This window comes from uncultured Kordia sp. (assembly GCF_947496985.1).
In the GTDB taxonomy this organism is placed as follows: Bacteria; Bacteroidota; Bacteroidia; order Flavobacteriales; family Flavobacteriaceae; genus Kordia.
This window is the reverse complement of sequence record NZ_CANMEZ010000005.1, coordinates 173,015-230,685: the sequence shown is the minus strand read 5'-3', so window position 1 is coordinate 230,685 and position 57,671 is coordinate 173,015. Positions and strand designations below refer to the sequence as shown.

At 32.6% G+C, this 57,671-nt stretch carries 43 protein-coding genes and 1 pseudogene (2 of these 44 running past the window's edge); 22 read left to right on the top strand and 22 right to left on the bottom strand.

From position 1 onward, the window contains the following. On the bottom strand, window positions 1-251 hold the start of the coding sequence (locus Q0828_RS14890) for an FtsX-like permease family protein (RefSeq protein ID WP_298422625.1). It extends 991 nt beyond the left edge of the window; 251 of the gene's 1,242 nt are visible here — the first part of the coding sequence; it begins with the start codon at window positions 249-251; its stop codon lies beyond the left edge, outside the window. A gap of 8 nt (window positions 252-259) precedes the next feature. Between Q0828_RS14890 and Q0828_RS14885 the strand changes: the two genes are divergently transcribed. Beyond that, entirely contained in the window at window positions 260-1,516 is a 1,257-nt protein-coding gene (locus tag Q0828_RS14885) for a DUF1343 domain-containing protein (protein ID WP_298422622.1), read from the top strand. Window positions 1,517-1,563: 47 nt separating this feature from the next. On the opposite strand, the gene Q0828_RS14880 is transcribed toward Q0828_RS14885, so the two are convergent. The 3 genes from Q0828_RS14880 to Q0828_RS14870 form a co-directional block, all read right to left on the bottom strand. Continuing rightward, window positions 1,564-2,802 carry a glycosyltransferase family 4 protein gene (locus Q0828_RS14880; protein WP_298422619.1) on the bottom strand — a complete coding sequence of 413 codons (1,239 nt, stop codon included), beginning with the start codon at window positions 2,800-2,802 and terminating at the stop codon, window positions 1,564-1,566. Window positions 2,803-2,811: 9 nt separating this feature from the next. After that, the gene (locus tag Q0828_RS14875) at window positions 2,812-3,663 is read right to left on the bottom strand and encodes a sterol desaturase family protein (RefSeq protein ID WP_298422616.1); all 852 of its coding nucleotides are present in this window, start codon (window positions 3,661-3,663) and stop codon (window positions 2,812-2,814) included. Window positions 3,664-3,729: 66 nt separating this feature from the next. After that, window positions 3,730-4,236 (bottom strand): YkgJ family cysteine cluster protein, encoded by a 507-nt coding sequence (locus Q0828_RS14870; protein ID WP_298422613.1) that lies wholly within the window; start codon window positions 4,234-4,236, stop codon window positions 3,730-3,732. Between the two features lie 292 nt (window positions 4,237-4,528). Here Q0828_RS14870 and Q0828_RS14865 point away from each other — a divergent pair, with 292 nt between their 5' ends. After that, the gene (locus Q0828_RS14865) at window positions 4,529-5,233 is read left to right on the top strand and encodes a class I SAM-dependent methyltransferase (RefSeq protein WP_298422610.1); all 705 of its coding nucleotides are present in this window, start codon (window positions 4,529-4,531) and stop codon (window positions 5,231-5,233) included. Between the two features lie 61 nt (window positions 5,234-5,294). On the opposite strand, the gene Q0828_RS14860 is transcribed toward Q0828_RS14865, so the two are convergent. Further along, window positions 5,295-5,828, bottom strand: coding sequence for a DUF2059 domain-containing protein (locus Q0828_RS14860; protein WP_298422607.1), 534 nt, complete (start codon window positions 5,826-5,828; stop codon window positions 5,295-5,297). Window positions 5,829-6,059: 231 nt separating this feature from the next. Between Q0828_RS14860 and Q0828_RS14855 the strand changes: the two genes are divergently transcribed. The 12 genes from Q0828_RS14855 (at window position 6,060) to Q0828_RS14800 (ending at window position 22,434) form a co-directional block, all read left to right on the top strand. Further along, window positions 6,060-8,399, top strand: a complete 2,340-nt coding sequence (locus Q0828_RS14855) for a trypsin-like peptidase domain-containing protein (protein WP_298422604.1) — start codon at window positions 6,060-6,062, stop codon at window positions 8,397-8,399. Window positions 8,400-8,566: 167 nt separating this feature from the next. Then, a complete protein-coding gene (locus Q0828_RS14850; RefSeq protein WP_298422601.1) occupies window positions 8,567-10,087 on the top strand; it encodes a helicase HerA-like domain-containing protein in 1,521 nt (506 codons plus the stop codon). A 20-nt stretch (window positions 10,088-10,107) separates the two neighbouring features. Further along, on the top strand, window positions 10,108-10,698 hold the full coding sequence (locus tag Q0828_RS14845) for a hypothetical protein (RefSeq protein ID WP_298422598.1): 591 nt from the start codon (window positions 10,108-10,110) through the stop codon (window positions 10,696-10,698). Then, the gene (locus Q0828_RS14840; protein ID WP_298422595.1) at window positions 10,688-11,059 is read left to right on the top strand and encodes a cupin domain-containing protein; all 372 of its coding nucleotides are present in this window, start codon (window positions 10,688-10,690) and stop codon (window positions 11,057-11,059) included. The genes Q0828_RS14845 and Q0828_RS14840 overlap by 11 nt, the downstream gene beginning before the upstream one ends. Window positions 11,060-11,273: 214 nt before the next feature. Next, entirely contained in the window at window positions 11,274-11,489 is a 216-nt protein-coding gene (locus Q0828_RS14835) for a hypothetical protein (RefSeq protein WP_298422592.1), read from the top strand. A gap of 227 nt (window positions 11,490-11,716) precedes the next feature. Next, window positions 11,717-12,766 carry a hypothetical protein gene (locus Q0828_RS14830; protein ID WP_298422589.1) on the top strand — a complete coding sequence of 350 codons (1,050 nt, stop codon included), beginning with the start codon at window positions 11,717-11,719 and terminating at the stop codon, window positions 12,764-12,766. Window positions 12,767-12,938: 172 nt separating this feature from the next. Continuing rightward, window positions 12,939-13,781, top strand: coding sequence for an SH3 domain-containing protein (locus Q0828_RS14825; RefSeq protein WP_298422586.1), 843 nt, complete (start codon window positions 12,939-12,941; stop codon window positions 13,779-13,781). A gap of 1 nt (window position 13,782) precedes the next feature. Next, a complete protein-coding gene (locus Q0828_RS14820; RefSeq protein WP_298422583.1) occupies window positions 13,783-16,818 on the top strand; it encodes a sensor histidine kinase in 3,036 nt (1,011 codons plus the stop codon). A 97-nt stretch (window positions 16,819-16,915) separates the two neighbouring features. Then, entirely contained in the window at window positions 16,916-17,668 is a 753-nt protein-coding gene (locus tag Q0828_RS14815) for a LytTR family DNA-binding domain-containing protein (RefSeq protein WP_298422580.1), read from the top strand. Window positions 17,669-17,747: 79 nt separating this feature from the next. Then, window positions 17,748-18,314 (top strand): hypothetical protein, encoded by a 567-nt coding sequence (locus Q0828_RS14810; RefSeq protein ID WP_298422577.1) that lies wholly within the window; start codon window positions 17,748-17,750, stop codon window positions 18,312-18,314. Window positions 18,315-18,830: 516 nt separating this feature from the next. Continuing rightward, window positions 18,831-19,661 (top strand): GLPGLI family protein, encoded by an 831-nt coding sequence (locus Q0828_RS14805; protein WP_298422574.1) that lies wholly within the window; start codon window positions 18,831-18,833, stop codon window positions 19,659-19,661. A gap of 64 nt (window positions 19,662-19,725) precedes the next feature. Beyond that, the gene (locus tag Q0828_RS14800) at window positions 19,726-22,434 is read left to right on the top strand and encodes a carboxypeptidase-like regulatory domain-containing protein (protein ID WP_298422570.1); all 2,709 of its coding nucleotides are present in this window, start codon (window positions 19,726-19,728) and stop codon (window positions 22,432-22,434) included. Window positions 22,435-22,548: 114 nt separating this feature from the next. Here the strand turns inward: Q0828_RS14800 and Q0828_RS14795 are convergent, their stop codons facing one another. Together Q0828_RS14795 and Q0828_RS14790 are read right to left on the bottom strand one after the other, a co-directional pair. Then, entirely contained in the window at window positions 22,549-22,776 is a 228-nt protein-coding gene (locus Q0828_RS14795; protein WP_298422567.1) for a hypothetical protein, read from the bottom strand. A gap of 103 nt (window positions 22,777-22,879) precedes the next feature. Next, window positions 22,880-23,959, bottom strand: coding sequence for a hypothetical protein (locus tag Q0828_RS14790; RefSeq protein ID WP_298422564.1), 1,080 nt, complete (start codon window positions 23,957-23,959; stop codon window positions 22,880-22,882). A gap of 454 nt (window positions 23,960-24,413) precedes the next feature. Here Q0828_RS14790 and Q0828_RS14785 point away from each other — a divergent pair, with 454 nt between their 5' ends. After that, complete coding sequence (locus Q0828_RS14785) at window positions 24,414-24,803, top strand: HU family DNA-binding protein (RefSeq protein ID WP_298422561.1); 390 nt, start codon at window positions 24,414-24,416, stop codon at window positions 24,801-24,803. Between the two features lie 665 nt (window positions 24,804-25,468). On the opposite strand, the gene Q0828_RS14780 is transcribed toward Q0828_RS14785, so the two are convergent. The 4 genes and pseudogenes from Q0828_RS14780 to ffh all read right to left on the bottom strand — a co-directional run bounded on the left by Q0828_RS14780 (window position 25,469) and on the right by ffh (window position 28,869). Next, complete coding sequence (locus Q0828_RS14780) at window positions 25,469-25,900, bottom strand: SRPBCC domain-containing protein (protein ID WP_298422558.1); 432 nt, start codon at window positions 25,898-25,900, stop codon at window positions 25,469-25,471. A gap of 275 nt (window positions 25,901-26,175) precedes the next feature. Continuing rightward, complete coding sequence (locus Q0828_RS14775) at window positions 26,176-27,066, bottom strand: tetrahydrofolate dehydrogenase/cyclohydrolase catalytic domain-containing protein (RefSeq protein ID WP_298422556.1); 891 nt, start codon at window positions 27,064-27,066, stop codon at window positions 26,176-26,178. A 56-nt stretch (window positions 27,067-27,122) separates the two neighbouring features. After that, a pseudogene (locus tag Q0828_RS14770) lies at window positions 27,123-27,467 on the bottom strand (four helix bundle protein); the annotation flags it as partial. Window positions 27,468-27,537: 70 nt separating this feature from the next. Beyond that, complete coding sequence (ffh, locus tag Q0828_RS14765; RefSeq protein WP_298422553.1) at window positions 27,538-28,869, bottom strand: signal recognition particle protein; 1,332 nt, start codon at window positions 28,867-28,869, stop codon at window positions 27,538-27,540. A 354-nt stretch (window positions 28,870-29,223) separates the two neighbouring features. On the opposite strand from ffh, the gene Q0828_RS14760 reads away from it, so the two are divergent. The 3 genes from Q0828_RS14760 to Q0828_RS14750 all read left to right on the top strand — a co-directional run bounded on the left by Q0828_RS14760 (window position 29,224) and on the right by Q0828_RS14750 (window position 30,548). Then, window positions 29,224-29,388: a hypothetical protein gene (locus tag Q0828_RS14760; RefSeq protein ID WP_298422550.1), complete on the top strand. Its 165-nt coding sequence runs from the start codon at window positions 29,224-29,226 to the stop codon at window positions 29,386-29,388. A 151-nt stretch (window positions 29,389-29,539) separates the two neighbouring features. After that, the gene (locus Q0828_RS14755; protein ID WP_298422547.1) at window positions 29,540-30,193 is read left to right on the top strand and encodes a hypothetical protein; all 654 of its coding nucleotides are present in this window, start codon (window positions 29,540-29,542) and stop codon (window positions 30,191-30,193) included. Between the two features lie 103 nt (window positions 30,194-30,296). Beyond that, window positions 30,297-30,548 carry a hypothetical protein gene (locus tag Q0828_RS14750; protein WP_298422544.1) on the top strand — a complete coding sequence of 84 codons (252 nt, stop codon included), beginning with the start codon at window positions 30,297-30,299 and terminating at the stop codon, window positions 30,546-30,548. Between the two features lie 176 nt (window positions 30,549-30,724). Here the strand turns inward: Q0828_RS14750 and Q0828_RS14745 are convergent, their stop codons facing one another. After that, window positions 30,725-32,740, bottom strand: a complete 2,016-nt coding sequence (locus Q0828_RS14745) for a LamG domain-containing protein (RefSeq protein WP_298422541.1) — start codon at window positions 32,738-32,740, stop codon at window positions 30,725-30,727. Between the two features lie 139 nt (window positions 32,741-32,879). On the opposite strand from Q0828_RS14745, the gene Q0828_RS14740 reads away from it, so the two are divergent. From Q0828_RS14740 to Q0828_RS14730, 3 genes are all read left to right on the top strand, one after another. Then, window positions 32,880-33,395, top strand: a complete 516-nt coding sequence (locus tag Q0828_RS14740) for an RNA polymerase sigma factor (protein WP_298422538.1) — start codon at window positions 32,880-32,882, stop codon at window positions 33,393-33,395. 202 nt (window positions 33,396-33,597) lie between these two features. Then, the gene (locus Q0828_RS14735) at window positions 33,598-34,497 is read left to right on the top strand and encodes a FecR domain-containing protein (protein ID WP_298422536.1); all 900 of its coding nucleotides are present in this window, start codon (window positions 33,598-33,600) and stop codon (window positions 34,495-34,497) included. Beyond that, complete coding sequence (locus Q0828_RS14730; protein ID WP_298422532.1) at window positions 34,490-36,796, top strand: TonB-dependent receptor; 2,307 nt, start codon at window positions 34,490-34,492, stop codon at window positions 36,794-36,796. The genes Q0828_RS14735 and Q0828_RS14730 overlap by 8 nt, the downstream gene beginning before the upstream one ends. Before the next feature lie 44 nt (window positions 36,797-36,840). Here Q0828_RS14730 and Q0828_RS14725 read toward each other — a convergent pair whose 3' ends face one another. The 3 genes from Q0828_RS14725 to Q0828_RS14715 form a co-directional block, all read right to left on the bottom strand. Next, window positions 36,841-39,984 carry a S41 family peptidase gene (locus Q0828_RS14725; RefSeq protein WP_298422529.1) on the bottom strand — a complete coding sequence of 1,048 codons (3,144 nt, stop codon included), beginning with the start codon at window positions 39,982-39,984 and terminating at the stop codon, window positions 36,841-36,843. Between the two features lie 284 nt (window positions 39,985-40,268). Further along, window positions 40,269-42,047: an arginine--tRNA ligase gene (gene argS, locus Q0828_RS14720; protein WP_298422526.1), complete on the bottom strand. Its 1,779-nt coding sequence runs from the start codon at window positions 42,045-42,047 to the stop codon at window positions 40,269-40,271. A gap of 74 nt (window positions 42,048-42,121) precedes the next feature. Next, a complete protein-coding gene (locus Q0828_RS14715; protein ID WP_298422523.1) occupies window positions 42,122-42,535 on the bottom strand; it encodes an Rrf2 family transcriptional regulator in 414 nt (137 codons plus the stop codon). A gap of 292 nt (window positions 42,536-42,827) precedes the next feature. On the opposite strand from Q0828_RS14715, the gene Q0828_RS14710 reads away from it, so the two are divergent. Next, entirely contained in the window at window positions 42,828-44,276 is a 1,449-nt protein-coding gene (locus Q0828_RS14710) for a hypothetical protein (RefSeq protein WP_298422520.1), read from the top strand. Window positions 44,277-44,522: 246 nt separating this feature from the next. On the opposite strand, the gene Q0828_RS14705 is transcribed toward Q0828_RS14710, so the two are convergent. From Q0828_RS14705 to Q0828_RS14675, 7 genes are all read right to left on the bottom strand, one after another. Beyond that, a complete protein-coding gene (locus Q0828_RS14705) occupies window positions 44,523-45,725 on the bottom strand; it encodes a DUF418 domain-containing protein (protein WP_298422518.1) in 1,203 nt (400 codons plus the stop codon). Between the two features lie 102 nt (window positions 45,726-45,827). Then, window positions 45,828-46,763, bottom strand: a complete 936-nt coding sequence (ctlX, locus tag Q0828_RS14700) for a citrulline utilization hydrolase CtlX (protein ID WP_298422516.1) — start codon at window positions 46,761-46,763, stop codon at window positions 45,828-45,830. A gap of 103 nt (window positions 46,764-46,866) precedes the next feature. Beyond that, a complete protein-coding gene (locus Q0828_RS14695) occupies window positions 46,867-47,679 on the bottom strand; it encodes a transporter (RefSeq protein ID WP_298422514.1) in 813 nt (270 codons plus the stop codon). A gap of 43 nt (window positions 47,680-47,722) precedes the next feature. Further along, window positions 47,723-48,637, bottom strand: coding sequence for an arginine deiminase-related protein (locus tag Q0828_RS14690; protein ID WP_298422512.1), 915 nt, complete (start codon window positions 48,635-48,637; stop codon window positions 47,723-47,725). Window positions 48,638-48,709: 72 nt separating this feature from the next. Further along, the gene (locus Q0828_RS14685) at window positions 48,710-49,999 is read right to left on the bottom strand and encodes a citrate synthase (RefSeq protein ID WP_298422510.1); all 1,290 of its coding nucleotides are present in this window, start codon (window positions 49,997-49,999) and stop codon (window positions 48,710-48,712) included. Window positions 50,000-50,179: 180 nt separating this feature from the next. Further along, the gene (locus Q0828_RS14680; protein WP_298422508.1) at window positions 50,180-57,175 is read right to left on the bottom strand and encodes a hypothetical protein; all 6,996 of its coding nucleotides are present in this window, start codon (window positions 57,173-57,175) and stop codon (window positions 50,180-50,182) included. A 490-nt stretch (window positions 57,176-57,665) separates the two neighbouring features. Beyond that, a protein-coding gene (locus Q0828_RS14675; RefSeq protein WP_298422506.1) for a hypothetical protein crosses the window boundary here: on the bottom strand, window positions 57,666-57,671 show its 3' end. 522 nt of this gene lie beyond the right edge of the window; 6 of the gene's 528 nt are visible here — the last part of the coding sequence; the start codon falls outside the window, past its right edge; the stop codon is at window positions 57,666-57,668.

Below are 57,671 nucleotides of genomic sequence, written 5' to 3'. Positions count from 1 at the left end.
GAATCTACTGGAAATAGTGAAACTTCCGAGTCATTATTATCAAAAGTAGAGATTTGAATGTGTCCATTAAATGCTGCAACTTTTTCTTGGATCGTTTTTTGCAGTCCCATTCCTGTAGCTATCGCAACCATCATCATGACAATACCAATCGCAATTGCAGCAATAGCGATTTTTATTATTGTTGCTGATACACTACTTTTATACTGTTTTGCCTTAATAATACGTTTGGCAATAAAAAACTCGTAATTCAAATTCAAGAATGGTTTATAGATTTTTCAAAAATACATTTTTATTGTTGTTATTAATCGGATTTTTCACAAGATGTGATGCCAAAACACAACAAAACGCTCACAAAGCTGCTGAGAATGGAAATCCAGTAATTTCAGAAACGAAAAAAGAAGTTATTGTTGGTGCTAACAGAACAGGTATGTTTTTACCAAAACTTCAAAATAAACGTGTTGGAATTGTTGCCAATCAAACCAGTGTTATTTTTAAATCAGAGAATGAATATACGCATCTAGTAGATTCGTTAGTTGCGCTTAACGTGAATGTACAAACAGTATTTTCTCCTGAACACGGTTTTCGTGGAAAAGCTGATGCAGGCGAACTTGTAAAACATGGAAAAGATATTAAAACAGGTTTACCAATTATTTCTTTGTATGGAAAGAATAAAAAACCATATCCTGAACAGTTAGAAAATTTAGATGTTGTTATATTTGATGTACAAGATGTTGGCGCACGTTTTTACACTTATATTTCTACACTACATTATGTGATGGAAGCTTGCGCTGAAGCGAATATTCCTGTGTTAATTTTAGACAGACCAAACCCGAATGGACATTATGTAGATGGTCCCATTTTAGAAAAGGAATTTAAAAGTTTCGTAGGAATGCATCCAATTCCAATTGTTCACGGAATGACCATTGGTGAATATGCTCAAATGATTAATGGTGAGAATTGGTTAAAGAATAGCGTGAAATGTGATTTAACTATTATTGAAGTTGAAAACTACACACATGACACTTTTTACAGTTTACCCATAAAACCATCACCAAATTTACCAAACGATCAGTCAATAAATTTATATCCAAGTTTATGTTTACTAGAAGCTACGCCAGTAAGTATTGGACGTGGAACAGAGAAACAGTTTCAAATTGCAGGAACTCCAGATTACTTCTTGAAACGCCATTCGTATAGCTTTACACCAAAACCAAATTTTGGAGCAAAAAATCCAAAAAACAATGGAAAAGAATGCCACGGTTATGATTTATCACAAGAAAAACGTTTGTCTGAAATTAATTTGAAATGGTTGCTAGAATTTTATAATACACATCAACAACACGCGGCAGATAAACCTTTTTTCAATAAGAATAATTTCTTTTACAAACTTGCAGGAACTGACAAATTACAACAACAAATTGAAGCAGGATTAACCGAAACTGAAATTAAAGCAACTTGGCAAGAAGGATTGAATGCTTTTAAAAAAGTTCGTGAAAAATATTTGATTTATAAATAAAGAGTTTATTGTTTGAAACAATCTTTTTGCATTTAACATTTATCATTTTAGATCTTATTCTTCTCCTCAATCCAAAGTGACATGTATTTGGTGCTTTTTGTAGTATGCAATTGCAACATACTTCCAAAGAAATTGTTTGCCCTATGTGCTTCTAGATTGTGAAATGTAGTTTCTATTTTTTCTAAAAGTTGTTGCTGAAATCTCTCTTTTTGATAACGTGTTGAAAGAATTTCAAAACCATTTTGCTGCGCTGTTAACCAACGATTTTTATCTGTATACAATTCTACCGTTTCATTGACTAGAGTTCCAACAATATCTGAAACAATTCCGTTCCAAGGTACATTCCCATGCATTCCTTCTGCTCCAATTGTAGTGGTTACGCATGGCGTTCCATGTTGCATTCCATCAATGAATTTACCTTTTAAACCCGCTCCAAAACGCAATGGTGCTAATAAAATTCTAGCTTTTGAAATGACTTCTGAAGCACTTTCGGCTCTACCGTGAACGAAGAACTTTTCTTTTGGTTGATTCAGTTGTAAGCTATCTTGTTTCGCATATGAACCATACACATGCATTTCTGTTTTTGGAAGTTTACTACGTAAAACTGGCCATACTTCTTTCTTCAAATACAACACCATATCACGATTAGGCGCATGTAAAAAGTTTCCAATTGTTACAAAATGTTGTCGCTCTTCAAAAATTGGTAAACTTTCTATGTGTTCTCTTGATAATGATTCCAACATAAACGGAATATATAACAACAAGGAAGCGTCTATTTTAAAATGATTGATCAAAATATCGCGTTCCACTTCAGAAATTAGCAATGAAATATCGCAACGTAAAATACTGGCAATTTCACGCTGTGCCAATTGATACCTTTTTAGCATATCAACATGAAATTCTTTTTGGTCTTTCAATGCTTGATGACGTGCTTTTCGTAAACTGTGTAGATCTTCTGTGTCTAATATTCGTAATGCATTAGGACAATGTTCCGCAACGCGCCAACCAAATTGTTCTTCCATCATAAAACGATCAAACAATACTATTGACGGATTTAATTTTTGTATAAAATCATCAAAGCCAGTATCATTAATTTGAATTGTTTTTGAAGCAATCCCAATCTGACGTAAGTCATACCCAAATTCACTTTGAGCTGCTGGACATGCAAAAGTAACTTCCCAATTTTGTTCTCGAAACAATTGCAATAATTGCAACATTCGAATTCCTGCGGCGGAAGAATTTGGCTCTGGCCAAACGTATCCAATAACTAAAACCTGATGATTCATGTAATACGATTATTCATCAGCATTCAACGTTGTTGGCGGACGATATTTGTTAAAAGGAATTTTTAGTAAGCTTTTTAAGTTTGCATTTTCGGAAGCATTCGGATACGTATCAACACCATAAACCAATGTTTCAGGATCTTTGGTTGCGAATGTTTGAAAAATTCGATCCCAAATTGAAAATATGTTTCCATAATTTGTATCTGTATACGGTAATACATTGTGATGATGCACTTTATGCATATTAGGAGAAACAATTACATAACTAATAATTGTATCTAACTTTTTAGGAATGCTAATATTTGCATGATTAAATTGTGATAATACCACAGACATTGATTGATATAACATTATAATTGCTATTGGCGCACCTACAAGAATAACGCCTAGTAAAGTAAACATAAAACGAATGACACTTTCGCCTGGATGATGACGATTTGCGGTTGTAGTATCTACATGCGTATCTGTATGATGGACTAAGTGAAAACGCCACAATACAGGAATTCTATGTTCTACATAATGTGCCAACCAAGCACCAAAAAAATCTAACGCTGCAACTCCAATTAGAACATACCACCAAGCGGATAAACTTGGAAATTGAATATCAATCCATTGCAATATTCCAAATTTATTAGCAATCGCCCATTCTGAAGCTTCAAATAATAAGAATGCTAGAAAGAAGTTGATCACAATTGTAGTGAGTGTAAAAAATATATTAATTCCAGCATGATTGAACTTTTTGTAATCAAATCGAATTAACGGAATTATATATTCAATTAACCAGAAAAAAGCGATTCCTCCAATTAAAATTGCACTTCTGTGCGAAGATGGAATAGCATCAAAATAAGTTAAAATAGTATCCAAAATGATAAGATTTTGTGGGTGTAACGATCTGTATAAAGATACAGTTTTTCTAGATTTCTTTAAGGATTATTTTTTTCCTTTGCTTGCCAAAACAGTCTTTAGCTTCTCTACAATATTATAAGTTGCTGGGCAAATGGCAATATTATTCATGGTAATTTCAGAGATTTTATGAAACTTTTTACGATCTGTATGTGGATATTCTCTGCATGCTTTTGGTCGTACATCATAAATCATACAATCATTATCAGCTCCTAAAAAATGACATGGTGCGCTTTTCAATACATGATGATTATCTTCATCAAAGTATAAAAACTGGCTTATAAATTGATGTTCTTTCATTTTAAAATGCTTAGAAATTCGCGCAATATCGGCATTCGTAAAAATAGGGCTTGTTGTTTTACAACAATTTGCACAGGTAAGACAATCTGTTTTCTCAAACTCTTCTTCATGCAAATCTTGCATGATATAATCTAAATTCTTTGGTGTTCTCTTTTTGAGTTTAGTAAAGAATTTTCGGTTCTCTGATTCTACCTCTTTTGCGAGTTTGGGAAGTTCATTAATAAAATCTTGCATGGGCTTTTCCTGTTTGCGACAAAGGTAAATTATATTTTTTGTTTTTGTTGGGTAACAAATCTTTTACAAGAGAACTTATAGATGAATATAAAAAGTTATAAATCATTCAAAGGTTTGATTTACGATGATTTTTAAGTTCAAGAACCTATAAAATTGAGGGTTATAGGTTAATTATTTAGGTTATAGTTAACACAAAGCGACGAGGAATACTTTGTATAAATCGTTGCTTTTTTTATGTCTTTTCATCAAATATCAATTACTTGATGTACTTTTGTCAGCTAGCATTATTTATATGAAAGATTTATTCGGAAAAGCGATTTTGGATTATCAACAAGGAAACTACACAGAGGATTTAGTAACCGCTACGTCTATTTCTGAAGAAGATTCATTACCACTTCCCTATTTATTTCGTTCTTATAAAGAAATGCCAAAACTGGAACAAACTGCACTTCAATTATCAAAAGGAAATGTATTAGATGTCGGTTGTGGCGCAGGAAGTCATAGTTTGTATTTACAAAACGATCGCAACTTAGATGTTACGGCTATTGATGTTTCAGAAGCTGCGGTTGAAGCTTGTAAATTAAGAGGAGTTGAAAAAGCAATTCAAACAGATGTATTAGGTTTTTCTGGAAACTTTGATACCATTTTATTATTAATGAATGGTGCCGGAATGTGTGGAAAACTCAAAAACATTGCTTCCTTTTTAAATCATTTAAAAACCTTATTGAATGAAGGTGGACAAGTTTTAGTTGATTCTTCAGATATCATTTATATGTTTGACGAAGATGAAGATGGCGGCAAATGGATTCCTTCCAAAAATGATTATTATGGTGAATTGCTCTATTACGTAAGCTACAAAGGTGAGCACGAAGCACCTTTTCATTGGTTATATGTAGATTATAACACGCTTCAAAATGCGGCACATGCTTGTGGTTTTCAATGTGAACTTTTACTCGAAGGAGAACATTACGACTATTTAGCAAAGTTATTTATATAAAACACAAAAGTTCACTTCGAAAACCTAAGTGAACTTTTATAATAATTTATATAATTAATTTCTAGTTGAGGCTATATCCTTTTTCTGCTAATTTATTGAGTACATTTTTATACAGCTCACCACTCCATTGCATAGAAATTTCACCTTCTATTTTTGCTAATCCATCTTTACTTGCAATCATTTTTTGTCCTGTTGCTGAATCGTAAAAGTTTCCTATTTGTTGTCGTTGTATATCTGTTAACTTTGTAGCATCAGCTAACATTTGCTTTGCGGCTGCAGATTCATAAAATGCAGTCATTGTTTTAATATCATTCAATGTAAAGTAAGCTTTATAAGCTGATACTAAAATTGCTTTAACATCTTCAACTTGTTTTCCTTTTAGACCTTCTAATTCTTTCCAAACTGCCTCAGGAATCTTATATGTTTCAAATTGTTTTCGTAACATCGTAAACATTCCATCAATAGCTCCTTCGTATTGTTGCTGTGTTCCGTTAATGGATAAATAATGCTTTACATTTTCTACATACGGATCAGTTTGTGCAAAAGATTGTTGTAAACTGCATAAAAATAAAACGGCAATAAATAGTTTTTTCATATTAAAAAAAATAAAACGGGTAGGTGTTTTAAACAAAATACTTTTCAAATAGTGTTCCAAAAGCGATACAAATATATTTTATTATTAATCAATCTATTATAATTGGACAAATTATAAGAAAAAACCAACAAATTTTGTCGCAAAATGAATGATTCTCATTGTAAATGTTATTTTTTTGTTAATTTCGCAACAAAAAAACCTAACTAAACCAATCAACACCACCCATTTACTATGAAAAGAATTACACTTTTCGTTCTGTTGTCCTTTATATTACAGGCAACAGCACAAAATTCTCAACGACCGCAGCCTGAAAGTTGGAATCTTTCAACTATTGCAAAAGTAACCCCGATTGAATTACCCAGACCTAATTTAACTGCCTTACAAGCAGAAGACGTTGTAAATGATGCAGATAAATCAATTCCATGGCGATTTGGATACGATCATTTTGTCGATTATGGTATCACAAATGCTGGAAAATGGCATACTCTACCAAATGGAGATCGTATTTGGAGAATTAACTTTGTTTCTCCAGATGCTTTAACAATGAATTTAATTTTTGATCAATATAATATTCCAAAAGGTGCAAAAGTGTATATCTATAATGATGATCATTCTGAAATATTGAATGAATTTACACACCTACACAATAACCCTGAAGAAATTTTAGGAACTTGGATGTTACATGGAGAAAGTCTTTGGATTGAATATTTTGAACCAAAAAAAGTAAGTGGTCAAGGACGCTTAAACATCGGAAATGTTGTCCACGGATATAGAACTGTAGAAATGTATGATGATGCAAACCCTGAAGCATTAAATGATTCTGGAGCTTGTAATGTAGATGTTAACTGTGATATTTCTTCATTCAATTCAGATGCACATAATATCAAAGAAGGTGTGAAAAAATCTGTAGCAATGCTTGTTACAGGAGGAAGCGGATTTTGTACAGGAGCCTTGGTTAACAATACTGATAACGATGGAACACCATATTTTTTAACTGCTAATCACTGTTTAGGTGGTTCTGTTTCAGGTTGGGCATTTCGCTTTAACTGGGCAAGTGATGAATCTGTTGCAGATTGTGCTACGAATGCTCCTAGTGTAGATAATTCTTTTATCCAAACAGCAAGTGGTGCTATTCTAAGAGCTTCAAACTCTAAATCAGATATGGCATTATTGGAAATTACTGATGTTGCTTTTTTCTCAACAAATAGTGCTGATTTAGTTTGGGCAGGTTGGAATCGTTCTACCACAGATGTACCATCGCTAGTTGTAGGAGTTCATCATCCTAGTGGCGATATTCAAAAAGTATGTGTAGATACGGACGGTGCGTACCGTAACACAATACTTTTCAATGGAAATCCAGCTACAGAAATTTGGCATATTGACGCTTGGGATTTAGGTGTGACTGAACCAGGTTCATCAGGTTCTCCATTATTTGATCAGGATGGATTGATTATTGGAAAACTCTCTGGAGGTTATGCAGCATGCTCAGGAACAAACGATAACAATCTCGAAGATTGGTACGGACGTTTTGGTATTTCTTGGGATTTTAGCGCTATAAATTCACAACAATTAAAATTCTGGTTAGATCCAGCAGGAACAAACCCAATAACACTTCAACAATTTCCTCCATCTGAAGGATTTGATTTTGATGCAGCACTTACTGTTTTAAATATTCCAACAGATTTATGCAATGAAACAATTACACCTACATTACGTATTAGAAATGCAGGAAGTACAGCATTAACGAGTGCTACAATCTCACATCAATTAGATACAAATACTGCGATTACTATTAACTGGACAGGAAATTTAGCGAATGATGAATTTGAAGATATTCCTCTTACGGCAATTCCCGTAAGTGGTATTGGATCACATTCATTTACCGCTACTGTTTCAAATCCTAACGGAAATGCAGATCAATTACCCATAAATAATACTAATCAAATACTTTTTAGTATTCCTGATTCTTATGAAGCAACTACAATTAGAGTAATTATTACTCCTGATGGTTATGGAGCTGAAACAACTTGGGAACTAACAGACTCTAATGGAGCTGTTGTGAGTAGTGGCGGACCATATACTTCTGTGAACATGAATGTAACACAACCAGATGAAATTACAGATATAGTCATCACTACATTTGACGAATGTTATACGTTTACATTAAATGACTCTTTTGGCGATGGACTTTGCTGCCAATATGGGCAAGGAACTTATAGACTGGAAGATGAAGATAATAATGTATTAATAGATGGTAATGGAAATTTTGGAGGAAGTATTTCTCATGTATTAAAAATGATTTCACCACTAAGTGTTAGCGAAAACACATTGGCAAACAACTTACGTATTTATCCAAACCCATCAGCTACTGATTTTACGGTTTCAATAAATAATTTTTCAAATTTATTATATGAAATCACTAGTATTACTGGGCAGAGAATACAAGCAGGAATCTTTACAAAAGGCACAAATACTCTTTCAATGCAACGTGAAGCTGCTGGTTTATACTTTATCAAAATCTTAGATACAGAAACAAATATTAGCATCACTAAAAAGATTATTAAGTATTAAAAACAAATAACAAAATTACTATTTTAAACATCCGTTTTTTGAAAGAAAGACGGATGTTATTTTTTATAATAATTTTCAATTCAGTAAGAATCTTGTAAATCTGGTAACAATCTTTTTAGACTTCATTAAAATCGCTTATTTTTAACGAAATTTTGGAAGTAATGAGTATGGAAAATTTTAAAGATCATATTGATAAAGGATATGCAACCAAAGGTGATTATATTACAATGGGCGCTGCAATGCATGAAGGTGAAACCGTTACAGAAGCCTATGTGAAAATTCCGTTGAAAACATTAAATCGTCATGGATTAATTGCTGGAGCAACTGGAACTGGAAAAACAAAAACATTACAAATTCTTGCCGAAAACTTATCCGACAAAGGAATTCCTGTACTATTAATGGATTTAAAAGGTGATTTAAGTGGAATAGCACAACCAAGTCCTGGACATCCAAAAATTGATGAACGTCATACAAAAATTGGATTTCCGTTTGAAGCTAGCAATTTCCCTGTAGAAATACTTTCATTATCAGATCAAGATGGAGTGCGTTTGCGTGCTACAGTTTCTGAATTTGGACCTGTATTACTCTCTCGAATTTTAGACTTAACAGAAACACAATCAGGAATTGTCGCAGTAGTATTCAAATATTGTGATGATAACAAAATGCCACTACTCGATTTAAAAGACTTCAAGAAAGTATTACAATACGCTACAGATGAAGGAAAAGAAGAGTTTAAGGAAATGTACGGACGTATTTCTAGCGCTTCAACAGGTGCTATTTTACGTAAAATTGTAGAATTAGAACAACAAGGTGCTGACTTATTTTTTGGTGAAACTTCATTTGATGTTGAAGATTTAACTAGAGTTGATAAAGACGGAAGAGGTTACATTAACATTATTCGCTTAACAGATATTCAAGATAAGCCTAAGTTATTCTCAACGTTTATGTTGAGCTTACTTGCTGAAATTTATGAAACATTTCCAGAACAAGGTGACAGCGGACGCCCAGAATTGGTATTATTCATTGACGAAGCACATTTAATCTTTAAAGAAGCTTCCAAAGCCTTATTAAACCAAATAGAAAGTATTGTAAAACTGATTCGCTCCAAAGGAATTGGATTATATTTCGTAACTCAAAACCCAACTGATGTTCCTGACGCCGTTTTAGGACAATTAGGATTAAAAATACAACACGCTTTACGTGCGTTTACAGCAAAAGATAGAAAAGCAATCAAGTTAACCGCAGAAAACTATCCTGACTCTGAATATTATGATACAGCTGAAGTATTAACTTCCTTAGGAATTGGAGAAGCATTAGTTTCTGCATTGGATGAAAAAGGTAGACCAACACCATTAGCCGCAACGATGTTACGTGCACCGATGAGTCGTATGGATGTGTTAACTCCTGCCGAATTGAAAGAAGTGATCGACAATTCTAAATTGGTAAAAAAATACAATGATGAAATTGATCGTGAAAGTGCTTACGAAATGCTAAATGAAAAGATTAAAAAAGCAGAAGCAATTCATGAAAAGGAAAAAGAAGCAAAGGAAAAAGAAGCAAAGGAAAAAGCGAAATCATCAAGAAGTTCAAGTAGAAAAAGTACGCGGCAAAATCCAATTGTAAAATTATTAACCAGTGTTACATTTCTTAGAAGTGTTTTAGGAGTTCTTAAAAAAGTTATCAAATAATAAAAAACTAAATATAGTAGATGAAAAAATTAGTATTCCTCGGAATTATTGTTGCCTGTTTGGCAAGTTGTGCAAAAAAGGAAGATCCATTTTTAATTCAAAAAGATCAAATTGGAAAATTACACAAAGAAATTATTGTACAACAATTAGATTCAATCTACGCGAATGATTCGTTGGTAAAGCGTATTGGCGAAGGTGATTATGTACAAGCTGGTGATGATAAATATTTGATTTATGAAAAAGGCGGAAAACAATTATTAACATTAACACCTAGACAACAACACGATAAAAGCGAAAAAATTAAAACGATTCAAGTACATGATGAACGTTTTAAAACTGCAAAAGGAGTTTCTACAAAAAGTACATTTAAAGACATTCGTGAAAACTATAGTATCAAAAACATTTACAATACTATGAATACAATTGTCGTGATTGTTGATAGTAACGAATATTTTACGATTGATAAAAAAGAACTTCCAGAAGATTTGCGTTATGATGCTAGTTTAACAATTGAAGCCGTTCAAATTCCAGATGCTGCCAAAATAAAATATTTCATGATCAACTGGGAACATGTTGACAAAACTGAAAACGAGAAGAAAGATGAGCAATAAAAAGTATCACATTCAAAAAGCACCTTTTGTCGTTCCTACAACAGATGGAAAGTTGATTGAAGAACACTTCGGAAATGCTACAGATGGAAACTCAAAGGTAAGTATTGCACATATGGTTGCTCCACCAAAATGGAAAGAACCGTTTCAAACGCCTGCATTTGATGAATTCACATATATCATTAGAGGAAAAAAGCAATTTATCATTGAAGATGAAACAATTGTTTTAGAAGCCGGACAATCTATTAAAATTGAAAAAAATACACGCGTTCAATATTCCAATCCGTTTGATGAAGATTGCGAATATTTAGCTATTTGCTTACCTGCCTTCTCCATGGATTTGGTAAACCGAGAGGACGAATAGAAAACTTACAATTATATAATACTACAAAAGCAGTAATGAAACTTAAAATCATTACTGCTTTTTTTATGTTTTAAAACGAATTCTAGTTTAACGTCAACGAATTCTAAAACCACTCCGAAAAACCGTGAAGTTGCCACTACATTTGAAATGTAATTAAGAAACAAAGTCATCTTAATCACACATAAAAATTACAAATTTTAAAAAGAAAGATCAAATGTGGTACGATGTAACAACAACAAAAATGATTCAAAAATATTTGAATATCTATTCGCAAATCAAAATGCAATTTGATAATGAAGGAAAAGTAAACACGGTTGCTTTATTTCAAGAAGGTAAATGGATTTCGAGTCCAACATTAGCAAAACGAATGCGATTACAACACATTGCATTGCCGCTAAAACAAGAAGCATCTATCACATTAAAAAGATAAGTTAGGTTGGTTAGTTGGGTAAAATCAGCTTGAATAGCTTTTGATGGCTGTCAAAAGTTACTATCAAAATGTATTGAAGAGTGGGTTTTCAAAATGCAATACTGATAGTAGTTTCAATCCGAAAGCAGATTGCTATTATTCAAGCTGATTTTCACACTAAATCAACAAAAAATATAATCATAACAACAACACAAAAAACAACGTATAATTTAATAAATCACAACACTATGAAAACAAAAGCAATAAAAATGGCAACATTCATGGGACTTGTATTAGCGCTCGTATTTGCATGCTCCCCAAAAGAAGACTCTAACGATATGGCTTCAATAGAAGCAAGCGAAACTGTAGCAAAACAACAAGCAGTTGTGTTTATTGCTGGATACGATAAAGGATCGCAAACCTATTATAAAGATGCTAAAAAGCATTTTGAAGCACAAAATTACACCATTGTTGACGATGCATTTTCACTTCAAGAAATCATTGCTTGGTTAAATAAAAATCACAACAATCAAGATTACAATGAAATTCATATTGTAAACAAAGGAAACTCTAAAAAAGGACTTTCATTAGAAACTACTATTCATGGCGCGCCTTTATCGCAAGAATCATTAGTAAACTGTTTAAAAGAAAGTACACTTCCTAAACTTGAAAATGTATTAGCAGAAAATAGCAAACTTGTATTTCACACGTCTGAATTAGGAAAAAACAAAGCATTATTACAAATACTAAAACAAACATTTACGGCTAACTATCAGCCAAAAGTATTTGCTACGCCGCATGCAACAGTATTCAACGGACAATTTCAAAAACATTTCTTAGCAAAAGCGTTTTATGGATACTATCCAACAGCACAATCACCTGGAAATGTAGATTTATCAAAACAATTCATGCGTACATATCCTTATGAAGATATTCACTGGTTAGACGCAATTAGAACAAAAGAAGAAAAAGAGCCTGGAAAGCCATTTGCTTACAAATTCAATATTCCAATTCGTTGGGAAGTACAATTCTCAGATGATGAAGATGTACCTTCATTGGCAGACGCTAACGAAATTATGGATTGGATTGACGACAACGAAGTGTACAGTCAAAAAATAAAAGACACAGGAATACCATTAGAAAAATTCAGATGGAAAGCTGTAAAAGTTGGTCAAAAAGTAATTTTTAAAGGAAAAACAACAGCAGTTTGTGTAATGAAACCAATGATGCAACATAACAATCCATTATCATACGTTCGTACAGAATTTGACAATCAACGTTACTACACGCAATTATAATAATATAGTAATGTATCAATTTTAAGATTTAATAAATAGGATCTTCTTTCAATCCTTTAACCATTATTATCTTTTAATCTCTCCAAATGCAGTCGAGATACTTAGTTACGGAATAAGTATTCTCGACTGTTCTCTCTTTAGAAACCTATCAATTTTACCCTATATTTGTGTTATGCATACATTAAAACCCAAAACATTTATTTTACTTCTTTTCTTCATGTGTTTCACAAACAGCTATGCACAAAAAGAAAATGTTTCCTTATATATCTATCATAATTTCACTATTCAAAAAACCTATGCATTGTATGGAAATAATGTAAAACTAAGATCCGAACCAAATACCACATCTGAAGTTGTAACGATACTACATATTGGAGATTTTGTAAAAGTTTTAAAAAAAACAGATCAAATTCTAGAAACTTCAACTGCTAAAACGGCTTGGTATGAAGTTGTTCATAATGGTAAAAAAGGATTTATTGCAGGACAATTTATCGCGAATGCTCACAAAAAAAATGGAAACCAACATTTCTATTTTCGAAAATTTCTAAATGAAGAACAAGGTGTATTACATATCAGAACTGTATTCAACACAAAAAAATATACAGAAACCATAATAAAACTAATGGACGAAAATATCGGCATTAGCTTTTCTCCTTCGCACGACTTGCAAAATGTAATTCAAATTTTAGAAATAAACTATTTTGGTGATTCTTGTGGAGCCGAAAGTGGATATACGGTATTATTTTTGAAAGATAATTATAAATTGATCAAAGTGGCTGATTTATCTAAAATTGGCGATGGTGGTGTGTATGCGCTATCTGAAAAATTTACATATACGACAGATGAAGATAACGGACAGCCAATTGTATTATTTACCAAAGAAGAAGGCGAACTTATTGATGACGAAAAAGGTTGGTTCGAGTCTAAAACAATGAAACGCATATTCGAATGGAATGGTCAAAAGCTAGTCCCAGAATTTTCAAAAGAATTCAAAAAACGAGCGACTCCAAATTAACATGAAAATAGTTTACCAAACATATCTTTTATTAACGTTTTTGTTTATTGGAACATGGTTTTCAATGGCGCAAGAAAATCAATTACGCGCATATACATTAAAAGATGGATTGCCACAATCACAAGTAAACGCCATTGTTCAAGATGATTTAGGCTATTTATGGGTTGGAACGCAAGGTGGTGGAATTGCACGTTTTGACGGACTTTCATTTACAATTTGGAATGAAAAAAAAGGACTTGGTTCTAATTACATTCATGCATTGCGTTTTTCAAACGACACTTTATTGATTGGAACACAACAAGGACTTTCGGTTCGTATAAAAAATGAATTTAAAAAATATAAAACGCCAAAGGTATTAGATATTGAAATCACAAACAGCAACACCTATTTAGCAACTGAAAAAGGTATTCATTATTATAAATCTGATGAAGGCACAAAACCGTTGAATTGTAATGCTATTATAAATGCATCACAAATAAATGATATTCTTTTTGATGGAACTTCATTCTGGATTGCTTCACAAAGAGGTTTGTGGAAAACCGATCGTTTGGAAAACTCGGCAACGTTTACAAAAATTTTAGATGGTGATTTTAAATCTTTAGCACAATTCAAACAGAAAATAATTGCGGCAAGTTTTACAGATGGAATTTTTGCTTTTACACCAAATCAAAAAGGGTTTCAAATTGTTGCAGAAACAAGAAAAATTAATAGTATTAATATCATTAATGATGCTGAATTGTGGATCAATACTACAAACACAGGAATCAAGCGAATCAATTTACTTGATAATTTACCCGAAAAATCAATTACCAAACGAAATGGATTAACAGTCTACAACATTCGTAAAGTATTCAAAGACAGACAAAATAACATTTGGATTGGTTCATCAGGTGGCGGATTATTTAAATTTGAAAAAAATAACTTTAAACATTACACAAAAGATAATGGCTTAACGGCCAATAGAATTTACGCCGTTCATAACCACAATAAAACATTGTGGTTTTCTACATCTGAATCTGGTTTAATGACAATTGATTCTACAGGAATTCATCGTGAAACTGTGACTAGCGAATATTTAGATGAAAAAGTAAAAACTTTAACCAACGATAAAGAAGGACGCATTTGGGCAGGAAGTGAAGGAAAAGGAATTTATATCTATCAAAAGAAGATCCGTGATTCTATTGTATATGATAGCACGTTCGTAGATGAAATCACCTATGAAACTCAAAAAATTGAAGACATTTACACAGCAAGTATTACCACGGAAGATGGTTTGCCTTCTAATTGGGTTAGTAACATAAAAATATTTGGCTCGCAAGTTTGGATTGCTACCTATGCAGACGGAATTGCACGTTTTCAGTACGATTACGACACAAAAAAACTATACAATCTAAAAACATTTGGCGTACAAGAAGGTATCAAAGACTTATCAATTCGTGATTTAGCACGCGATGAAACTGGTCGAATTTGGTATGCTACAAGTAAAGGGCATTTAGGTTACATCAAAAAAGATAAAGTCACACATATTGAACCTAAAAAAATTACTGGAAACCAAGTAGCCATTGGAACAATTCGTTTTCATAATTATGATATGTACATTGGTACATTTGGAAAAGGAATTTGGTATTCTGAGTTGTCTTCTGATTTAAAATTCAAGCAATTACAAGGGGAGAAAAAATTATACTCAAGTAATATTTATCAATTAATTTTTGATGATAATGGAACACTTTGGGCAGGAAGTGAAGGTGGTGTAGATCAAATTACATTAAATAAGAAAAACGAAATCACCAATGTAATTCACTATGGAAAAAATGATGGTTTTTTAGGTATAGAAACCTGTCATAACGCTACCACAAAAGATACTGAAGGGAATATTTGGTTTGGAACGATTGACGGACTTACAAGATATCAACCTTCTACTTCTGAACAACAACTCTCAAAACCGCAAATACACTTTGAAAGTATTGAAGTAGCTGGTAAAAATTTAGATTCAATTGATTTACACAATTGGACAAATGCAGATAAAACATTACAGCTTTCTGAAGATCAAAATAATATGAAATTCCAGTTTCGTTCAATTGATTTAGACAATCCTGAATCTATTGTATATCGTTACAAATTTGATGATGAAGACTGGAGTTCATGGACAAAAGAAAGTAAAATTACTTTTGGCGGTTTAGATTACGGAGATCATAATTTTATGGCACAATCACGTAATAAAGACTGGTTGGAAAGTGACTCCATTAAGTTCAAGTTTTATGTCATTCAACCACTATACAAAAAAACATGGTTTAAAAACACGGTTTGGACAATTCTCGGACTCATCATTATATATATTGTATATAGTTATATCAGACGTGTAAAAGCAAAAAACCGTGCGATTCGCGAACGTTTACAACTAGAAAATCATATGCTTTCGTTAGAACAAAAAGCATTGCGTTTACAAATGAATCCGCATTTTATTTTCAATGTATTGAATGGAATCAAAGGAATGAGTCGAAATGATATTACGAAGATGGACAAAACTATCAATACGTTTGCTGTTTTATTACGTGAAACCTTAACAAATTCGAGAAAAGATTCCATTTCGCTTGCGCAAGAAATCAAAACCTTAAAAAACTATGTAGAAGTAGAACGCTTAATGGCGAGCAAAGATTTTTCATATGAAATTGATTTAACTTCAGATTTAGATCCTGAAGAAGTATTAATTCCCCCAATGTTGATTCAACCTTTTGTAGAAAATGCAATCCGACATGGAATTATGCCATTGCAACGATCTGGAGAATTGAAAATTCATTTCAAGACGGACAATGATTTCCTTTATGCTACAATTACAGATAATGGAATTGGCATTTATCAATCTCAACAAAACAAAACAAACACAGATCATCAATCAATGGCATTACAAGTAACCAAAGAACGTATAGAATCCTTAGCAGGACGTAACACACTAAAAATTGAAGATGTTTCTGAAAAAGATGCTACCTTAGCTGGAACAAAAATTTCATTTAAAATTCCACTGGAAACAGATTATTAATTAGATGAAAGATCGCTGTCGCTATTAGAAGTTAGACCGCTTCGCTTTTAGACTCTTAATAATTAATTTCAACATAAATAACTCAATACTAAAACACATGCTTACTACTGTAATTGTTGACGATATTCCTGCAGCTTTAAATATGCTAAAAAGCGACATTGAACGCTTACATCCTGAATTAAATATTATTGGAACAGCTTCAAGTGTTGTAGAAACTGCAAAATTATTGCGCAAACAACAACCCGATATTTTATTCTTAGACATTATGTTAGGTGACGGTTCTGGTTTTGATGTATTGGAAATTTTTCCAAACTTAACTTCTAAAATCATCTTTGTTACTGCAAGTGATGAATTTGCTATTAGAGCATTCAAGTTTGCAGCTATTGATTATGTATTAAAACCATATGCAGAAGAGGAACTTTCATTAGCCATCAACAAAGCCAAAAGTCAAATTCATCCGAATAAAGAACGTTTAGACATTTTAAAAGACACCTTAGCTGCTCCGAATGAAAAGCCAAATAAAATATCTCTTCATACCTTAGACAAAATTATTATTGTGAGTTTGGATGAAATCATTCGATGTGAGTCGGATAGTAACAATACAATCTTCTATTTACAAGACGGACAAAAGATTTTTGTAACCAAAACACTTAAATACTTTTCAGACATGTTGAAAAGTTATCAGTTCCTACGTGTACATCAAAGTCACTTAGTGAATCTTCAATTTATCAAAGCTTTCATAAAAACAGATGGTGGTTATTTATTGTTGAAAGACAAAAGTACTGTTCCTGTTTCTGTGCGTAAAAAAGTAGAAGTGATGGAGATTTTGAGTAGTATTCATCGGAAGTAGCTTCAACTTCGCGCAGCTACCTTTATTTTTTCATTTATTCAGAATTTCTTATCTTCAAGAACATCAAAAAACGAATATTATGAAAAAACTTACGACATTCCTATTCTTAGGAATGGTGATGCTGGCTACAGCTCAAAACGAGTACGAACCTTCTGAAACAAACCCGTATGGAAGTAAAAATCCAGAAGCTCCCGAACAATTAGATGATTTCAAACCTTTCATTGGTGAATGTAACTGCGAATCGGAAAGTAGAAATCAAGATGGCACCTGGGCTAAAGCTGTGAAAATGACTTGGAAATTCAAGTACATTATGAATGGAATGGCCATACAAGATGAAACTTTAAAAGCAGATAGAAAACATTCTGGAAGCATTCGACAGTTTCAAAAAGACAGCCTTAAATGGTATGTACATTACTATACTTCTGCAACACCGACTCCAAAATTATCTTCTTGGGAAGGAAAGAAAACAGATGATGGTAAAATCATTCTATACAAACCACAAAAAGCACCTAACGGAATGGATGGTTTTTCACGCCTAACATTTTATAATATTTCTGAAAAAGGGTACAAATGGATTGGTGAATGGGTTGACACATCTGAAAAAGTAGCATTCCCTTTTTGGAGAATTACATGTATAAAACCATAGAAACTATATAAAAACAAAAAGCTCTTCGAAAAGAGCCTTATCCCTGTTATGAAAAAAACAATAGATATTTTTATTGTTTATTTACTATATTAAAACAGGCTAACAGCTATCTACCCTACCGGGAGATTGTTTTTTGTTACTATAAAACTATAGATCACACACTTAAAAAACATTTTTAACAAAGTGTTATTCTTTACAATTACATCTAATCATAAATATTGTTTATGGTCACCATATAAAACATAAATAAAAATACATAAATAATATTTCTAATCTTTGCTGTGCAAAAAAGAAAAAGCAACAAGTGTTTTTTGTATAGCTAGTTTTAAAAAAACCGAATGGAAAGTGATGAGTCCATTCGGTTTTTTGCTTCTATTCATATTTTCTTTGTAACAGCGAACACTATTTAGATTGATTGAAAATAAGACAATTACATGTTAATATTTTTATAAAACAAAGAAAACTGTTTAATCTTTACTTAAATTTGTTAAACATTATTAACTATAACCAATCATCATGAAATCACTTCTACTAAAACTCTCTTGTCTTTCTTTTATCCTATTATTATCGTTTAAACCTAGTATGCAAGAATTTCAAGGACAAGCTTTTTACTATTCAAAATCTAAAATGGAATTAGGAAGTTGGGGAGCTCGGTTGAGTGAAGCACAAAAAAAAGATGTTGCTGCACGTTTAAAGAATCGTTTAGAAAAAACATACGTATTAAGTTTCAACAAAGAAGCATCCGTATTTAAAGAAGAAGACAAGTTAGATGCCGTTTCTGGTGCAACAGATTCTTGGGGAGCAAATTTTTCAAGAGGATATCAATATAAAAATGTAAAAGAAAACTCATTAGTACAAAGTCAAGAGTTTTATGGTAAGAAGTTTTTAGTGAAAGATAAATTACAAGCTATTGAATGGAAAATGGGGAAAGAAACAAAGCAAATAGGACAATATACTTGCTTTAAAGCTACAGCTTCAATTCCTAGTAGTGAGTTAACTTGGTACAACTTTTCATGGGCCGATCTTAGAAATGCAGCACCAAAGAAGAATGCAGATGGTACTACTACAACGCCAGAAGTAAAGATGACAACTATTGAAGCATGGTATTCTCCGCAAATTCCTGTAAGTCATGGACCAGCGGAATATTGGGGACTACCAGGTTTAATTTTAGAAGTAAGTGCAGGAAACACAACAATGCTATGTTCTAAAATTGTAATTAACTCGGGCGAGCAAATCAAAATTGAAGCACCCGATAAAGGAAAGGAAATAAACAAAACAGATTATCAAACAACGATTCGTGAAAAGATGCTAGAAATGAGAAATAACAGAGGACGAAGAAGAGGTTAAACCTTTGGTAAAAAATTTAGTCTAACTTAAAAATCATTTTTAAACTAACTAGCAACGAACACCAATGAAAAAAATATTTTGTATCCTCTTATTCCTTGTAGCACAAAGCACTTTTGCACAAATTAAAATGGAAGGAATAGTTAGAGATAGCTTAAAAAACCCTTTAGAATTAGCAAATGTAATTGCTATTAATAAAGCTACAAGTACTTTAGAATCGTATAGTATTACGGACCAGCAAGGAAAATACAAACTGGCCTTAAAAAAGAATAGTAAGTATAAAATTCAAGTAAGTTATATTGGTTTAAAAACGCTTGAAGATTCATTAACTACAAAAGAAACTTCTGTTACAAAAGACTTTGTACTAAAAGAAGATACTACATTAGATGAAGTTGAACTTACTTATGAAATGCCTGTTACTATTAAAGGAGATACACTAATATATAATGCAGATTCTTTTAAAAATGGTACAGAGCGAAAACTAGAAGATGTACTTGAAAAACTTCCCGGTGTAGAAATTAATGAAGATGGTCAAATTGAAGTAGAAGGAAAAGTTGTGAATAAACTTATGGTAAACGGAAAAGATTTCTTTGACGGAGATACCAAACTTGCTACAAAGAACATTCCATCAAAAGCTGTAGACAAAATACAAGTTTTACGAAACTACTCGGAAGTTGGTCAACTAAGAAGTGTAACAAACAATCAAGATAATGTTGCCATCAATATTAAACTAAAAGAAGGAAAAGAAAACTTCTGGTTTGGTAATGTAACCGTAGGTGGAGGAAGCTCGCCAGACGATGAACTTTATCTGGTACAACCGAAACTCTTTTATTACAGTCCAAAATATAGTATAAACTTCATTGGAGATCTTAATAATATTGGTGAAGTTGCCTTAAGTCGTAGAGACATTCGTGGTTTTGGCGGTGGTTTTAGAGCGCCAAGTAGAAGTAGCGGAACTAATATTAACTTAGGTGATAACGGATTAAATTTCTTAACGAATCAAGGAAATGCCTTAGAAATTGAAAATAAACTTGCTACAGGAAACTTTAGCTACTCACCAACGAAAGCATTAGACTTAAGCGGATTCGTTATTTACAATAGCAGTCGTATTCTTTCCAAAGAAACAAGTTTTGTACAATATACAGATCCAGATTTAGGTATTCCTGATGAAGCTACAGAACAACGAAGCAGAGAACGTTCAGACCAAGCATTGGTAAAACTAAGTGCTACTTTTCAGCCAAACCTCAACAATCAATTAGACTATGATGTACTAGCACGTACTTCAAACGATTCACAGGTACAAGGTGTATTTTCTTCGGTAATTGGAAATACGGATCAGGTAGATACCGTAAAACCATTTAGCATCAATCAAAATATAAACTACTATTATACCATAAATGAAAACAATATTTTAGCATTTGAAGCACAGCATTTATTTAAAAATGAAGATCCTTTTTACAATGCTCGTTTAGATAATGGTTTAAATAGTGCTTTTGATACTACAGCTGCTGGTTTAGGTTTAGATACGGCACAAGACATTTATGACTTAGCACAAAATAGACGTATTCAATCCAATCAATTAGATGCGAAGTTAGATTACTATAATATCTTAAACACAAAGAGTAATATCAACTTTACATTGGGAACAATACTAAGTCGTCAAGATTTCAATTCGAATCTCTTTCAATTTAGAGGAACAGGAATCCAATTCAACCCAATCCCTAGCTTTAATAATGGACAGATTACCAATGATGTAACCTATAACTTTAGCGATGTATATCTTGGTGTACATTACCGTTTAAAAAGTGGAAAGTTTACATTTACACCAGGATTTTCAGTACATGCATACGGAAACAACAATTCACAAGGTGGAGAAACGTTTAAAGATAACTTCTTTAGAGTATTGCCCGATTTTGAAACCCGTATTCAGTTTAAAAAGAGTGAAGCCTTAACATTGCGATACGACATGCGTAATCAGTTTACAGATGTTACACGCTTGGCAGAAGGTTTGGTGATGAATAACTTTAATAGCTTCCAATTTGGTGCGCCTGATTTACAAAATGCGTTGTCGCACAATGTAAGTTTAGTATATACAAGTTTCAACTTATTTAACTATACCAATGTATTTGCGAGAGCATCGTATTCTAGTAATATAGATCAGATACGAAGCTTAACAGATTTTGAAAGCGTTATTCGTACAAGTACTTTCTTTAACTCTAACTTTGCGGATGAAAACGTAAATGTATTTGGACGTGTACAACGTACATTTGGAAAAGTGCGCGCGAGTTTAAATGCGAGTTTCAACTACAGTAAAATCAATCAATTTATACAAGGACAGCAATCGTTGAATGAAGGATTTACACAAACCTACCGACCTGGTATCCGTACCAACTTTAGAGTAGCACCAAATGTAAGCCTCAATTACCAATACAGTGTTACAAACAACACACAAGGTGGTCGTAAAACGAAGTTTGTTACCAATGCACCTTCTATAGATTTTGATGCGTATATCTGGAAACGAATAACGTTTCGTTCGGACTATACCTATAACAATCAAGATTTAGGAAACGGACAATCGCAATCGTTCCAAACATGGAATGCTTCACTTTCATACCGAAAAGACAGAGATGCGAAGTGGGAATATGAATTAAAAGCTACTAATATATTAGACATTAGTTCGCAAGTACGAAACAGCGCGAATAACTTATCAGTGTTTACTTCTGAAACGTTTATTCAGCCACGTTTTGTAACCTTCCGATTTATCTATACTTTATAAAAAAATAAGTTAGTTAGTAATAGTAAGTTAAAAACCGAACAATAGCATTGAGAAGCTGTTGTTCGGTTTTTTTGATTTGTTTATTTTACAAAGTAAGTTTTTATTCCTTGAAGTTTACTTTTCTCCTTTATCAACAATGCTTTCTAGATATCCTGATAAGTCTTTGATAGAATTTAAAATCTCTTCTTTACCCATTTCTTCTGAAATAGCAAGAATAGTCATCATTGCTTCTCGTTTTTTATTTCGTAGAATAGCATTACTTAACTCTTTTATATTTTCAAGTTGGTCTATGCTTTTTACTCCTTTAATTTCTTTGATTAAATGTAATAAGTCTTTATCCATAGTTATTTAATGAGAAGTTGATATGTTTTATTCAAAAATAGTAATTATTCGGTTTGAATTGTTTTTTTGAAGAGTTTTGTTTATTATAAAATTAGTAATCAATTTATATAATAATTTCTTGCGCATGCAATCTAATTATATTGTCTATATCTAACAAGTTCCTTTCCTTATAAAAGTTTGTATGTTCTTCATAAGTTAACCATCTTGAACCAATCATTCTGGCATTAAAAAGCTCGTCAAAGATTTTATAAGAAACATTTTTTCCACTAACATTCTTCTTATTTAATGATTTTTCAGTTTCCATTATTTTTTTCACCTCGCAAATTGGAACATGTAAACCTGTACTTACCATTTTACTATTAGAGCTTTGCAATTTACTTGTAGGCCTAAGGAAAGCACAACAATACGGAAGTCTAAAACCACTAATCGTTTTTTTTCCTTTATCATTATTACAATACCCAGCTTTGCAAAGATTTCTATCCATTTTTTCAATTTGAGCATTTAAACTACCTGCCTTAAAATTCAAGCTTTTGTTATCCCAAGTTTTATATTGCATGTGCAAAAATCTAATTCTACCGTTTTTAGTATCCAAGTGTTCATAAATCAAATCAGCACCAATGATATTTTCCGCATTGTCTGGATGTAGTAATCTTAAGCGAAGTACATTATTACTATCTAATTTATAATCTATAAACTCTTCTCTTTCGTAAATTTTACCATTTAAATTAAGATCCTTTCTTTCCGCTATATAAGTGTCGCGAGCTAAAATCTTATGTTCAGATATTTTTCTTGGTTGAAAGAATTCAATAGCACTTTTATAATCTCTAATACGTTTTTTTAAGAATCTTTTATTTCCTTTATTTAAAGCAATACTATTTAATTCTTTTAAATCCTTTTCTATTAGATCAACAGGGTTTATCTCATTTTCAGGCGTTGATTGAGCTTCAGCCAATTCTTTATAATATTTAACCCAGTCACTTTCATTTTTTCTATCTAATAAAACAGTCATTGATTTATAGATATCAGGGTTTAAGTCTTCTACTAAATCTAAAGTCTGTTCATATGATATAGGTTGATTCAATTTTCTTGAAATACTTACAACTTCTCTCAAAGCATTTACTAGTTGAAAAGCAGTATCTCTTCTATCTCCTTCATTAACTCTGTCATTTGAAAAGTAGTCCATATATATTTATGGGTTGATTTAAATTGTTAACAATATATACGTGAGGGAGAACTCTCATTCCAAACCTCATTATTCCCTATAAATATAAAACATTCCCTACAACTTTACAATGAGGTTTCCCGTAAACACCCTCAAAAAGCACCAACAAACTTTTAAAAACCTCCGCAGCAGGCAATCACTTCCTCCTGTAGTTTTCTTTAGTTGCTCCTGAGGTTTTAGACATGTTTTCAGAGAGTTTTTACATTTTTCTACCTAGTAAATTTGTTTTTATTATTTAGTAAACTTATTTTTACTAGGTAGTAAAATTTATTTTTATAGGTAATAGATAGTCTAAATAACTAGACAACAGATAAAAAACTACTTGACAAAAGAGTTGAATGCTAAAGATGAACTATTGAAAACCTCAAGTGCACGTTCAATTTCAACTTAAAACTAATGTATAAAAGACAAAAAGATGGCTATAAAATATAAAATCATAGAACGCGGAACGCCCGGTGTTGCTGGTGGTGGCACCAAGAAATACTATGCTTCTACCACAGCACGCGAAAAAATTGATTTAAAACAACTGAGTGAACGCCTTGCGGCAATTTCTACCGTAACCGAAATAGATACGATTGCCGTATTACAAGGTTTGGTGCATTTACTTCCAGAATATTTGTGCAGAGGCAATAGTATTTCTTTAGGCGATTTTGGAACGTTTACCACACACATTCGAAGTGAAGGGAAAGACACGCCCAAAGCCGTAAATGCAACCTCTATTAAAGGAGTAAATGTTGCTTTTAGACCTAGTGTAGAGTTTAAGAAACGGATGAAGGCTGTGAAGTTTAAAAAGCATTCTTCGTAAAATATCATACAGCTACAGAGTTACACTAAGTATTATAAATGTTCTATAGTAAAACAAAAGGCATTCGTTTACTTCCGGCTGTAGTAAGAAATAATGAGAGGAGAAGCGGAAGTGCGAAGCGATAGCTTAACGCATGTAGCTTCGAGAACGAATGTTGCGCAGCAATTTCCTGTCTACAGAATTGATTTTTTGGCTTGGTTTATATTGAGCGAAGTCGAAATGTTTTTTATCAAGAAAAAATGAACAAAGGCTAAACTTTACTTTTACTAAACTTTTTATAATCGAACTACCATTAGAGTTTAAATTGAATATTTAATTTTATATGTTCTTTTCTTTGCTTGCCCAAAGAAAGTGAACCAAAAGAAATGGCACTTTTCTGGCAGGTATTTTTAGTTTTCTCTGGAAAACTAAAACCAAAAAGCTTTTACTAAATTTTTGAATACTTTTCAATGTGAATCTAACACATATAATATCATTCAATACGACAAAGGTTCTTCTTTACGGACGACTGTAGTAAGAAATAATGAGAGGAGAAGCGAAAGTGCGAAGCGATAGCTTAACGCATGTAGCTTCGAGAACGAATGTTGCGCAGCAATTTCCTGTCTACAGGCTTGATTTTTTGAATACTTTTTTATCAAGAAAAAAGTATTGACATAAAAAACATACTATTTCAAAAAACCAACCAACTGCTGTTTTATAAAATAATTCCAACCTGCAACACAACTTTCATGTGCAAACTCAGGAATTTCATCAGGGAAGTCTTCTATAACTGTAGTTGTTAATGTGAGTGTTGTTTCGTTATTTTCAGCACTAAGTTCAAAAGTAACAAACGAATCGCCAGCTAAGTCTTGGTATTTCCAATTGTAGACTAACTTCTTATGTGGAATGACTTCGGTAACTGTCCATAAGTGTAAAAAGTCGCGCGAAAGTGCTTTTACATTAAATTCGGTTTTGAAACCTACTTTAGGGTTAAAATCAGGAATGTTATCAAAAAACCATGCACGCATTTGTGTAACATCTGTAATGGCTTTCCATACAACTGCCGCAGGTTGTTTAAAACTTTGTGAGACGATTACTGGTGGTTCGGAAGTTTTCATTGGTGTTTGGTGTTTGAGTAGAATACTTTTACATTTAAAATTTAGTGTTTTCTATTTTATACTTATGTCAGTTCGTTTTTTGTGTATTTATTAATCTAGGTAAAACTTGTAAGATTGGAGTTTTAATAAAGATAACGATTTTGGTTTTAAAGCGTCATATTGAACTTAATTCAGAACTTCATAATGCTTCACATTTCGACTCTGCTCAATGTTCTATTGAAAACAAAAAAAGCGACCTTTTTCAAGATCGCTTTTGATTATATATAATATGTATATTATCTTCTGTTTGCCATTAAATGACGTTCTCTCGCCAATAAGGTATTTTTTAATAACATGGCAATCGTCATTGGTCCTACTCCACCAGGAACTGGCGTAATGTGACTTGTTTTTTTGCTTACATTTTCAAAATCAACATCGCCCGTAATTCGGTAACCACGCTTTTTTGTTTCGTCTGGCACACGTGTAATTCCTACATCAATAACAATGGCATCATCTTTTACCATTTCCGCTTTTAGGAAGTTTGGTTGTCCTAATGCCGTAATAATAATATCTGCCTGACAGGTAATTTGTGTAATGTTTTTGGTATGACTGTGTGTTAAAGTAACTGTTGAGTTTCCTGGGAAACCTCTTCTTCCCATTAAAATACTCATTGGTCTACCAACAATATGACTTCTTCCAATAACAACCGTGTGTTTTCCTTTGGTTTCAACGTCGTAACGTTCTAATAATTCTAAGATTCCAAAAGGTGTAGCTGGAATAAATGTAGACATGTCTAATGCCATTTTTCCAAAGTTTTCAGGGTGAAAACCATCTACATCTTTATCTGGATGTACTGCCATTAATACTTTTTGCGTATTAATTTGCGGTGGTAATGGTAATTGAATGATGAATCCGTCAATGTCATCATTGTCATTTAATTCGTGAATCTTTTTTAATAATTCAAGTTCTGAAGTCGTGTTAGACATACGTACCAATGTAGATTCGAATCCGACACGCTCACAAGAGCGTACTTTGCTTCCTACGTATGTTAAACTTGCGCCATCATCTCCTACTAAAACTGCAGCTAAGTGCGGAACTTTTTCTCCGCGATCCTTCATTTTCTGAACCTCAGCAGCAATTTCATCTTTGATATCGTTCGATACCTTTTTTCCATCTAATAAAATCATGTATAGTTGTGTTGTGTGTGTCTTCTTTCTAGTATTCAGTCTCAGTATATCCGTTTTCAATCAGAAACGCCAAACTTCTCTGGATTATTCATCATATAGTTTAACAATTTCCCAACTTCTTTACTTAAAGTTTTCAGCTTTTCTATTTCGGATTTTGTAACATAATCACAGGATAATGAAAAGTCTAACCAGACGTTAGTTTCTGAACTTTCAGCATCAGCATCTGTCAACTTACTTACGATATGCTTTTTATACCTCCGTTTTCTATAGGCTTCTGCGATAATTACAGTAACTGAACGGGATGAACGTCTTATCTGATCCGTTAGAGAATAAATTTCTTCTTTCGGAAACTGCTTATTGACTTCAAAAATTTGCATCGCTAAGTCATAAGACTTTTGGTATGCTAATAATTTTTAAAAATCCATATTTTATTTACTATATACTGAAACTGTTAACTGCGACTGATATAGTTTATCCGCCCATTCCTTTCATCATTTGCATTAGCTTTCTTCCGCCGCCGCCTTGCATCATCTTCATCATTTTGCTCATTTGGTCGAATTGCTTTAACAATTGATTCATTTCTTGTACAGAACGTCCAGCTCCTTTAGCTATACGCTTTTTACGACTTGCATTTATCATTGCTGGTTTTGAACGCTCGTCTGGTGTCATTGAGTGAATTAATGCTTCAATATGTTTGAAAGCATCATCTTCAATCTCCATACCTTTCATTGCTTTGGAAGCTCCTGGGATCATTCCGACTAAGTCTTTCATGTTACCCATTTTCTTCACTTGCTGTATTTGCTTTAAGAAATCATCAAAACCAAATTGATTTTTCGCAATTTTCTTTTGTAGTTTTCTAGCTTCTTCTTCATCAAATTGCTCTTGCGCTCTTTCTACTAACGAAACAACATCTCCCATTCCAAGAATACGATCTGCCATACGTGAAGGATAGAATACATCAATAGCTTCCATCTTCTCACCTGTACCAATAAATTTGATTGGTTTGTTTACTACTGATTTAATAGAGATTGCTGCTCCACCACGTGTATCACCATCTAACTTTGTTAAGATAACTCCGTCAAAGTTCAAAATATCATTGAAGGCTTTTGCTGTATTCACCGCATCTTGCCCAGTCATAGAATCCACTACAAATAGTGTTTCTTGTGGCTCAATAGCTTTGTGAATGTTTGCTATTTCGGTCATCATGGCTTCATCAACTGCCAAACGACCTGCGGTATCTATAATTACCACATTGTGTCCGTTTTCTTTTGCATGTGCAATACCTGCTTGTGCAATAGCAACCGGATCGTTGTTTCCTCTATCTGAAAATACATCCACTTTTATTTGATCACCAACTACATGTAACTGATCTATCGCCGCCGGACGATATACATCACAGGCAACTAATAAAGGTTTCTTTGTTTTTTTGCTTTTTAAGTAATTGGCAAGTTTACCAGAAAAGGTTGTTTTACCCGAACCTTGTAAACCAGACATTAAAATGATTGATGGTTTTCCTGACAAGTTGATTCCTGCTGCATCTCCTCCCATTAGTTCGGTAAGTTCGTCTTTAACGATCTTTACCATTAACTGTCCTGGTTGTAAGGTAGTAAGTACGTTTTGTCCTAAAGCTTTTTCTTTTACCCTTTTTGTAAAGTCTTTTGCAATTTTGAAGTTTACATCGGCATCAAGTAATGCTCTACGCACTTCTTTTAATGTTTCTGCAACATTTACTTCTGTTATACTTCCATGTCCTTTAAGAACATGCATCGCTTTATCTAGCTTTTCACTTAAATTATTAAACATACGTTTGTATTCTTTTTTTGAGAAGTTGCAAAGATAGGAGAAACTTATAAATTTTGAAAGTATAAAACCGCTCGTTTTCAACAAGATTATTAAGGTTTTTCTTCTGATTTCTCTAAGATAAGCGCCTTGTGTCAGTAGACTGGAGTTGATTTTTTATTATGAATAGTGTTTCCTTGCTCTGATTATAAATAGAATTTTCATCCTAATCAGTCTTATTTGAAGCATTTATTAGTTATGATTTTTTTAAGATTTTTCATGTAGCGCCTCCAGTTCATGAATCACAGGTTATGATTCTTGCAAACGATTTGTTACTGCTCTAATTTCACATCATTATTAATTTTTAAATCATTTATTATGAAAAAGAGAAATCTTAAAACATTGACGTTGAACAAAAAAGCAATTTCAAGTATGGCTAACTTAGTTGGAGGAAGACCTCCTAGATCTTTTTACTGTGATAGTTGGTCAGATATAAGTCGTACAGGAAATTGTCATCCAACGGCAAGTGAATATGCTTGTTAGTAAATTTTAGTTGAATACTTCTCAAGTTTATAAAGGTCGGAAACTATTCTGGCCTTTATTTTTTATAGTTTAAAAATAGATTTACCTCAATCTTCTCTTTGTAGAATTCATAATTATGACTTACTTTTAAAATCTTAAAACTGTATATACCATGATTATTTTCAATGCAGGTGCTATTATAGTGACCTTACTTGCTGCACTTTTATCACTTCCTTTTTATGGCATTTATTACTTTGGTGGCATGGGTGAAGAAATGCTTACCATTTGTGCCAGCTGGATGGTTATGGTAGCTTCTTTTATTGTTAAAGAAGGACGTTTATTTTTTATTCCAATGTGGTTGTTGAGCATCCCACTACCTTTTGTTGTCACCTATATGGCATATGAATGGACAGGTATTGGTGTAACGTTTGGACTTTTCATTGGTTTTATCCTTTTAATTATAGGTTTTGCGTACATGTCTGAAAAGAAACGTGTAAAGAACTTACGTTCTGAAAAAATAGAGTTTCCAGATCGTGAGGAAGATGCAGAAGCATATTGGCAAGGTGTAAAAGATAAATTCTTTATTCCGTCATATATAAAAATGACACCTGAAATTGCTCGATTTAATATTAGAGTTGCAGAAACCTTAGAAAAACAAGAAATAGATCTTGTAAATATTGAAGCTTTTAAAACCGAAATGAGCAAAGCAGGTTCAAAACGCAAAAAAATTGATCCGCAAGCTCAAAAAAATCTTATGGAAGAAATTGATCAAAAGATCATAGCATTACAAGAAGCAAAAGAGTTATTGGAAAAGGTTTCTGGGTAAGTTTGATTACTAGAATTTCATTTTTATTTTAATATTTTTTCATAAAAAATGTAACTAAGTATGTGTAGGTACAACCTATTACTAAACATTAAAATTTTATATTATGAAAAAAAAGAATCTTAAATCATTAAGACTCGCGAAAATGTCTATCTCTAATTTGAGTCATTCAGTTAAAGGAGGAACTGCAACCACAAATTGCTCTATACATGAATGTGGACCAAACGATAATACAAACAATATTGTTTGTCCAGTACCACCTTTTACTACAATTTGCACACTAAATATGTGCACTACAACTACTATTACTGTGATTGAGCCATTAACATTAAGAGAGAAAACTTGTCGTTTTTGTTAATCGTCATGGATTATGACTTATGTTCTTAAACATAAAATATAATCCACAAATAAACCTAGGTTTTATTAAGTTTTTATATAATATATATCATAAAAAAAGCTGCCCTAATTCAACAAAAAGCAGCTTTTAACTAAGTTACACTAAACTAACTTAAAATAAACACTTATTTTTATATTTTACAGACACGCATTGCAATCTGCATCTAATGTGTATAACGTAGAAACATCATTAGGCGTCAACGCAATGTTGTACATGCGGATATCATCTAAATGACCTTCAAAACCACTTCCTAGCATATAATTCATTAATGGTGTACTTCCTATATCTATTGTAGAATTTACATCTTCATTTCGTTGTTGTCCATCTCTGTATAATCGTACTGTATTGTTTCCATCAACCGTTAGTACTAAATGATGCCAATTGGTAGTATCTGATGGTAAATTGGCATCCATATTCCAAGGATCATCCCATAAACCATATCCTGAATCTGCATCACTAAAAACAGGTGTATTTAAGTCGAATACACTTATTTGGAAACCTTCACTGATGGCACTTCCTTTTTGAAGTAAAATTTCATAATTAGAGGCATTAGTGTTTTGCATTTTAAACCAAAGACTTACAGAAAATGCATCTCCTTGCACTATTTGATTTGTTGTTGTTATAGGAACTTCTAAAGTTTCACTTCCATTAAAACCTAAAGCACAGCTAGTATTTCCATCTCTATCTGAAACATATGTATAGTTTCCTGTTGTTTCCCAATTGCTTACCAAGTCTTTTACTTCGTTAGCAAATGGCATGTATAGTATTAAATTGTCTATTAATGGTGTTGTCATTGCACTTGTACAGCATTCTTCTACTGCAATTGTAATTGTATATACTTCATAAACTCCTGTATTATCTTGAATACGTAAGTATAAAGTTTCTACGGCACTTGTATTTGTGTATGAGTTTGGAGTTAGTGCATTTACACTAGCATCTGCATCCACTTGTGTTATATGGAATGAAAAATCATACGGTTGTGTACATGTGATGGTTTCAATAAACAATTCCTCTAAATTCATTTCTACAAATCCATCAAACGGATTATCTTCATCACAAATAGTCCTTTGAATGTTTTCAAAACATTCAAAAGGCGTATTGTTTTCACAGCTTTTTTGAAGCGTTAGTTGTTGGTTTCCGTTATGCAATTGCAATTCATCTGTAGTACATTCGTCAATAATCCATGAACCATTAACTGATGTTATATTTGAAGTAACATTGCTAATGTTTAAAACTAAACTTCCGTTTGAAGTTGTTACTTCCCAATTCCCTTCATATACCGTACTACTTGTCGGTTCTGTTGAAAAGGTGAACGAACCATCTTGATTGAAATAGAATTCGTAGATCAATTGTGTGTTTCCATCTAAATTGGTAATTCGCCAAAAACAATCGATTAAGTTCTCGGTTACGAATGCTTGTGTACAATTTGCGTCATTGTAATTGTTATCATCATCTTCATCACAGGTGTTTTCTGCGGCAGCTATAGCCGTTTCCAATTCTTGATTACTATTAACAGAAATTACTGTTCCTGCTGCATTTACTAAACTTATTGGATAATTAATACTTGCCACTATACCATTTGAAAGGCTTTCCAAGAAATAGAATAATGTTTCGTCATCTGTAATGCTTTGTGTTTCGATTACTTCAAAGTTTGTATCAAAAATGGCAATACTAAACGGATATTGAAAATCAATACATTCAATGTCAATATCTGGTTGGTTTGGTCCTGTACAGTTATTGATTTGAGTTTGTAACTGTTCTTGATTTTCAATCACAATTTCTGAATAGTCACTTAAAACTATAGTGATTGGATATGTAATTGTTACATCATTATTGTCTGATTGATTCAATGTGGCAATAATTTCACTGTAATCATTTACACTATTGACAACAATTGTTATTCCATTGATAGAAACCGTTACTGGTAAATCAACTAAGAAACAATTTGCACTGTCTATAAAGTTATCGGCAGATCCATCAAGTAATGAAATGCGTTCCATTAATTGTGGTAACATCGTATTTGCAACTAAGGTTTCTTCTGCATTGGGTGTTATGGTTTCTAGTCTTTCTTCTTGGCAAGAAGTTATACAGAGACATATCGCGAAAAGCGAAAACAACCATCGTAAATACGTTATTTTAGAGATTTTGCTCATATAGTTTTATGGTATTCGGGAAATATTGAACCTGACAATCTTCAAGTATATTACTTCTTTAACAACTGAAACGACAAAATTCCCACCTTACAAGTTAAAAAATTTATGTTTACTTTTAGCCTCAAATTATCTACTATTTATGCCAAAATCTATACACGAAAATATATGCAATGAAGGTTTGTTTTCTAAAATTTTTCAGAAACATTATCAAAGCTTGTACGCGTATTTGTATTATAAGTTTGGTGATTATTTGAATCCTGAAGATAAAACACAAGAAGCATTTACTAAGTTATGGCAAAATTGTGGAAAAGTGAAACCCGAAAAAGCGAAGAGTTATGTTTTTACCATTGGTAATAACTTAATGCTAAATGAGGTAAAACATCATAAAGTAGTATTGCAACACAGACAAGTAAAACCCAAAGCGCATACCAATGAAAGTCCTGAGTTTTTAATGCAGGAACAAGAGTATTTACAAAAGTTACAACGTGCTATTGGAAATTTGACAGAATCGGAACGTACTGCTTTTTTAATGAACAGAATTGAAGGGAAAAAGCATAAAGAAATTGCAGCTATTTTAGATATTTCGTCAAAAGCAGTAGAAAAACGTATTTATAGAGCATTGGCAAAATTACGGGAAGAAATTAAAGAGTTGTAAATATTTAGATGAAAATTAAAAAAACAAAAATGTCACTTCGTATGAAATTTTAGAGGAATTTAGTAGTAAGAAGTTCTCGAAATGACAATTTTATTGCTCGTAAAAAATAGAAGATAACGTAAAAAAGTGAAGAAAAGTATATTTCCATTATTAAAAGAGGGGAATTTTAAACAGTTGGTTGTTATATAGATAAGAAACGATTATGACACGAGAAGAATTAATAGAGAAATGGCTAGATCATTCGTTGACACCGGAAGAATTTGAAGCTTTTAAACAGCTTGAAGATTATGAGGAATTAACAAAAATGAACGCTGCCTTACAGTATTTTAAAGCGCCAACTGTAGATGTTGAAGCTGCGTATGATGCTGTACAAAAACCGATACAAAAAGACACATCAAAACCTACTTCATGGTTCAAACCATTGCTACGCATTGCTGCGATTTTAGTAATTGGGTTTGGCGCATACTTATATTCAACAATACCAAATGTAACGCTTGTAGAAACACAAGTTGCCGACAAAACAGCTATTGAATTACCCGATACTTCAGCTGTTACGCTAAATGCTGTATCAAGTTTATCATATGATGAAGATTCATGGAATGAAAACCGAAAAGTAAATTTAGAAGGTGAAGCATATTTTAAAGTAGCCAAAGGAGCTACATTTAGTGTAGTTACTAACGATGGAGTTGTAACCGTACTCGGAACACAATTCAATGTAAAACAACGTGATAATTTATTTGAAGTCTTTTGTTATGAAGGTTCTGTAAAAGTAAATTACAATGACAATCCTGTTGTTTTAAAACCAGGACAACGCTTTTTGATATTAAATGGGAAACAAATTCGCAATGAAAAAGAAATGCTAAAAGAACCTTCATGGATTCGCAATGAAAGTTCTTTTAAAAGTTTACCTTTACAGGAAGTTATTCAAGAATTTGAACGACAGTACAATGTAACTATTGATGCTAGTAATGTAGATACTTCAGAAGTGTTTACTTGTAGTTTTACACATACCGATATGGAGATGGCATTGCAATCAATTACGTTACCGTTACAGCTTAAATATCAAAAGAAACAAAATTCGATTATTCTAAAACGTGATTAAAAAACGCGTACAAACCTTATTCACTTTTCTTTTCTTCTTTCTTAGTTTTCAATGCATTATTGCACAAGAAAATCAAGAGAATAAAATATTACTGTCTAAATTATTACCTAGTATTGAAAAACAATACGACGTCGTTTTTTCATATGCTGATAAGTTTATTGAAAATGTATTTGTAACACCTCAACAGAAAACAATTGCTCTTGAAGATTTATTGAAAGGTTATGAGACAGAAACCAATTTACGATTTACATTAATTAACGGACGCTATATTGCAATTACTGTTTTTGTAGATCAGATTCAAGAGTTGGATGAAATTTACTTAACCGAATATATTGCTTCTGGAATTTCCACAAATAGAACTGGGCAAGTCACCGTAAAACCAAAAAACTTTGGTATTCTTCCCGGCGTTACCGAACCCGATGTTTTATTAACAATTCAAGCTTTACCTGGAATTTCTAGTATTAACGAAACCGTTTCCAATATTAATATTCGTGGCGGAACTAATGATCAGAATATTTTGTTGTGGGACGATATAAAAATGTATCAATCTGGACACTTTTTCGGATTGATTTCTGCGTTTAACCCTTACTTTTTAGATAAAGTTACTGTAACTAAAAACGGAACAAGTTCTAAATATGGTGATGGTGTTTCTGGTATGATTCAAATGCAATTAGATGAACATCCAAACGATTCTTTAAAAGCAGGCGCAGGATTAAATTTGATTCATGCAGATGGTTTTGCCAAAATTCAATTGAATAAAAAAATGGAAGTGCAAGTTTCAGCGCGTCGCTCTATTACAGATTTAATTGAAACACCAACATATACGGTGTATTTTGATCGTATTTTTCAAGATACAGATATCACTAATAACAATCAACAAACCAATAGTACAACAACAACAAATAGAGATTTTCATTTCTATGACATGAGTACAAAATTGATTTATGATATTTCTAAAAAAGACAATTTACAGTTTAGCTTTCTAAATATTTTCAATGATTTAAGTTATACCGAAGAAGGAACTTTCAATAATCGTTTACAAACCGTTAATAGTGGGATTACGCAACGAAACTTAGCCACTGGATTAACCTATAATCGTGAATGGTCTCCTTCGTTTTCTACGCAAGTACAACTCTACACTTCTAATTATAATTTAGAAGCTACTAATTTTGACATTACGAATAATCAACGTTTGTTTCAAGAAAATGATTTAGCTGATAGCGCTTTTAAATTTCACACAAAATATCGCATCAATGAAAACTTTACGATTCAAAATGGGTATCAATTTTCAGAAATTGGCATTACTAATATTCAAGATGTAAGCAATCCGCGATTTCGAAGTGATCGTAAAGATGTCATGCGAAATCATGCCATATATTCTGAGCTAAATTATGTTTCCGATAGTTATCGAACTATGATTAATGTTGGAATTCGTGGAAATCGTTACGGTAAAATTGATGAATTTCGTTTTGAACCACGTTTGAATTTTAGACAACAATTCTCCAATCACTTTAGTGTATTAGTATTAGGAGAATATAAAAGTCAGGCAATTTCACAAATAATTGATTTACAGAATGATTTCTTAGGGATTGAAAAACGTCGTTGGACCTTGGCAAATGGAACTTCTGTTCCACTTATTAAAAGTAAACAAGCTTCTGTTGGTGTACAATACAGCAAGAATAATTTATTGATAAGCGCAGAAGTGTATATTAAAGAAGTTGACGGAATTACAACGAGAAGTCAAGGTTTTCAAAACCAGTTTCAGTTTGTAAATGCGATTGGAAGTTATACAGCCAAAGGAGTTGATGTATTGTTTAATAAAAAATGGCATGATTTTAATGTATGGATGAGTTATTCGGTGAGTAAAAATGACTATGGATTTACATCGCTCAACAACGGTAATCCATTTCCAAATAATATTGATATTACGCATAATGTTACGCTTGGTGGAACGTATACATATAAAGACTTTGAATTTTCTTTAGGAAGTTATTACCGCACAGGAAGACCAACAACTTCAATTGGTGTGCCTGAAGTTATAAATGGTGATATTAATTATAATTCGCCAAATGCTTCAACTTTAGAAGATTATTTTAGAACCGACTTTTCTGCAACCTATCGTTTGACACTTTCTAAAAAGGACAAGATTAATTCTAAAATTGGATTATCTATTTGGAATGTATTCGATCAGCAAAACATCTTAAATGAGTATTATAATTTAGATAACCAAGTTGTTTCTCAAGTTCAAAATCAGGCATTGGGTATTACTCCTAATTTAAGTTTTCGAGTAGATTTTTAGTATTTGAATTCTTAACAATATAAATACATTTTTGATGCTGTCTCTTACTTTTTCAATTCTTTAAGTATTACTTCAATTGCTTTATCTAATTGCGGTGTTTCATTCTCCAAGCGCTGTTTAAAGTTTTTCCCAACATATATGTCTGGTGCAACTCCATGCGTTTCTAAATCTTTTCCGTCTAAGGTATAACATCCCCAAGTTGGCAATCGATATGAAGAACCATCTACTAACGATTTACTTGATGTAAAAATAATCCAACGATAGGTTTCTGTTCCTACAATTGTTCCCATTTTTAATTCTTTAAAACCCGCAGCAGTCATTTCTGCATCAGATAAAGATCGTTCATTTACCAGTAAAACAATAGGTTTATTACCATAACTAAAATTAGATTGACTTGTTAATTTCCCTTCTCTATATTTCCAATTTAGGTATTGTTTTTGGCGCAAGAAATTTAATACTGCATCATGTACATTTCCGCCAGTATTATAACGTAAATCTAAGATTAAACCGTCTTTATACGCTTCTTCACTTACCAAGTCATGATAAAATTTAGTCAACTCCGTACCAGTCATATTTTTCATGTGTACATACGCAACCTTGTTCTTCGTTTTTTCATCTACATATGCTTGATTTTGATCTTGCCATTCATCATAAAGTAAACTTTTTATATTCCAATATGATGTTGAGTGCACATTTACATCAAATTCTTTTCCGTTTCTATTAAATGTTAAGTTAATTTCAGAGTTAAATTTTGGATTGGTAAAATAGTGTTCTCTATTCGATTTTTCATCTACTCTTTTACCATTTACAGCAACCAATTTATCTCCTTTTTTAAGATTTTTACTTTTGATATCTGTTGGTCCTTCTGAAACAATTCTTTCTATTTCAAACGGGTTATTTGTATTAAAAATAATTCCTGTTGCCGACGTCCATGTTCCATAATAAGTATTCTCTTCTTTTCCAAATGATCTAAACCCAAAGTGAGACGTATTTAATTCACCAAGCATATCATTAAAGATTAATCTTAAATTTGCTCTACTTGAAACATATGGTAGATATGCAGCATATTCATCTCTTAACTTTTGCCAGTTTTCTCCATGAAAATTTTCATCATAAAAATTCTCTTCCATTCCTGCCCAAGCTTCATAATACATTTGATCAAATTCATTGAACAATGATTTATTGAAACGATGATTTATTGTAATTGCCTTTAATTTGTTAGCATCTAAATTTACCGTGTTTATATTTCCTCCATATAAAATATAGTGCTTTTTACCTACAGTAATGAACTCATAACCATTTATAGTTTCATCACTTAATTTTACTGTTTTGTTTTTCTCAAAAGGTTCCAAAGTAGTTTTCCATAACTTCCGTTTTCCTTCGTCATGATTTGATATGTATAAGACATGTGTTTTGCTTCCTTCGCTTATAACCGTAATATTACTTTGATTTCCAAATCTTGGACTTATCCTTGTAAGTCTGTCCATCAATCCTTTTTCATTAATGGACACCGTAACTTTTTCCTTTTTCTTTGCGTCTTTTGTATCTTTCTTATCATCTTCTTTAAAAAGCTCGTTTACTTTATCAATTTTAAACGGTTTTTCATATACATCTAAAGCCATTTGATATACTTTAGAACTTCCATTTCCGCCACTTGGAAAATTCGGAGCCGTTCTTTGCGAAGAAAAGTAAATATATTTCCCATCAGATGACCATGTTGGCTGACGTTCTGAAACTTTGGTTTTTGTAAGATTGATTGTCTTTTTAGAAGTTATATTATAGATAAAAATATCTCTTTCAAAATCTCTATACGCGTTGTATGCGACGTAATTTCCATCAGGAGAGAAACATGGATTTGAATTGTAAAAACCCCACAATTCATCTTTCACGATCAATTCACTTTTAAATGTTTTTAGATCCATTAGATAGATTTCATTTCTACCTCTTAAATATACACCTTTGGTTTTGTCTGCATTAAAAGTGATTTGCCTGTTATTATGAATACTTTTTGTGAGTTGCTTTGTTTTAATTTTATCATTTGCGCTTGTCACAAACCAATTATAATATCCTTTATCAGACCTTGAGAATAACAAAGAGTTGTTATCTTTTAACCATTTCACTTCCTTGACAGCTTCTAATGAATTGCTTTTTATTTCTTTTACAAATTTTCCTTTTATGTCAGAAACAAATAATTTTCCTCTAGAAACAAACGCCATCTTTTTTCCGTCTGGAGAAACATCAAAATATGTAATCGTTCCTTTTACATCATATGATTGATCTTTTTTTATGGTAGAATTGTTATTGATATCAACATTCAGCTTATTAGTAATTTTTTTAGCAACATCATATACAAACAATTGATAGTCTTTTCTAAACACTATTTTTTCACCATTTGCACTTACTTTAGGCCACATAATAGACGTAGAAAAGTCTGTTAGTCGTCTTGGAGTTCCATTTTCTAATGTATATAAATTGTATTCACCATTATACCTATCCGATTGAAAATATAGGCTTCCAGTTTTATCAATGGTAGTACCAAAATCTTTTCCTCGATATGTTGTATGTTGTGTATATTTTTTAGTTTTTTTATTATATGATTTTATATCAGGATTGTAATCTCCTTTGTATCTTTTTCTGTGCGCAAAGTATTCTCCTTCATCTGATTCATTAAAATAAATATCTTTTGTTTTTGGATGTTCCATTACACTGTGAACAGTATTAAAGTAATGTTCAAAAGTTCTCTTTGGAGTTCCTCCATCAATAGATATCGTGTAATTAGTTATTGAGTTAGATCTGCTTGAAGTAAAATTGATTGTTTTGCTATCCCAATTCCAAGAAGATACTTTATCACTACTTTGATGAAAAGTTAACTGTGTAATTTTCCCACCTTTTAATGGCATAATATATACATCATTATTTCCGTATTGATTGCTTGTAAATGCCAACCATTTTCCATCTGGAGAAACACTAGGATTCGTTTCTACTCCTTCCATTGCAGTTAGTCGGTTAGCTTCTCCTCCATCAGAAGAAACTTTCCATAAATCGCCTTCATAACTAAATATTACATGCTTTGCATTTGGAGTTAATGTAGGTTTTAGCGTAAAGTAAGCTGTATTGTTCTTTTTTTGTTGTCCATAAGCAATAGACACAATTACAAAGAGGAAAAGGAAAAATATTTTTTTATACATGTTCAAATAGTATATTTTTTTTTCAAAATTGAGTGTTCATAGTAAAACTACAAATCAATCACGAAAATATAAACTTAAATACTATTTTTAACTTCGAACGCCTTCGGCTTTGACAGCTTATGGCAGTTTTTTAATAAAAAATCGTTTAAACAGACATTTAAACTCTGCTCAATGCGTTTTGAGATTACGAACATTGAGCGGAATCGAAATGTGAACTTAAACGAATTTAGTAGTATTCTCTAGGTGAGACCCTAAAACAAGTTCAGAATAATTTTCTGCAAAAACTACATTCTATCAGGAACTTGAATTCCTAATAATGCAAATGCATGCTTTATTGTATCTCCTACTTTTTTAGACAATTGTACTCTGAATATTTTTTTAGCTTCGTCTTCTTCTCCTAAAATATAGATGTTTTGGAAGAATGAATTGTACAATTTCACCAAATCATAAGTATAGTTTGCTATAACTGCCGGACTTTGATTGTTTGCCGCTAATTGAACAGCCGCAGGATATCCTTGTAATTGTTTTACAATTTCTTTTTCACGAATATCAATCTCAATAGCTGTTATTTCTGCTGAATAATCAAACGTTGCTTTACGTAAAATTGATTGAATACGCGCGTATGTATATTGAATAAAAGGTCCTGTATTTCCTGCAAAGTCAATAGATTCTTTCGGATCAAATAAGATTCGTTTTTTAGGATCTACTTTTAAGATAAAATACTTCAATGCACCCATTCCGATGATTTTGTATAGTTCTTCTTTTTCTTCGTCTGTATAGCCTTCTAACTTTCCTAATTCTTGTGAAATTTCTTTGGCGGTTGTTGCCATTTCTACCATTAAATCATCTGCATCAACTACTGTTCCTTCACGGCTTTTCATTTTCCCGCTAGGCAAATCTACCATTCCGTACGATAAGTGATGTAAGTTTTTAGACCAATCAAAACCGAGCTTTTTCAAGATTAAGAATAATACTTTAAAGTGATAATCTTGTTCGTTTCCAACTGTATAAATCATTCCACCAATATCTGGATAGTCTTTTACACGTTGAATAGCTGTTCCGATATCTTGCGTCATGTATACAGCAGTTCCGTCTGCACGTAATACAATTTTTTCATCCAAGCCTTCATCTGTTAAATCGCACCAAACAGAACCATCTCCTTTTTTGTAAAATACACCGCTTTCCAATCCTTCTTTTACAAAGTCTTTTCCTAAAAGGTAGGTATCACTTTCATAATATAAGGCGTCAAAATCAACTCCTAAGTTTGTGTATGTAGTTGCAAAACCGTCATACACCCACTGATTCATCTGTTTCCAAAGGGCAACAACTTTTTCATCACCAGCTTCCCATTGACGTAACATTTCCTGTGCTTCCAATAAAATTGGTGCTTGTTTTTTTGCTTCTTCTTCTGATGCTCCGTTTGCAACTAATGTTGCTATTTCTGTTTTATAGGCTTTATCAAAGGCAACATAATAGTTCCCTACTAATTTATCTCCTTTCAATCCTGTTGAAGCTGGCGTTTCTCCGTTTCCGAAACGTTGCCAAGCCAACATTGATTTACAGATATGTATTCCACGATCGTTGATAATCTGTGTTTTGTATACCTTTTTTCCAGATGCTTTTATAATTTCTGCAACACTATATCCTAATAAGTTGTTACGGATATGTCCTAAATGCAAGGGCTTATTTGTGTTTGGTGAAGAATATTCAACCATTACAGCACTATCACCTTTTGTTGGTGCTTCGTGTCCGAATGTTTCATTTTTTGTAATGTTCGCGAAGAAGTTTAGATAAAAAGCATCATCAATCACAAGATTTAAAAACCCTTTTACCACATTGAAACGGCTTACTTCAGCTACATGCTCTTGTAAATACTGCCCCAATTCTTCTCCAAGTTGTGCAGGATTCATCTTTTTAACGCGTAGCATTGGAAAAGTCACAATTGTGATATCTCCTTCAAAATCTTTCCTTGTTGCTTGAAACTCTACATTTTCTAATGTAGCTTCATATAAGGTTTGAAATGCTTCTTTGACTTTTACCGCTATTACTTCTTGAATATTCATTACTCCTAAAAATTAAGGTGCAAAGATATTAATTATTGATTAGGTATAACGAAAGTTAAAAAGATAATTAAGATTTACGAACTGGTAAGATTTTCTAGGGTTTTGTTTTCTAAAACGGCTAGCATGTTATCACGAACTTCTAGCATGAGAAGATGCAATCCACATTTGGTTTCATCAATACAATCATCACACTTTTCATAAAAGTTTAGACTTACACACGGTAACATGGCAATAGGACCTTCTAAGATTCGAATGAGTGATGCGACTTTGATGTCGCTTGGTGACTTTATTAAGTAGTAACCTCCGCCTTTTCCTTTTTTAGAACCTAGAAAACCATTATTCTTTAATTGCAACAGAATTGCTTCCAAGAATTTTTTAGAGATATTTTCCTCTGTAGCGATTTCTGATATTAACACAGGTGCTTCGTCTCCTTTTCGAGCTATGTACGTTAATGCTTTTAATCCGTATTTTGTTTTTTTAGAAAGCATGTTTATAAATTTCAGATAATGGTAACGTTTCGAGGCATTCCAATCTAGCGCATAAAAATAAATGGTTGTTTGTTAAAAACAAAAGTATTCTTTAATTATCTACAATAATGATGGTTTTATTACATAAATGACAAGGTTTCACCATTTTTTTAACGATTTTTCATTGTTTTCTGCAAAATTATGATTTTAAGTTGGTCAAACTATATGTTTCGTACGTAACATTCTCATACTGTGTAGTTTTATTTTAGTATTTTAGCCGCCGATTATAGTTATAAACCAATTATTACATTACATGAAAAAATCACTTTTTATTTTACTACTGTTACCAATTTTGGCTTTTGGTCAAAAGATTAAAATCAAAAAAAATAAAATCCTTTTTGATAAAAAAGAAGTTGCCATTTTTGAAGATGGAGATTCAAGGAATAAATACACGTTTAAGTATTTATCTGGTGAAAAAGCATTTGATGCACATTACAAAGCCATTTCAGTTTCTTCTATTCAAGATCATCAATATGTAGAAATGACTTCTGCTGATGGAAAGAAAACAGAGATTCCTTATGAAATTTTAAAAGCTTCTTTTAGTTCTAAGAAAATCATCATTCGTTTGTTGAGTGAAAAATATAACTTGATTGATGCCAACGGAATTAACAAAGAAAATGTTGCTGCCTTTTTTGCAGAAGATCGCGAGATAATCAGTGAAAAATTTGCGAAAGCTGCTGCCTCCGCAAAACTTGAAGAAGATAAACGTCAACAAACCGTTGGTCGTTATAAACCTTATGTAAAGCCTAATGGAACTATTACGTTTGGAGGATCGAACGGAACTAAGATTGTTGGAAAAGTGTTTTATTCTGCTTCTGACAAGTCTTATGGAATTACAGATTTAGATGGGATTAGAGTTGCTACCGCAAAAGAATCTCGTAAAACAGGTTCTACAGCAGCAGTTGTAACAACGTATACCGACGAAACTTTTGAGTATGACAAAGGTTCACGTACCATGTTTACAAATCGTTTTTCAAGAACTTTTGGACAGTTATTTGTAGAAGAAATGGTTGGTAGAGGGTATGTATTTGGTCGTCAAGCGAAAAGGTATCAAAGTGAATTACGCAAAGAAAAAGTGAAAATTGCCAAAGAAAACAGCGTTAATTTATATGGAGTTCCGGGAAGTGTTACAGACAAAAAAGGAAAAAAGTATACAGGAACCGTATATGTTATTTTTGAGAAATTAGAAATTGAACCTGGACAACAAGTTGCTGGTTTGCATGATATGAACTCTATTGATAATTATGGAAAATCTATCAGTATTAAATATAAGAACGATAAAGGAAGAACACGTATTAAGAAGTTTTCTGCAAAAGATGGAATTTCATTTACAGCTACTGATGAAGGTGTTGAGAAGTCTTTTTATGGTATGAAAACCAAAGGAAATGCCATGAAAAAATTATCTAATGCGGCAAGTTTTGGATTCAACAATTCATACTTTTATGAGAAAATTTATGAAGAAAATGGAAATATGGTTTTAGTAAAACCAGGTGAAGAAGGAACATATGTCATCAAAGTAAAAGATCAAAAAGGAGGTTTTATGATTGATGATCGTAAGAGTGAAAAAGTTGCTAATGCATTGGCAAAATATTTAAAGAAGTGCAAACAAGTTGCTAATGATTTAAAAGAAGGAGAATTTGATGTTAAGAATGAAGAAAACTTAAAGCAAATTGTTCAAGAATATAATGATTGCGGAAAGTGATATTTCAATTGAAAAGTTAAAGAATTGAAAGCTTCAAAATTATAATTTACAAAGCCTGAGAAAATAATTTCTTAGGCTTTTTTTATGCTGTATTTTTATAATACAAAATAATATCTTGATGATTCCTATATTTTACCTTGATAAAATATTTTTTTGTCTTGATAAAATGCTCAACTTATCAAGATAAAATTATTTTTTATCTTGACATTTTTCAAACACTGTCTTTACTGGGCTTAACAACTACTTTTAAAGATGCTTTTTAATAGGAAGTAATTTTTTATACGTTAAGCAACGCCAAACCCATTCTAGTGGACCAAATTGATAATGTGTCAACCAAACTTTACTCAAAAATACTTGCGCTATGAAAACGAGGATTGCTGTAAATAATGTTTCGGAAGGACTTAATGTTTCATACAATCTAAACCCTATAGAAGAAAATAAAATTAAGCCAACTACACTTTGTAATATATAGTTTGTCAACGCCATTCTTCCTGCGTATTGTAAAGGTTTTAAAATTGCTTTCCATTTCGTATTGTACCACAACCAACCAATAAGCCAAAGATAGAATAAACCCATTGCGGTATCTGAAAGCACCATAAGTTTTATAAGTACTTCTCTGTATTCGGCAATTCTGAATATTTCCAATTTCACCAATACAAATAAGAATACAACTCTATAGATATTTGTAGTGATTGCAACAACTAACATTGGCTTTTTGATTCGATCAATGAACGTATCTAACGATGTGTAAATTTTATTTTTCCCTAAGTACAATCCTATTAAAAACATAGCAATGGCAACTGGTGCTAAAAAGTCTAATAACATAGGAATGTTCGTCATGTATTCTAATATTCGTAATTGCACGCCTTCTAAATAGCTTCCGTTTTTAATGATCTGATTCACCGTTTCTCCTGTGTGTTCACTTAGATATGTTTCAGGCTGAAAATGAATTAGTTCAAATATGTATCCGAATACTTGATTGTAAAATGGAAAAAGGAGAAAAATGATTGCAAGTACTAGAATGAGCTTGTTTGATCGTTTTATCATCAATGTCGTAAATAATCCGAGTATTGCATAGATATTTAATACATCTCCAGACCATATAAATAGGATGTGACAAACACCGATAAAGAATAGGATGAGCATTCTTCGAGCAAAAAACGAAAATGATAGTTTTCCTTTTTCAAATAGTTTTAAGGCTTGCATTGAGATTCCTAAACCAAAGAGTAATGAGAAAATTGGAAAGAACTTTGTGTAAAAGAATAATTGTAATATTTTCTCTGCGGTTTTGTCAATAGCAGAAGTCCATTGCAATGCGAATTCATCTTGATTTAAAAAGGTTGAATTCATAATTACAATATTGACTACAAAGATCCCTAGAATGGCAAATCCTCGGAAAACATCTAATAGTTCAATTCGCTTTTTCAAGTTTGTTGGATCATTATTCACAAGTAAAATGTTTTAATCTGAGAAATGAAATCATTTTATACAAAAAAAGTACATTTCGCGCTGCTCCATGTACTTTTCTTTATGTATGTGTTTTAGTAGATTTTAATTTTTAGGTAAGAAAACCTCAGCCATCATACAACGAGCACTTCCGCCTCCGCAAGCTTCGATAGTATCTAACGAACTTGATACTATTTTGCAATACTTTTCAATTGCTTTTATCTGACTTTCCGTTAATGATTTGTGCGCAGCGTTACTCATAATTAAGAATCGCTCATCATTTGCACCTTTTACTTGCAACATGTTTCCTGCAAAGTTATTTACTTGTGCTTCCGTAATAGCAACGATTTCTTTTCCATCTTGTTTTAGATGTTTTTTTACATTTTCACGTTCTTTTTTATCATCTATACATTCCAAGCATATTACTGCAAAGTTTTCTGCTAAGCACATCATTACATTTGTATGATAGATAGCTTCACGTTTCCCGTTTACTGTTTGATTTGCTGTAAAAATGACTGGCGAGTATTCAAAATCTTCACAGAATTCTATAAATAATTCTTCATCCGCTCTTGGTGATAAAGCACAGTATGCTTTTCTGTTAACTCTGTCTAACAACAAACTTCCTGTTCCTTCTAAGAAAATTTCTTCTTCTTCCGCAGAAGTGTAATCAACTACATTTTCTATACGATAGCCCGCTTTTTCAAGTTCTATCAATACATCTTCTCTACGTTCGTGACGGCGATTTTCCGCATACATTGGATATAAACCTACGTTTCCATTTTCATGAAAAGAAATCCAGTTGTTTGGAAAGATTGAATCTGGTGTATCTGGTTCTTTAGTATCTTGAATCACTACGACATTGACACCAATAGCTCTTAGCTTTTCAACATACGCATCAAACTCTTGTTGCGCTTTCGCTTGTACTGTTTCTGGCAATAAGCCATCTAATACTTTTTGATAGTAATTGTTTACTGCGGTTTGTTCGTTCATACGAAACGCAACCGGACGTACCATAAGGATTGTGTTGGTAATTTGTTGCATAGTTACCTTACTTTTTATTATTGCTTTTTTGAGGCTCTAAAATTACATAAAAACTAAGATAGTTTCTTCTAATTTTAGCAAAGGATTTTTGTTTTTTTCTCTATTACATTTGATACGTCCAACCTACATGATATGCGAAGCCTTGAAATACATTTCTTCCAGTAATTACATATGAAGGTGCAATGTATATTCCTGATTTTTTTGATATTGGGAAATGATACGTTCCTCCTACTTTGTGGTAGCTTGCACCAAAACGCTTAAAGTTTTGAGGCGCTGGTGTTTCTAAATAGTTGATTCCGCCAAATGCATGTTGAAAATCATACCAAAAATCAAAATAGCTTTTTGCGCTTGCTTTCCCCAATTTGAAGGTTACAGGCAAACTATTGGGAACTTCTTCAAACTTGAATGAGAATCCACTTTGAAGGTTTATAAACCAACCAGATTTTTTTTGATAGTGTACTAATGCGCGTGTTTCTAGTATTTTGGCTTGCTGACCTAAATCGTTTAAGCCTCCCAAATTATAATTGCCCACATTGAAAGAGAAACCTGTAGCAAAGGAAAGTTCAAGTTTGTCTGTTTTCCAAGCTTTTTGGACAGCTTTGTATTTTAATACAAACTGTGCATCTTGTAATCCGTTTTGTTTGTTACTTGATAAGTATGGTAAAGATGCTTGTATGTTAAGTCGTTCATTAATTCCATAGATTCCAAATACAGAAATACTATAGAGGTTGCGACTTAAATCGCTTTTTTCTTTTCCTATAAAATAGCTTTTAGAATCTTCAAATCCAGCGCCCACAACAAGTGTCGTTTCTGCTTTTTTATTGTAAAATCCACTAATAATTCCTTGCGCACTTATAAAGTAGCAATTACTAAAGATAAGAATGAAACAACTGATTTTTATGACTTGTTTCCACATAACTACGGTTTTAGCTTTAGTCTGCGAAAGCATTCAAAACTTACTATCCTCTAATTAATGGCATTGTACTACAACGCAATAAACCTTCTTGTTTGGCAATTTCCGCATACGGAACTTTTTCAACTGTAAACCCTTGTGCTTCTAACCAAGTATTAAGACGCGTAAAGTTTTGTTCCGAAATGATAACTTCTTGTGAGATAGAAAATACATTACTATTCATGTTGTACATTTCATCTTTACTAATTTCGAAGATGTTTTCTTTCCCAAAGAAATCAACCAACCATTGGTATTCTTCTTCTACTAAGAAACCATTTTTATGCAAAATAGCTTTGTCTTTTCCTATAGGTTGAAAGCAACAATCTAAATGCAATGCATTGTCTTTTGGTTCTGTATTTGATTTACGAAGTTCGAATGATTTTACCGTTTTGTTCGGGAATAATTCTTGCAATGCAATGACTGCATCAATATTTGTACGTGCAGTTATATAATCTGGATAATCTTCTCCTGAATAAGTTCCTATAAAAATATAATCGCCCCAAGGCATTACATCTCCACCTTCTACATGCACTTCTTCTGGTAGTGTGATTACATTTTCTGGATTTACTAGATCAATTACATGTTGAATAGCTTCAATTTCACGTTCACGATCAGGCAGTATGTTTGATTTGATGAATTTGTCTTCAATGACAAAAGCGATATCTCTTGAAAATATTTGGTTGTAATCTTGTATGATACTCGGTCTGAATACTTTTACTCCATATTTTTCAAAAACTTTAGCAACGGCTTCCATTTCTGGCACCATATCTTTTTCAAGTGGATAGGTTCCTGCCAATACGTGTTGTTTTGATTTTGGATCATAGCAATCTGCAGCTTTCGGAGTAGGTCCGCAGCTTTCTGCCGTTCCCAACACAACTGCTTTGAGTTGTGAAGTTTCATCATTTACATATAATTCTAACATACTTGGGGTATAATTGAAAAAAGCTTCATAGACATTTTTAATCTATGAAGCTTTGTAATGTGGTTTTGATATTTATCTATCAGAAATCGTTTTGAATTCTCTTAGGTTTTCACCAACGTATACTTGACGTGGACGTCCAATTGGCTCTTTGCGTAAACGCATTTCTCTCCATTGTGCAATCCAACCTGGTAAACGTCCTAATGCGAACATTACAGTAAACATTTCTGTTGGAATTCCCATAGCTCTGTATATAATTCCAGAATAGAAATCTACATTTGGATATAGTTTTCTGTCTACAAAGTATGGATCTTCTAATGCTTCTTTTTCTAATCCTTTTGCGATATCTAAGATTGGATCTTCTACTCCTAAGTCTCCTAATACCTCATCTGCAGCTTTTTTGATAATCGTTGCTCTTGGATCGAAGTTTTTGTATACTCTGTGTCCGAATCCCATTAAACGGAAAGGATCACTTTTATCTTTTGCTTTCGCCATGTATTTTTTAGTGTCTCCACCATCTTGACGAATTCCTTCTAACATTTCTAATACCGCTTGGTTTGCACCTCCGTGTAATGGTCCCCAAAGTGCAGAGATTCCTGCTGCTAATGAAGCAAATAATCCAGCGTGCGATGAACCTACGATACGAACTGTTGATGTAGAACAGTTTTGTTCATGATCTGCATGTAAGATTAATAATTTATCTAATGCATTTACAACTATTGGATTTAAGGTATATTCTTCATTTGGTTGTTTGAACATCATTTTTAATACGTTTTCTACGTATCCTAATGATGAATCTCCATAATCTAATGGCAACCCTTGTTTTTTACGCATTGCCCAAGCTACTAATACAGGGAATTTTCCAAGTATTTTCACTATAGCATGATACATATCTTCTTCTGAATCTACATTTACAGATGAAGGATTGAACGCAGTTAATGCATTCGTTAATGATGCTAACACACCCATTGGATGTGCTGATTTTGGAAATGCATCTATTATTTTTTTGATATCATCATCAACAATAGATTGCGCTTTAATGTCTTTATGAAATTTTGCTAATTGCTCAGTAGTTGGTAATTCTCCAAAAATTAATAAGTAAGCAACTTCTAAAAAGTCTGCTTTTTCAGCTAAGTCTTCAATTGAATAACCTCTATAACGAAGCACTCCTTTTTCTCCATCTAAAAATGTTATTGCACTTTGGCAAGAACCTGTGTTTTTATATCCTGGATCAATTGTAATAACTCCACCAGTGGAGCCTCTTAATTTCTTGATATCAATAGCGATTTCATTTTCCGTCCCTTTAATTACAGGGAACTCATGTTTCTCACCATTGACTTCTAACGTAGCTATATTATCTGACATATTTTTGTAGAATTTTTATTTTTTTATCTGGATTGCTAAATTACGAAATATGTCGCGATTTATGAAAAGACTTTACAAAGGATTTAACAATTAAGATATCATCAAAATTTATATTAAAAAAAAGCGATTATTTATGAATTAAATAATCGCTTTTGAATCTTGAATTTATGTTATTTTTTTCTATTCATTTTCAGGTAATTTTTCTGTGATTTGATAGGTGCTAAAGTTTAAAAAGTTCCCTGGATGTGTTAATATATTTTGTAATATAAATGGTGTGTCCGGATTTGTACCCGTATATTGAGTGGTACCATCCATATTAATATCATTACTATCATACTCAATTACAACATAAGTTGGGAAGTTTAGAAAGTTTCCAGGATCGTTTAATACTTTTGAGAGAATAGCTGGTGCATCTGGCGTCGTTCCAGAGTATTGAATAACCGTATCTCCATTTACATTTCCTGTCCACATTCCTACTACATCAGCTGGCATACCAAAGTTCGTTTGTGCATTTGCGCCATAAGTTATTTGATTGTTACGATCAGTGAAATCGACAATAGTAGCAGAACTTGATAACGAAATTGCAGTATTTGACATAATTCCTAAGTGGTTTCTGTGTTTTATGACTACATAATAATTTCCTGATGCTTGATTGAAGCTTACAGGAGTTGTAGCATCACCTTCAGCAGCTACAATATCGCCATCTCGTTGTAACATAGCTGATTTTCCATCAATGATGATTGTAGCGTCGTTAGCATCTCTGAGCTCTACCCAAACCCAATCCACTATTTTATCTTGTTCTAAAGCAAAAAACACATTATCACTTGCTGCAATTCCGTCTGCATATGGACTACTTGCATCGGAAACAAGATTGTTATCTTTTAAATCTGTACGCATAAAACCGTCTGTATTGTTGAGCATAGCTCCTTGTAAATATACTTTTGCAGCCACTTGAATTGCAGCTCCACAGAATTCGCTGAAACTTGTTGTTGATTCTATAATTGTCCAATTCTCTGTACTGTACGTAGCATCATCTACCTGAATACAGAATAAGTCGACGTTACCAAGTGTTATAAACGTTGTAACATTTGCATTGTTTCCGTTTTGCACATTTAGTGCTACTAACCCAGCATTATCCGCAATTAGATAGTTTAGATTGGTGTTATTGCTTAAGTCTAACTCACCCAAAGAGTTTAATCCGCAGTTTAAGATTTCTAATCCTGCAAAGTCTTCTATTCCAGTAAGGTCAAAAATACTAAGGTTACGAATGTTTAAATCATTTACCGTATTGATGTTTGCCGTTGTTACGTAATCGTCTAATACATCATCTAAACCTAAATCAATTAGGGCTTGCTCAAAGTTATTATCTGGCACGAAAGTTCGTCCTGGAATTGAGTTTGTAGATATACAAATATCAAAGGTTTCTGTTGAATTTACTACATCTGTATATACTTGTACAAAGTACGTATTCCCAATTGTTAAATTAGTTGCCTGACCTTCATCAGCATCTGTACAATAGATTGCATCTGTGATGTTCCCGCAAGTATAGGTTTGTGCATCAATGACTGCATGAAATACTCTTGCATTAGCTCCTGAAGTGTTTAATATTTTGATATTATGCATCGTTTCTGTGGCAATAAAACTAAACCACACATCCGAAAACTCAGTACTTCCAAAACAATTAAATCCATTAGAGTTTGTTGCTTCCACTAATGTTCCTGTAACTGTCATATTGCATGTAGCATTGCTGATTGGTACCGCAACAGCATTTACACAAGTATTGTTTACTGGAAAGCCACAAGTTGTACTGAAGTTTATTCCAACATCTACATTAGTCCAATTGGTAGTACTGTACGCAACATTATCTACTTGAACACAGGTTAGATTTGGTGTATTATTTGCAATAAAGGTGGTAACATTGGTATTGTTCCCGTTTTGAATATTTATAGTATTAAGCGTACTCGTATTACTACAGAACAAGCTTACAAATGCTGGGTTTTGAGACACATCGATGTTTGATATTTGGCTTCCTATTACACCTAATGATCTTAATGCCACATTTGCAGTAACATCAATTACTGTTATAGGGCAACTTAATATGGAGAGATTTTCCAAGTTCAAATTATTTGAAACATTCACTCCTGAGATTTGCGTAAAACCAATTCTTAGAGTTTTTAACTCTGCATTTACAGCTACATCTACACTTGAAATTTGAGTATTTCCTTCAATATTTAATACTTCTAGTATTGGATTTTGAGATACATCAATACTAGGTAATTGATTGTATCCAAAATATGCAAATACCAATGCTGGATTTTGACTTAAATCAATTTCGCTTAATGAGTTGTTTGTAGTAGATAGAGATCTTAGTATTGGGTTATTGGTAACATCTAGTGACGAAATGCTGTTATCATCTATTGTCAAAAATGCTAATGCTGGATTTTGAGAAACATCAATATTGTTAAGCATATTGTTTTTTGCATCTAAACTTATCAGTGCTGAATTTTGAGTCACATTTACCGACGAAATTGCATTGTCTGTAATGTTTAAATATTCTAAAAGCAGATTTTGCGTAACATCTATTGTTGTAAGTGAGTTTTCTTCTAAAGTTATATTTTCAAGAAGCGAATTTTGTGTAATGTCTAACTCGGTTAGATTGTTGTCTTGCAGGAGTACTAATTGTAATTGAGAATTCTGACCAAGGTTAGCTGTTGAAATAGTATTACTAGTAGCATTCAATATTTCTAATACCGCAAATCCCTCAATACCTGTTAAGTCGGAGATGTTTTTATTAGAGATATCTAAAGATGTAACCATATTGATATTTGTTGTAGTTACATAATCGTCTAATACGATGTCATATCCAAAATCAATTAGTGCTTGTTCAAAATTATCATCTGGCACATAGGTTTGTCCTGGAATTGTATTTGTAGAAACACAGATGTCAAATGTAGTATTTGCATTTGCTACATGCGAGTATACCTGTATGTAATATGTATCTCCTACTGTTAATCCGGTCGCAGTATTTTCTAATCCATCTGTACAATAAATAGCGTCTGTAATATTTCCGCAGGTATATGTTTGTGCATCAATTAAGGCATGCCAAAGAAAGTTTGGCGAACCAGTTAGATTTTGTAATGTAATTTCATGTGTTGTTTCGGTGGCTACAAAGCTAAACCACACATCAGCAAAGTTTGCATTATTTCCAAAACACTGTAGCGAATTAGAATTAGTTGCACCAACCATTGTCGCTGATATTACACTGTTACATGTAGCATCACTTATTGGAATAGCAATAGCTTCTACACATTCATCATTTTCAGAATAACCACAATCCGTACTAAAACTTGTACCTGTAGTAATATTAGTCCAATTGGCAGTACTGTATGCTGCATCATCTACTTGTATACATGTTAGGTTTGGTGTATCTGTAGCTAGAAAGAAAACAACATTCATATTGTTTCCATTTTGCATGTTTAGTTTTGTAAGCAATGGACTATTTCTGCAAGATATCCATTCAAAAAATGGATTTCCTGATACATCAACGCTTGTAACCAAACTCTGTGAAGTACTTAACTGTCTTAATTCTAAATTAGCAGTTACATCAATTTCAGTAATAGGACAATTTACAAACGATAATCGTTCTAAAGCTAAATTATTTGAAACGTCAATATCTGAAATTAGTGTATAACTTATGTTTAGTGTTTTTAAGTTTGGGTTTGCAGATACATCAATGCTTGATAATTGCGGATTCGTAAAAATTCCTAAATCTACTAATGCTGCATTTTGAGATACATCAATATCCGTTAATTGATTCCCTGATATGAATACTTGCTCCAACGCTGTATTTTGTGTTAAATCAAAGTTTGTTAGTGCATTGTCATTGGCATGAACATGCGTAAGTAGTACATTTTGCGAGATATCTAAGTTTGCTATATTGTTGTTTCCACATCTTAAATCTTTCAACGCCGCAAAGTCTTCAATTCCTGTTAAGTCAGAAATGTTTTGGCTTATTACATCTAGGTTTTCAATACCAGAAATATTGGTTGTTGTTACATAATTGTCTAAGGTTATATCGTATCCAAGATCAATAAGTGCTTGTTCAAAATTATCGTCTGGCACATACGTTTGTCCTGGAATTGTCAATGATGCTACACAAATATCAAACGTTGTATTTGCATTTGCTTCATGCGAATATACTTGTATGTAGTATGTATTTCCTATTGTTAATCCGGTTGCATCACCTGAGAGTCCATCATTACATAGAATCGCATCTGTGATATTACTACAGTTATATGTTTGTGCATCTATAACTGAGTGCCATAAAAAATTTGGAGTTCCTGTTAAGTTTTGTAATGTAATCTGATGTGTTTCCTCTGTTGCTACAAAACTGAACCATACATCTGAGAAGTTAGCATCATTACCAAAACAATGCAGTGAATTTGAATCGGTAGCATATTGCATTGTTCCTGTGATTGCATTCCCACAAGAAGCATCACTAATAGGAATGTTTATTGCATCTACACATTCATCATTTACAGAGTAATTACAATCGGCACTAAAACTTGTGCCAGAACCTATACTAGTCCAATTAGCTGTACTATAGACTGGATCATCTACTTGTATACAGGCTAAATTTGGATTATTGAAAGCTCTAAAAGTAATAATACTTTCATTTGTCCCATTAGCTATATTTAAACTCGTAAGTTCTGAAATACCTGAGCTAAACAATCTCTCCATTAAAGGATTATTCGATAAATTTAAATTAGTAAGCTGTGTATTATCAACCCATAAAAAAGTTAAACCAGTATTTACAGAAACATCTATAGAAGTTAATGGGTTACTTCCTGCATACAAATATTGTAACTGCTGATTATTAGAAACATTTAATGTTGTTAATTGACTGTTGATAACATATAGAAATCTTAAAAGTGTATTCTGGCTAATGTCTAAACTCGTAAGGTTATTATAACCACATGTTAAAGATTCTAAATTTGTGTTTAAAGACACATCCAAATCCGTTATACCTGTTCTGAGACAATCTAAGGTAACTAAATTTGTATTTAGAGATACATCTAAAGTATTTAAAGGATTATTATCACAGTGTAAAATTTCAAGATTTATATTTTGAGATACATCCAAGCTTGTTATCTGATTGGGATTATCAACAACAGCTGGGCCATTTCCACATCTTAATTCCTTTAGCGCTAAATTTTGAGATACATTTAACGAGGTTAAACCATTTGCCTGACAGTCAAGCTCTTCTAAACTTGTAAAATCTTCAATACCAGTTAGGTCAGCAATATTTTTATCTGAAACATCTAGGATTGTAATTGTATTTATATTTCCTGTAAGTACATAATCATCTAAAATATCATCGTAGCCTAAATCGATCAAGGCTTGCTCAAAATTATCATCTGGCACATGAGTTAAAGCTGGAGGCTGTATTACATGCTCTTGTAAACAAAACGAAACATCTCTATATGAGTCTTCTACATTACCTGCAGCCGTACCAGAATTAATTATAAATACCCAATCATAAATTTGAATTATTAACTCGTCACCTACTTCCCATCCTGATAGGATAGTATTGTCAGCAGCAATTGTATCTGCACAAGTAATTTCATTTCCTTGCGCATCTCTTATAATGATTCCGGGGTTTTCTGAGAGTCCAGTCCATGCTAATGCATTTGTGGTTGCTGTCCATGTAAAAAATTGGTCGTATCCTGTATTTTCACCATTACACGTTCCATCAAGTCCACTATCTGTGGTTCCGTCTGAGCTAAACAATAGTGCTCTTTCATCGCAATTATCTTGAAGACTTGTGGGAACAATTGGAATTGCTCCTGAGATTATATTATTAGTTGGCGTTTCGTATTCTCTCAAACAAAATGTAAGTGAATCATAGTGATAATTCTCATAGTTAAATAGTTGAATAATTAAATCTTCTCCTATTTCCCAACCACTAAGTTTTACAGGATCTCCTTGATTTGTTACAATGCATCCATACTCTACACCTGTAGTACTGCGAACTGAGATTCCTATATTATCTGGATTTTGTCCCCAAAGTAAACCACCAGAAGTTGCTGTCCATGTAAAAAATTGATCTACACCAGTATTTTCACCTACACAATTATCCATTCCACTGTCAGTTGTAGTATAATCGTTTGTATTTAAAAAGAGGGTTTGGTTATCCATTGTTATTGAACAATCACTTCCTGGCAAACCTGGTGTTATTGGAAAAGCTCCTGTAGGAAAATCATTGTTTGGAGGAGAAATTCCTTTTTCTTCTAAACAGAATCGTGCATTTTCAATCCCTGAAAAGCCTTCTGATTTATATATTTGAATGATTAGATTGTCTCCTACATTCCATCCTGTAAAAATTCCATCGTTATTATCTAGTGCTTTCGAACAATCAATAATTTCTTGAGTTGATGCATTTCTAATAATCATTCCTGCACGTCCCACAAAAGAAGGTGTACTGTATTTTAACCCATTTGTTGTAGCTGTCCAGGTAAAGAATTGATCTATTCCTTCAAAGTCACCATTTAGACATCCGCCTAAGCCACTATCTGTTGTGCCAGTTGCTGCTGTAAAATCGAGATCAAATGTGTACCCATTGGCACAGCCTGTTCCTGCTGGTGATGGTACAATTGGTATAGCCGATGCAATTGTGTTTGGTGTAGGAACTACTTCTTGACAAGAAATATTCAGATCTACCGCACCAATATCCGATGGTCCATAACCCGTAATTGTTATATAATAAGTTGTTAATCCGTCAGATTGAAATGTTCCGTATGAGCGGTATCCTGGTCCACATTGAGTTTCATTGTCATCATTTGCAGCAACTAAATTTAAGTTTCCTGATACTCCTGCATACACTAAATATGAAGTATCATAACCCGAAGCACATAAATCTAACGTAATTATTTCTGGAGTTCCATTACCTGTGTACGAATACCAAATATTTGGTGCATCCAAATCAACAGCTGGAGTTGTAGAATCTGGTGCATTGTCTTCGTCTAACGTTGCCTCTGCTGTAGATGATGTGTAATTGTTTCCACAACTTATTGGAATTGCATTTGAAAAATTGTCATTTGCAGGTTGTGCTTCTACTGGATTTATCCAAAGAATGTTTGTAAAAATCAGTAACGTAAATAGTAATTTCAGTTTCATATCTTTAAATCAATTAAGAATGTTTTGTATGGCCTTCAATTTATATGTCAATTTTTAGTCTTCGTAACCTAAAATTTCATTTTTTTTAAAGAATATTTTTACAATTAGCAATATGTTTTGACATACTTCAGGTCTGAACTCCACAAAAAATACTTGAAATCAAGTTTAATTTAAGTTTTGTAAAAACGAACCAAAGCAGCATTTAATATGCTATCACATGATAACTTTCTTTGTTTATTCTTTAATGAATGATCGATTAATAGGTTGTATTGATTTGCAGGGAAATTGCTTTTACGAAAATACTTAAATATACTTCAAACATGCAACTATACTTTAGGAAATTCAATCGTGATTTATAAAAAACGATTAGTACTAAAAAGAATCTCCACTACTTTGACAGTACTGGAGATTCTTTTTGTTTTTCAAACTTATAACTTTGAAAGATTACACGTCTTTTCACTTTTTAAGAATAACCTTAACCAAGATGCTTTTACAT

Coding starts and splice junctions, on each gene's coding strand:
- Q0828_RS14885 (WP_298422622.1), top strand. CDS start 260: ATGGTTTATAGATTTTTCAAAAATACATTTTTATTGTTGTTATTAATC.
- Q0828_RS14880 (WP_298422619.1), bottom strand. CDS start 2,802: ATGAATCATCAGGTTTTAGTTATTGGATACGTTTGGCCAGAGCCAAAT.
- Q0828_RS14870 (WP_298422613.1), bottom strand. CDS start 4,236: ATGCAAGATTTTATTAATGAACTTCCCAAACTCGCAAAAGAGGTAGAA.
- Q0828_RS14865 (WP_298422610.1), top strand. CDS start 4,529: ATGAAAGATTTATTCGGAAAAGCGATTTTGGATTATCAACAAGGAAAC.
- Q0828_RS14860 (WP_298422607.1), bottom strand. CDS start 5,828: ATGAAAAAACTATTTATTGCCGTTTTATTTTTATGCAGTTTACAACAA.
- Q0828_RS14855 (WP_298422604.1), top strand. CDS start 6,060: ATGAAAAGAATTACACTTTTCGTTCTGTTGTCCTTTATATTACAGGCA.
- Q0828_RS14850 (WP_298422601.1), top strand. CDS start 8,567: ATGGAAAATTTTAAAGATCATATTGATAAAGGATATGCAACCAAAGGT.
- Q0828_RS14845 (WP_298422598.1), top strand. CDS start 10,108: ATGAAAAAATTAGTATTCCTCGGAATTATTGTTGCCTGTTTGGCAAGT.
- Q0828_RS14840 (WP_298422595.1), top strand. CDS start 10,688: ATGAGCAATAAAAAGTATCACATTCAAAAAGCACCTTTTGTCGTTCCT.
- Q0828_RS14835 (WP_298422592.1), top strand. CDS start 11,274: ATGTGGTACGATGTAACAACAACAAAAATGATTCAAAAATATTTGAAT.
- Q0828_RS14830 (WP_298422589.1), top strand. CDS start 11,717: ATGAAAACAAAAGCAATAAAAATGGCAACATTCATGGGACTTGTATTA.
- Q0828_RS14825 (WP_298422586.1), top strand. CDS start 12,939: ATGCATACATTAAAACCCAAAACATTTATTTTACTTCTTTTCTTCATG.
- Q0828_RS14820 (WP_298422583.1), top strand. CDS start 13,783: ATGAAAATAGTTTACCAAACATATCTTTTATTAACGTTTTTGTTTATT.
- Q0828_RS14815 (WP_298422580.1), top strand. CDS start 16,916: ATGCTTACTACTGTAATTGTTGACGATATTCCTGCAGCTTTAAATATG.
- Q0828_RS14810 (WP_298422577.1), top strand. CDS start 17,748: ATGAAAAAACTTACGACATTCCTATTCTTAGGAATGGTGATGCTGGCT.
- Q0828_RS14805 (WP_298422574.1), top strand. CDS start 18,831: ATGAAATCACTTCTACTAAAACTCTCTTGTCTTTCTTTTATCCTATTA.
- Q0828_RS14800 (WP_298422570.1), top strand. CDS start 19,726: ATGAAAAAAATATTTTGTATCCTCTTATTCCTTGTAGCACAAAGCACT.
- Q0828_RS14795 (WP_298422567.1), bottom strand. CDS start 22,776: ATGGATAAAGACTTATTACATTTAATCAAAGAAATTAAAGGAGTAAAA.
- Q0828_RS14790 (WP_298422564.1), bottom strand. CDS start 23,959: ATGGACTACTTTTCAAATGACAGAGTTAATGAAGGAGATAGAAGAGAT.
- Q0828_RS14785 (WP_298422561.1), top strand. CDS start 24,414: ATGGCTATAAAATATAAAATCATAGAACGCGGAACGCCCGGTGTTGCT.
- Q0828_RS14780 (WP_298422558.1), bottom strand. CDS start 25,900: ATGAAAACTTCCGAACCACCAGTAATCGTCTCACAAAGTTTTAAACAA.
- Q0828_RS14775 (WP_298422556.1), bottom strand. CDS start 27,066: ATGATTTTATTAGATGGAAAAAAGGTATCGAACGATATCAAAGATGAA.
- ffh (WP_298422553.1), bottom strand. CDS start 28,869: ATGTTTAATAATTTAAGTGAAAAGCTAGATAAAGCGATGCATGTTCTT.
- Q0828_RS14760 (WP_298422550.1), top strand. CDS start 29,224: ATGAAAAAGAGAAATCTTAAAACATTGACGTTGAACAAAAAAGCAATT.
- Q0828_RS14755 (WP_298422547.1), top strand. CDS start 29,540: ATGATTATTTTCAATGCAGGTGCTATTATAGTGACCTTACTTGCTGCA.
- Q0828_RS14750 (WP_298422544.1), top strand. CDS start 30,297: ATGAAAAAAAAGAATCTTAAATCATTAAGACTCGCGAAAATGTCTATC.
- Q0828_RS14745 (WP_298422541.1), bottom strand. CDS start 32,740: ATGAGCAAAATCTCTAAAATAACGTATTTACGATGGTTGTTTTCGCTT.
- Q0828_RS14740 (WP_298422538.1), top strand. CDS start 32,880: ATGCCAAAATCTATACACGAAAATATATGCAATGAAGGTTTGTTTTCT.
- Q0828_RS14735 (WP_298422536.1), top strand. CDS start 33,598: ATGACACGAGAAGAATTAATAGAGAAATGGCTAGATCATTCGTTGACA.
- Q0828_RS14725 (WP_298422529.1), bottom strand. CDS start 39,984: ATGTATAAAAAAATATTTTTCCTTTTCCTCTTTGTAATTGTGTCTATT.
- argS (WP_298422526.1), bottom strand. CDS start 42,047: ATGAATATTCAAGAAGTAATAGCGGTAAAAGTCAAAGAAGCATTTCAA.
- Q0828_RS14715 (WP_298422523.1), bottom strand. CDS start 42,535: ATGCTTTCTAAAAAAACAAAATACGGATTAAAAGCATTAACGTACATA.
- Q0828_RS14710 (WP_298422520.1), top strand. CDS start 42,828: ATGAAAAAATCACTTTTTATTTTACTACTGTTACCAATTTTGGCTTTT.
- ctlX (WP_298422516.1), bottom strand. CDS start 46,763: ATGCAACAAATTACCAACACAATCCTTATGGTACGTCCGGTTGCGTTT.
- Q0828_RS14695 (WP_298422514.1), bottom strand. CDS start 47,679: ATGTGGAAACAAGTCATAAAAATCAGTTGTTTCATTCTTATCTTTAGT.
- Q0828_RS14690 (WP_298422512.1), bottom strand. CDS start 48,637: ATGTTAGAATTATATGTAAATGATGAAACTTCACAACTCAAAGCAGTT.
- Q0828_RS14685 (WP_298422510.1), bottom strand. CDS start 49,999: ATGTCAGATAATATAGCTACGTTAGAAGTCAATGGTGAGAAACATGAG.
- Q0828_RS14680 (WP_298422508.1), bottom strand. CDS start 57,175: ATGAAACTGAAATTACTATTTACGTTACTGATTTTTACAAACATTCTT.